At 66.0% G+C, this 57,671-nt stretch carries 44 protein-coding genes, 3 tRNA genes, 1 other RNA gene and 1 pseudogene (2 of these 49 cut by a window edge); 35 read left to right on the top strand and 14 right to left on the bottom strand.

What is annotated here, in order from left to right; genetic code table 11:
- The 6 genes from JJJ16_RS09980 to JJJ16_RS09955 form a co-directional block, all read left to right on the top strand.
- A protein-coding gene (locus JJJ16_RS09980) for a hypothetical protein (RefSeq protein ID WP_219752665.1) crosses the window boundary here: on the top strand, positions 1 to 1,341 show its 3' portion. Its footprint begins 219 nt before the window's first position; only the last 1,341 of its 1,560 coding nucleotides appear in the window; the start codon falls outside the window, past its left edge; its stop codon occupies positions 1,339 to 1,341.
- Positions 1,342 to 1,455: 114 nt separating this feature from the next.
- Positions 1,456 to 3,054, top strand: a complete 1,599-nt coding sequence (locus JJJ16_RS09975; protein ID WP_219752663.1) for a hypothetical protein — start codon at positions 1,456 to 1,458, stop codon at positions 3,052 to 3,054.
- Complete coding sequence (locus JJJ16_RS09970) at positions 3,051 to 4,619, top strand: hypothetical protein (protein WP_219752662.1); 1,569 nt, start codon at positions 3,051 to 3,053, stop codon at positions 4,617 to 4,619. Before JJJ16_RS09975 ends, JJJ16_RS09970 begins: the two co-directional genes overlap by 4 nt.
- A 141-nt stretch (positions 4,620 to 4,760) precedes the next feature.
- Positions 4,761 to 5,786 (top strand): DUF1266 domain-containing protein, encoded by a 1,026-nt coding sequence (locus tag JJJ16_RS09965; protein ID WP_219752660.1) that lies wholly within the window; start codon positions 4,761 to 4,763, stop codon positions 5,784 to 5,786.
- A 445-nt stretch (positions 5,787 to 6,231) separates the two neighbouring features.
- Positions 6,232 to 6,495: a type II toxin-antitoxin system Phd/YefM family antitoxin gene (locus JJJ16_RS09960; RefSeq protein ID WP_219752658.1), complete on the top strand. Its 264-nt coding sequence runs from the start codon at positions 6,232 to 6,234 to the stop codon at positions 6,493 to 6,495.
- Positions 6,496 to 6,497: 2 nt separating this feature from the next.
- Entirely contained in the window at positions 6,498 to 6,764 is a 267-nt protein-coding gene (locus JJJ16_RS09955; protein WP_009053938.1) for a Txe/YoeB family addiction module toxin, read from the top strand.
- Between the two features lie 108 nt (positions 6,765 to 6,872).
- Here JJJ16_RS09955 and JJJ16_RS09950 read toward each other — a convergent pair whose 3' ends face one another.
- Positions 6,873 to 8,567 (bottom strand): methyltransferase, encoded by a 1,695-nt coding sequence (locus tag JJJ16_RS09950; RefSeq protein ID WP_219752656.1) that lies wholly within the window; start codon positions 8,565 to 8,567, stop codon positions 6,873 to 6,875.
- A gap of 78 nt (positions 8,568 to 8,645) precedes the next feature.
- Here JJJ16_RS09950 and JJJ16_RS09945 point away from each other — a divergent pair, with 78 nt between their 5' ends.
- Both JJJ16_RS09945 and JJJ16_RS09940 read left to right on the top strand, forming a co-directional pair.
- Positions 8,646 to 9,614 (top strand): DUF808 domain-containing protein, encoded by a 969-nt coding sequence (locus JJJ16_RS09945; RefSeq protein ID WP_219752654.1) that lies wholly within the window; start codon positions 8,646 to 8,648, stop codon positions 9,612 to 9,614.
- Between the two features lie 165 nt (positions 9,615 to 9,779).
- A complete protein-coding gene (locus tag JJJ16_RS09940; protein ID WP_219752653.1) occupies positions 9,780 to 10,463 on the top strand; it encodes a superoxide dismutase in 684 nt (227 codons plus the stop codon).
- Between the two features lie 737 nt (positions 10,464 to 11,200).
- Here JJJ16_RS09940 and gluQRS read toward each other — a convergent pair.
- Positions 11,201 to 12,115, bottom strand: coding sequence for a tRNA glutamyl-Q(34) synthetase GluQRS (gluQRS, locus tag JJJ16_RS09935; RefSeq protein WP_219752652.1), 915 nt, complete (start codon positions 12,113 to 12,115; stop codon positions 11,201 to 11,203).
- A gap of 80 nt (positions 12,116 to 12,195) precedes the next feature.
- Between gluQRS and JJJ16_RS09930 the strand changes: the two genes are divergently transcribed.
- The 5 genes from JJJ16_RS09930 (at position 12,196) to JJJ16_RS09910 (ending at position 15,831) form a co-directional block, all read left to right on the top strand.
- Complete coding sequence (locus JJJ16_RS09930) at positions 12,196 to 12,660, top strand: fluoride efflux transporter FluC (RefSeq protein WP_219752651.1); 465 nt, start codon at positions 12,196 to 12,198, stop codon at positions 12,658 to 12,660.
- A complete protein-coding gene (locus JJJ16_RS09925; protein WP_219752650.1) occupies positions 12,657 to 13,028 on the top strand; it encodes a fluoride efflux transporter FluC in 372 nt (123 codons plus the stop codon). Before JJJ16_RS09930 ends, JJJ16_RS09925 begins: the two co-directional genes overlap by 4 nt.
- Positions 13,029 to 13,178: 150 nt before the next feature.
- A complete protein-coding gene (locus tag JJJ16_RS09920) occupies positions 13,179 to 14,201 on the top strand; it encodes a methionine ABC transporter ATP-binding protein (protein WP_219752649.1) in 1,023 nt (340 codons plus the stop codon).
- A complete protein-coding gene (locus JJJ16_RS09915) occupies positions 14,198 to 14,929 on the top strand; it encodes a methionine ABC transporter permease (protein ID WP_219752648.1) in 732 nt (243 codons plus the stop codon). The genes JJJ16_RS09920 and JJJ16_RS09915 overlap by 4 nt, the downstream gene beginning before the upstream one ends.
- 71 nt (positions 14,930 to 15,000) lie before the next feature.
- Positions 15,001 to 15,831: a MetQ/NlpA family ABC transporter substrate-binding protein gene (locus tag JJJ16_RS09910; RefSeq protein WP_219752646.1), complete on the top strand. Its 831-nt coding sequence runs from the start codon at positions 15,001 to 15,003 to the stop codon at positions 15,829 to 15,831.
- A gap of 130 nt (positions 15,832 to 15,961) precedes the next feature.
- Here JJJ16_RS09910 and JJJ16_RS09905 read toward each other — a convergent pair whose 3' ends face one another.
- Both JJJ16_RS09905 and upp read right to left on the bottom strand, forming a co-directional pair.
- Positions 15,962 to 16,516 carry a YagU family protein gene (locus JJJ16_RS09905; RefSeq protein ID WP_219752644.1) on the bottom strand — a complete coding sequence of 185 codons (555 nt, stop codon included), beginning with the start codon at positions 16,514 to 16,516 and terminating at the stop codon, positions 15,962 to 15,964.
- 241 nt (positions 16,517 to 16,757) lie between these two features.
- On the bottom strand, positions 16,758 to 17,396 hold the full coding sequence (upp, locus tag JJJ16_RS09900) for a uracil phosphoribosyltransferase (protein WP_060566200.1): 639 nt from the start codon (positions 17,394 to 17,396) through the stop codon (positions 16,758 to 16,760).
- Between the two features lie 214 nt (positions 17,397 to 17,610).
- Here upp and tadA point away from each other — a divergent pair, with 214 nt between their 5' ends.
- The gene (tadA, locus tag JJJ16_RS09895) at positions 17,611 to 18,954 is read left to right on the top strand and encodes a tRNA adenosine(34) deaminase TadA (RefSeq protein WP_219752642.1); all 1,344 of its coding nucleotides are present in this window, start codon (positions 17,611 to 17,613) and stop codon (positions 18,952 to 18,954) included.
- A gap of 1 nt (position 18,955) precedes the next feature.
- The gene (locus JJJ16_RS09890; RefSeq protein ID WP_219752640.1) at positions 18,956 to 19,447 is read left to right on the top strand and encodes a molybdenum cofactor biosynthesis protein B; all 492 of its coding nucleotides are present in this window, start codon (positions 18,956 to 18,958) and stop codon (positions 19,445 to 19,447) included.
- A 70-nt stretch (positions 19,448 to 19,517) separates the two neighbouring features.
- Here the strand turns inward: JJJ16_RS09890 and moaC are convergent, their stop codons facing one another.
- From moaC to JJJ16_RS09875, 3 genes are all read right to left on the bottom strand, one after another.
- The gene (moaC, locus tag JJJ16_RS09885) at positions 19,518 to 20,000 is read right to left on the bottom strand and encodes a cyclic pyranopterin monophosphate synthase MoaC (RefSeq protein ID WP_003791807.1); all 483 of its coding nucleotides are present in this window, start codon (positions 19,998 to 20,000) and stop codon (positions 19,518 to 19,520) included.
- Between the two features lie 34 nt (positions 20,001 to 20,034).
- Positions 20,035 to 21,312 (bottom strand): gephyrin-like molybdotransferase Glp, encoded by a 1,278-nt coding sequence (glp, locus tag JJJ16_RS09880; RefSeq protein ID WP_219752638.1) that lies wholly within the window; start codon positions 21,310 to 21,312, stop codon positions 20,035 to 20,037.
- A gap of 230 nt (positions 21,313 to 21,542) precedes the next feature.
- Positions 21,543 to 22,559 (bottom strand): endonuclease domain-containing protein, encoded by a 1,017-nt coding sequence (locus JJJ16_RS09875; protein WP_219752636.1) that lies wholly within the window; start codon positions 22,557 to 22,559, stop codon positions 21,543 to 21,545.
- Positions 22,560 to 23,460: 901 nt separating this feature from the next.
- Between JJJ16_RS09875 and moaA the strand changes: the two genes are divergently transcribed.
- The 13 genes from moaA (at position 23,461) to JJJ16_RS09810 (ending at position 39,728) form a co-directional block, all read left to right on the top strand.
- A complete protein-coding gene (gene moaA / locus JJJ16_RS09870) occupies positions 23,461 to 24,525 on the top strand; it encodes a GTP 3',8-cyclase MoaA (RefSeq protein ID WP_219752634.1) in 1,065 nt (354 codons plus the stop codon).
- 224 nt (positions 24,526 to 24,749) lie between these two features.
- Entirely contained in the window at positions 24,750 to 26,093 is a 1,344-nt protein-coding gene (locus tag JJJ16_RS09865) for a nitrate/nitrite transporter (RefSeq protein ID WP_070835261.1), read from the top strand.
- Between the two features lie 69 nt (positions 26,094 to 26,162).
- Positions 26,163 to 29,933 carry a nitrate reductase subunit alpha gene (locus JJJ16_RS09860; RefSeq protein ID WP_219752632.1) on the top strand — a complete coding sequence of 1,257 codons (3,771 nt, stop codon included), beginning with the start codon at positions 26,163 to 26,165 and terminating at the stop codon, positions 29,931 to 29,933.
- Positions 29,933 to 31,483 carry a nitrate reductase subunit beta gene (narH, locus tag JJJ16_RS09855; protein ID WP_007589372.1) on the top strand — a complete coding sequence of 517 codons (1,551 nt, stop codon included), beginning with the start codon at positions 29,933 to 29,935 and terminating at the stop codon, positions 31,481 to 31,483. Before JJJ16_RS09860 ends, narH begins: the two co-directional genes overlap by 1 nt.
- Entirely contained in the window at positions 31,480 to 32,169 is a 690-nt protein-coding gene (narJ, locus tag JJJ16_RS09850) for a nitrate reductase molybdenum cofactor assembly chaperone (RefSeq protein ID WP_007589328.1), read from the top strand. Before narH ends, narJ begins: the two co-directional genes overlap by 4 nt.
- A gap of 5 nt (positions 32,170 to 32,174) precedes the next feature.
- Positions 32,175 to 32,951 (top strand): respiratory nitrate reductase subunit gamma, encoded by a 777-nt coding sequence (narI, locus tag JJJ16_RS09845; protein WP_219752630.1) that lies wholly within the window; start codon positions 32,175 to 32,177, stop codon positions 32,949 to 32,951.
- A 302-nt stretch (positions 32,952 to 33,253) separates the two neighbouring features.
- Positions 33,254 to 34,249: a MoaD/ThiS family protein gene (locus tag JJJ16_RS09840; protein WP_219752628.1), complete on the top strand. Its 996-nt coding sequence runs from the start codon at positions 33,254 to 33,256 to the stop codon at positions 34,247 to 34,249.
- Positions 34,250 to 34,350: 101 nt separating this feature from the next.
- Positions 34,351 to 34,770 (top strand): molybdenum cofactor biosynthesis protein MoaE, encoded by a 420-nt coding sequence (locus tag JJJ16_RS09835; protein ID WP_219752626.1) that lies wholly within the window; start codon positions 34,351 to 34,353, stop codon positions 34,768 to 34,770.
- A 1-nt stretch (position 34,771) separates the two neighbouring features.
- A complete protein-coding gene (locus JJJ16_RS09830; RefSeq protein ID WP_219752625.1) occupies positions 34,772 to 35,596 on the top strand; it encodes a HesA/MoeB/ThiF family protein in 825 nt (274 codons plus the stop codon).
- A 5-nt stretch (positions 35,597 to 35,601) separates the two neighbouring features.
- The gene (locus JJJ16_RS09825) at positions 35,602 to 36,219 is read left to right on the top strand and encodes a molybdenum cofactor guanylyltransferase (protein ID WP_318836550.1); all 618 of its coding nucleotides are present in this window, start codon (positions 35,602 to 35,604) and stop codon (positions 36,217 to 36,219) included.
- A gap of 564 nt (positions 36,220 to 36,783) precedes the next feature.
- Complete coding sequence (locus tag JJJ16_RS09820) at positions 36,784 to 37,530, top strand: hypothetical protein (RefSeq protein WP_219752621.1); 747 nt, start codon at positions 36,784 to 36,786, stop codon at positions 37,528 to 37,530.
- Positions 37,531 to 37,545: 15 nt separating this feature from the next.
- Positions 37,546 to 38,919, top strand: a complete 1,374-nt coding sequence (locus JJJ16_RS09815) for an ISL3 family transposase (protein ID WP_318836549.1) — start codon at positions 37,546 to 37,548, stop codon at positions 38,917 to 38,919.
- Entirely contained in the window at positions 38,916 to 39,728 is an 813-nt protein-coding gene (locus JJJ16_RS09810) for an N-acetylmuramoyl-L-alanine amidase family protein (protein WP_318836552.1), read from the top strand. The genes JJJ16_RS09815 and JJJ16_RS09810 overlap by 4 nt, the downstream gene beginning before the upstream one ends.
- 3 nt (positions 39,729 to 39,731) lie before the next feature.
- On the opposite strand, the gene JJJ16_RS09805 is transcribed toward JJJ16_RS09810, so the two are convergent.
- A complete protein-coding gene (locus tag JJJ16_RS09805) occupies positions 39,732 to 40,244 on the bottom strand; it encodes a molybdopterin-binding protein (protein ID WP_219752620.1) in 513 nt (170 codons plus the stop codon).
- Positions 40,245 to 40,588: 344 nt separating this feature from the next.
- Here JJJ16_RS09805 and modA point away from each other — a divergent pair, with 344 nt between their 5' ends.
- The 3 genes from modA to JJJ16_RS09790 all read left to right on the top strand — a co-directional run bounded on the left by modA (position 40,589) and on the right by JJJ16_RS09790 (position 48,160).
- Positions 40,589 to 41,383: a molybdate ABC transporter substrate-binding protein gene (modA, locus tag JJJ16_RS09800; RefSeq protein WP_219752618.1), complete on the top strand. Its 795-nt coding sequence runs from the start codon at positions 40,589 to 40,591 to the stop codon at positions 41,381 to 41,383.
- Between the two features lie 9 nt (positions 41,384 to 41,392).
- Positions 41,393 to 43,378: an ABC transporter permease gene (locus JJJ16_RS09795; RefSeq protein WP_219752616.1), complete on the top strand. Its 1,986-nt coding sequence runs from the start codon at positions 41,393 to 41,395 to the stop codon at positions 43,376 to 43,378.
- A gap of 216 nt (positions 43,379 to 43,594) precedes the next feature.
- Complete coding sequence (locus tag JJJ16_RS09790; RefSeq protein WP_219752614.1) at positions 43,595 to 48,160, top strand: acyl-CoA dehydratase activase-related protein; 4,566 nt, start codon at positions 43,595 to 43,597, stop codon at positions 48,158 to 48,160.
- Positions 48,161 to 48,261: 101 nt separating this feature from the next.
- On the opposite strand, the gene JJJ16_RS09785 is transcribed toward JJJ16_RS09790, so the two are convergent.
- Positions 48,262 to 49,881, bottom strand: coding sequence for a glycoside hydrolase family 2 TIM barrel-domain containing protein (locus tag JJJ16_RS09785; protein ID WP_219752612.1), 1,620 nt, complete (start codon positions 49,879 to 49,881; stop codon positions 48,262 to 48,264).
- Positions 49,882 to 50,151: 270 nt separating this feature from the next.
- A complete protein-coding gene (locus JJJ16_RS09780; protein WP_219752610.1) occupies positions 50,152 to 52,152 on the bottom strand; it encodes an OPT family oligopeptide transporter in 2,001 nt (666 codons plus the stop codon).
- A gap of 249 nt (positions 52,153 to 52,401) precedes the next feature.
- Here JJJ16_RS09780 and JJJ16_RS09775 point away from each other — a divergent pair.
- Positions 52,402 to 52,491 (top strand) — tRNA-Ser (locus JJJ16_RS09775).
- 422 nt (positions 52,492 to 52,913) lie between these two features.
- Here JJJ16_RS09775 and JJJ16_RS09770 read toward each other — a convergent pair.
- The gene (locus JJJ16_RS09770) at positions 52,914 to 53,477 is read right to left on the bottom strand and encodes a YbaK/EbsC family protein (RefSeq protein ID WP_034463350.1); all 564 of its coding nucleotides are present in this window, start codon (positions 53,475 to 53,477) and stop codon (positions 52,914 to 52,916) included.
- 211 nt (positions 53,478 to 53,688) lie between these two features.
- Here JJJ16_RS09770 and ffs point away from each other — a divergent pair.
- Positions 53,689 to 53,784, top strand: an RNA gene (gene ffs / locus JJJ16_RS09765) — signal recognition particle sRNA small type.
- Between the two features lie 117 nt (positions 53,785 to 53,901).
- A tRNA-Arg gene (locus JJJ16_RS09760) sits at positions 53,902 to 53,974 on the top strand.
- Positions 53,975 to 54,905: 931 nt separating this feature from the next.
- On the opposite strand, the gene JJJ16_RS09755 is transcribed toward JJJ16_RS09760, so the two are convergent.
- Both JJJ16_RS09755 and JJJ16_RS09750 read right to left on the bottom strand, forming a co-directional pair.
- Positions 54,906 to 54,993 (bottom strand) — tRNA-Ser (locus JJJ16_RS09755).
- Between the two features lie 90 nt (positions 54,994 to 55,083).
- Entirely contained in the window at positions 55,084 to 55,530 is a 447-nt protein-coding gene (locus tag JJJ16_RS09750; protein WP_219752608.1) for a hypothetical protein, read from the bottom strand.
- Between the two features lie 159 nt (positions 55,531 to 55,689).
- Between JJJ16_RS09750 and JJJ16_RS09745 the strand changes: the two genes are divergently transcribed.
- Positions 55,690 to 57,063, top strand: a complete 1,374-nt coding sequence (locus JJJ16_RS09745; RefSeq protein WP_219752606.1) for a uracil-xanthine permease family protein — start codon at positions 55,690 to 55,692, stop codon at positions 57,061 to 57,063.
- Between the two features lie 157 nt (positions 57,064 to 57,220).
- On the opposite strand, the pseudogene JJJ16_RS09740 reads toward JJJ16_RS09745, so the two are convergent.
- A pseudogene (locus JJJ16_RS09740) lies at positions 57,221 to 57,671 on the bottom strand (ISL3 family transposase); it runs 862 nt beyond the window's last position.

Genomic DNA, 57,671 nt, shown 5'->3' with positions numbered 1-57,671 from the left:
GACCTGGGCGTCAACGCACCGGTCGTGGCCAGCACGCGGGTCGACGGGATCCTCGTCGTGCTCGCCGCTGAGGAAGGAAAATCGTCGAACGCAAAAGAAGCAATCCCAGCGACACTCATCGGCATTGATCCCAGTGGATCCGCTCCTGTCGTTCTGTGGCGACACGAGTTAAATTCTCGGAGTCGCACACTCTTCACCTGGGATGACTCGATCATCGCGGGCGGGGAGACAATTCGAGCATCCGACGGGGTCGTGACCGCCACCTGGGACTCTCCCTTGCCTGCCTCTGTCGGGGACGGCCGCTATCTAGATTCCCCACTCGTCCTCTCGGCGACACTCCCATCACGGGGCGCCGTTGCAAGCTTTATTCCTATCACCTGGCCCGTCGTGGTCACCTGCACGCCTATCGACGATTCACAGGAAGGCGATCGCAACGAGGAAGCCTCGTGCACGGGGTGGCACAAGGACGGCACCCAAGCCTGGAACTATGCGGTCACAAGGAACGCCGATGGGCAGACGGTTAAGCCAACCGTTATCACTGCAGCCAACAGTCATCTCATCGTCGGGCACTACGACAACTATAATATTCTGTCCCTCGATTCATTCCTCAGCCTTATCGACGGATCCATCACGGATCTCGGCGTGGCCTTCTCTGGTCGCCTCTCCATCGACAACGTCTACGCGACAAGCGAGATCTACGCGACAAGCGACGGCTGGCTCGTCAATGGGATGGATTATGCGCAGCTTGAAGACGGTGACATCGCCGTCTTGAACCCAGACGGCAGCCTCCGCGAGATGATGACGCTGACCACCAACTCACTAAGGTGGAGGACACTCATCACCACCACGTGCACGGATACCGATGGGCTTGCAGTTCTTCCCACAGCCGAGCAGGCCCTCACGGCCCTCCGCACCGGGCACGGCTGGACACCCGTGTGCAGCGGTATCGTCACTCCCCGATCCGACTCTGACCTCACCACTCTCAACGGCAGGAGATTCGTAGCCCCCGACAAGGACGGAACACCCACCTACACGAATTACGAACAAGGAGCATTCTTATCGGCTGACGGCTCACTGATCCTCGGCATCCAGTCGATAGAGAGCGACGAGAAGAGTTCCACCAAGGAAGACGGTCCAGCCTTGTACTACTCCCGGTCAGGCGTCAAGATCGCCTCCCTCTCACAGGTCGGGGCAAGGTCCGCGCAGCCCTTCTACGATGACCTGCTCATCGCGTCCCCCGCACACCCGGATTCGTGGCTTGCTCGCCAGCGCGCCTACCTCGGCACCTACCCCCACCCGAACACGGTCCTCATGGGCATCACGCCGAAGCGGGCGAGCTGACCAAGGCTGATTCACGAGGCCGGGGCCGGGATACACAACCCATCCCCGGCCTCGTCTGGTCTGCGACGCCGTCAAAATTACCCGGTTACTAGCGGATCCGGTTACGATCGAACCATGCGATTCCCAGACGCACTCGAATTCGAGCAGTCCGAGGGCCTTAAGCGCCTCTGGTACAAGATCATCTGCCCCTTTACCCACGGCTCACGCCTGTGGATGGTGATAACCAGCATCATCTGCGTGTTCGCCGTCCTCCATACAGTGGCCGGATCGTGGGGCTACCACGGCAACGCCAAGGACACTGGCTTTCTTTCTGGCGACTACGTCAACGGTGTGCGCCTGGCATGGCAGATCGAGGCAGCGGACGCGGGCCTGGACCGCATCGACGACTACGTCGCACGCGACGGCTACCTCTTCCTGGTGGGCTATCGCGGGAGCCAGCGCATCGCCGTCGGCTACGACGCCTCCCACTCCACCCCCCGCCAGCTATGGCACGTCGACGTCGACGACGAACCCGGCGTGCACTGGTGGGACGGCGACCTCCTCGTCGGCAATACACTGATCTCTCCAGCAGATGGGAAGGTAACAACTGGCTGGCCGTCGTCGTCGGGGCTTCATCTGGGACTCTCCCCTTACGAGCACGCCTCGACGGAAGGCTGGTCGACGGCCCCCATCGGGCCTGTCCGTTTCTATTGCCCCGATCCGGCCACCGGACTGTGCGAGGCCTGGGACAAGACCGCGACACACGTGTGGGATCTCGACACGTCAGGCTGGTCATTCCCCGACGACGTCGCTCCCGTGGACGGGTGGGTTCCGCTCTTGTACTCGGGTTATTCCACATACCATATGACCCCCGATTCAATCGCCAGAGGACTGGCCGGCTTCCTGAACCTGGAGACGGGCGAACGCACGGGGGTCGACGCCATTGAGGAGTCGTGCGGCCCGGCGAGAGAGGAGAATCGCGACGGTACGACAACGTGTCGCCCACTAAATCCAAGCACATTTCGACTACCCATCATTCGCGGCAGGGATGGCTGGATCATCAGTGACGGACTTAGCAGCGGTAGAGAGTCCTACGTTGCCACCGTCGCCCCTGACGGATCGAATCCGAGGGTGGACACTCTGTCGTTCGAGGCAATGGAACGCATCGCTTTCCTGACCGTCCACGCGACGGACGATTCCGAACTGCCCACCACTGAGGACCTCCTCCACTTCGCCGCCACGGGCGAGCACACGTGGGAGGCCTCGAGCGCGGTGGTCTACACGTCGCCTGGCTCGGTCATGGCCTCGGTCATCATCAACGACAACCAGGAGATCGTCACTGATCTTCAAGTTTTCGATGACGATGTGGACGCTTCCACGTGGGCGCGCGGCATTGCCTACAGCCGGGATGCCTCCGTCGTACTCATGCCCCGTATCGTGGCCGACTCCCCTCTATACACCAGCCTTGAGGATCGAAAGCCTCTACTCTTCGACACAGAACGTGCGGAGGCTGCTCAGTCAGAGCCCTTCCACGCGCTCCGAAACGATGCGGTACCCGACTGGAATGACCTCGGTGTTCGCTCAGCAACTCCACTCTACGACGACCTCATCGTCGCCCGCATAGCTCCTACAAGCTCACCGTGGTATAAGCGCATTCTTGCATTAGCTCCCTCTCCCGGCGACCACATCGTCGGCCTGACCCCCGCCCCCGGACCAATGAGGAGTGTCCGATGACCACATCCATCCGTCGCCTTCCCCGCCCGGTTCGCAAGCTCATCGCGGCCATCACCGTTCTCATCGTCGCTGCTCTGGCCCTCGGATTGTCCTGGCTTACCCACCGGCCGACAGGGTATTCGGGCAACGCACGTGTCTCCTCCTTCATTTCCCCGGACTTCGCCTCGGGCTTCGACGTCGCCTGGGAGGCCACGGCCTCTGATCTCGGCATCACGGGGCAGATCGCTGCCACCACAACGATCGACGGGGTACTCATCGCACTCGCCCTCCCCGAGCAGGCAGACGAACCGTCTCAACCCACAAACAAGAAGACTGCCACATCGACCGCCGAGCTCGTCGGCATCGACGCAAGCGGAAAGACCCCCACTGTCCTGTGGCATCACGACCTGCCCAAGACGAGCGGCAAGCTCTTCGTGTGGGAGGACTCCATCGTCGTCGGCGATCAGACGATCCGCGCCTCCGACGGTGCCGTCACTGCCACGTGGAAAGAGCCCCTTCCGACGGAACTACGACCCAGCTATTTCTCACACAGTCCTGAACCTGGCACTCTCGTTGGAATTCCTTACGCTCTCGGGCAGAAAAGTCCCTTCGTCCGGGTGATGTGGCCGGTGGCCCTCACCTGCGAACCCGCCAAGAGCTGGGACCTGTCTATTCCCAATGACGCCGAGTTCTCCTGTCAGGCGTGGCGCAAGGACGGAACGGTTGCGTGGACCTATCGCACAAGCGGGGACGACGGCCATCAACACGCCCCTGTGAATGTTCCCGCAGCAAACGGCTACGTGTATGTAGCTCACCCTAGCTTGGATGATGAAGAACCGGGGCGGAGCTCTTGGGTCATCGACGGCTTTATAAACCTCGTCGACGGCAGCTACGTACGCGGCGACCTCCCCGAGAGTGGCCTCTTCGAATCATCGATACTGGCCACGAGCGAGGGGTGGCTCACTGTCCGTCCGTCGACGACAAGCAAGTTTGCAGAGGATTACGTGAGCTTGTCCCCGGACGGACACCAGATCGCTCAGACTCCCCGCGTCTACGGATCCCTGACGTGGAAGGCCTTCAGAGCGACCACTTGCTGGGATCCCCAGGGCCAGGTTGTCACCCCCACTGCCCAACAGGCCATCGAGACGATTCACACCGGAGAAGTGCCGTGGGCTGCGGCGTGCATCGAACGAACGGACACCGACGTGAGCGACGTGAAAGCCATCAACGGCCAAGTTCTCATGGTGACCACCGCGGACGGCTACCCCGAACCGGCATCCTACGGCCGCACGCCGATCGTGGCATTGGACGGTTCCTTCCTGGTCGCGGAGGCTCGATCTGATTCTCCTGACGGTGAGGGTGTAAAGTCGGCGCGTACGATGATCCTCTATGACGCGCCCTCGGGCGTTCGCCTTGCGGCACTTTCGGATGTTGGCGCATCGTCCGCGATTCCTCTCTACGACGACCTGCTCGTCGCGTCCCCCGCGCACCCGGATTCGTGGCTTGCTCGCCAGCGCGCCCTCCTCGGCACCTACCCCCACCCGGACACGGTCCTCATGGGGATCACGCCGAAGCGGGCGGGCTGACCCCCAGGACGCGAGCTGACCAAGGCCGATCCACGAGGCCGGGGCCGGGACCCACGCAACCCGGCCCCGGCCTCGTCCCACGTGGTGCGCACAAACACCCCTGAATTGTGTGATCTGCTTTCCATCGGGCACAATCAGTCTGTGCTCCAGAATTTCCTCTCCGACATTCCGTTCCCGATCTGGTTCGCGATCGGCTGCGTCATCGTGGCCCTAGCTGCGAATATGTTCAAGCAGGCGGCCGCCCGCTCAAAGGGCGCCGTCCCCGCGCCGCGCGACGTGCGCAAGGCAGGCAAGGAAGGCGAGTGGAACAAGCTCAACGAGCACCACACCCCGAAGCTGCACGGCAAGCGCGAGGACATGGCCACCGACCCGCAGGCTCGCCTGCTCGCCCCGTCCATGGTGTACTCGCTGTGCAACGATGAGATCGTTAACCAGCTGAAGCTGTCGGATCCCGCCGGAATGAAGGGCATGCTCGACCGCGACTGGGGTATCACCGACCGCGAGAGCCTGATCCGCCAGATCTATTCGCTGCTGCGCGCCGGACACCGCGAGGATTTCGCTGCCCTACGCGAGCGCTGCGCGAGGCCCGGCTGGGCAGACAAGGAGATCGCCCGCCTGAATAAGACCGCCGACTCGTCGATGGAGGACTGGGAGCGCCGCTGGCGCATCCGCCGTTTCCTGGACAACGACCGCGGCATCCAGACCGTCGATTTCGCCGCGTGGGACCTCATTCGTGCGGCGAACCTGACGCGCGCGGGTGCCGGCCAGGGCTGGCTGAGCGAGGACGAGGCCTGGGATACCCTCGCGGTCATCAACCGGGCTCTGCAGTTCTCCTACTCCTCGTGGGAGGAGACATGGGAGGCCTTCCGCATCACCCGCTGGCTGTGGGCCGCCGAGGGCGACGCGCAGACCGCTGCCAACGACCTGCATGACCGTAACCGCGGCGAATTCCTCGTCGGAAAGAACGGCCTGTGGACCGCGATCCCCTGGAACGCCCCCTACCCCGCCCCGCGCTTCATCCTCCTCGACGCGCTGCGCGAGATGGGTGCCCTGCACCTGCTGTCCTCCGTCAACTGGGAGGACGCCTCCGCGTGGGAGAAGGACCTCGATTCACACGCGCGCACTCGCGCCCCCATGTCCATCGGCGGCAAGCCGATCGTCCAGTAGCAACGCCTCGTCGAGGGCTGCACGGGCTGGTTGAGAGCGCCCAAACCCGACGACCCGCACGTTAACCGCTTGATGCGCACGGAAACCCAATGACCTGCGCGTGGGCGACGCTGCCCAGGCACACATCATCGGCCCACGTGTGGTCGCGTACGAACGCAGCACTAAAGTGGATAGGAAACCACGAACTGGATAGGTTATGACGTTCTGGATAGGAAAATAACCTATCCAGAATCGCGGTTCCTATCCAGATCGGCATTTCCTATCCAGAACGCGCAGCCCGCCCCCTCCCAGGTGAAGGCCACCGCGATGCAGGCCCCGCGCCAGCAGTTTCGCAGTACCTGGCTCCAGCACGGAGGTAGTACTCCCACACATCACCAGCCCACTGGCGACACACGCCCTCACCTCCTGTACAATGTTCTGTACATAGGCGAGCAGAGGAGCACCCATGAAGATCATGACCTACACCGAGTCGCGCGCACGCTACGCCGAAGTCCTCGACCAGGTCGTCAACGACCGCGAGGAAATCGTCATCACCCGCCAGGGCCACGAGAGCGTCGTCATCATCGCCCTCGACGAGTACGAGTCCCTCATGGAGACCGTCTACCTCATGCAGTCCCCCGCAAACGCCCGCCACCTGCGCGAATCGATCGCACGTCACCGCGCTGGCGAGGGCGTCGTTCACGACCTCATTGAGCTCGACGAGGACTAACCATGCACATCACATGGGATGAGGAGGCCTGGAACGACTACGTCTGGTGGCAGTTCGAGGATCGCAAGACCCTCAAGCGCATCAACGCACTCATCAAGGACATCCAGCGCAACGGAAATGAGGGGATCGGCAAGCCTGAGCCTCTCCGCTACGAGTTCTCGGGGTACTGGTCACGCCGGATCGACTCACGGCACCGCCTGATCTACCAGATCAGCGACGACGGCAAAGCCCTCTGGATCATTTCCTGCCGTTTCCACTACGGCCAGTAGCATTCACGAGGCCCGGGCTGATTCCGCCCCGAAAGACAAGTAACAACGCCCTGACGCCAAGCGCCGCGGCTGCCCCCGCAGCCGCGGCGCCCACGCACACAACACCGCTCAGAACGTCAAGAAGCCCCAGCGGATCAGGTCACGCAGGGGCGCCTCGATCTCGGCGCGCACATCATCAACCTCAACCGACGTGAGCATCGCGACGGCCGCCGCAATCTGGCCAACCGTCAGCTCGCCGTCCGAAGCGCCCACGACCGCCGACACGGACGATGAGACGGGCACGGAACGGCCCAGTCCCCCGCCCTGGTGCATGATGAGCAGCTCCGGGTCAGGACTGCCCGGCACGTAGTGGCGCTCCTCGCGCACATCCGAGGCGCGCGTCAGCGCCACCTCCCACAGCTCCGGGGCGCGCAGGGAGGCCAGCGCCCACGCCACGTCGCGCCCGCGCGGGGCGTGCCCATCGAGGGACAGGTCGTAGGCGCGCTTGCCACCCGAGGCGGCCTCGGCCTCGTCGAGCCTGCGCAGCGCCACGAAGCCCATGCCGATCGCGCCCGTGCCCGCGCGGCGGAAGTCGGCCAGCCACGAGGTGAAGGCGCGCTCGTAGTCGGCGCGGGCCATGAGCTGGCCGCCCGAGTCGCGGATCCACATGTCGACGTAGCGCGCGGGGTCGAGGACGTCGCGCTGAACGACCCACGCGTCCACCGGCAGGCCGTCGAGCCACGAATCCACGCGCCACGACCACTGGGTGTCGGGGTTGCGGTCGGCGGGGATCTCCCAGTTGGCGAGCATCTGCAGGGTGCCGCCCTCGTTCATGCACGCGGGCGCGCCGCGCAGGACCGCGCGGATCAGGTTGTCGCGGTCCATGCCGCCGTCGCGGTACTCGAGCAGGCCGGCCGCACCGCGCACCGAGTCCGGGGTAATAACGAAGGGCGGGTTGGTGACGATCAGGTCGAAGGTCTCGCCCTCGACCGGCTCGAAGAGGGATCCCTCGCGCACGTCGATGACGGCCTCGTTGAGGGCCGCGTTGAACTGGGTGAGCGCGCACGCGCGCGACGACAGGTCGGTGGCGACGACGCGGTCGGCGTGCGTGGCCAGGTAGAGGGCCTGAATGCCGCAGCCGCAGCCCACGTCGAGGGCCGAATCAACCTGCTCACGCACGGTCATCTCCAGCAGCGTCAGGGTCGCGCCGCCAATGCCGAGCACGTGGTCATCGGACAGCGGCTTGCCGGTCTGCACCTCCGCCAGGTCCGAGGCCACCCACCACTCGTGGTCGCCACCCGGCAGGGTCGCGGCGTGGGGGCGCAGGTCGAACAGGGCGCGCATCCACGGGTCTGCCTCAACCTCGGGCTCGGGGGCCTCCTCGTCGGGGTCGCGCATCGTCGGCAGGCTCGGAGCCTTCAGGGCCGAGGCCTCGTCCGCACCCTTGTCCCTCAGCTCACGCTTGGGCGCGCCACCCGCGCGGGGCATGACGAGCGCGGAGGCGGCCTCGGCCTCGTCGATGGTCGCCGCGAGGCCGAGGGACCCCAGGCCGTGCGCGCCCAGCGTCGGGAGGGCCTCATTCAGGGCCGAGGCGCGCTCGGGCAGGCCGAGGATGAAGAAGCGCGTGAGGACAGCGGCGGGGTCGGTCGCACCCGCGAGCTCGACGAGGGCGGGAAGTCGCGAGTCGCGCATGAGGGCGGACAGCGCACCCTCACTGATCAGGGTCTGAAGATTCTCAACGGTCCACGTCGAGGCGATCACGTCGGCGCGCAGGCGCCCGATCAGGTCACGGTCCAGGGCGGGAACGGGTACGGAAGTCGTCATGACTCAAGCCTATCCCCACGCGTACAATGCGCGGGTACCCAACCAGGAGCCTCACGCCCCTCTCAGAGGAGGAAACCCATGTCCGGTGGACTTGTCGCACTGCTCGACGATATCGCGACCCTCGCAAAGGTCACAGCCTCGTCGATTGACGACGTCGCGGCCAACGCCGTCAAGGCCTCCTCTAAGGCAGTGGGCGTCGTCATCGACGACACCGCGGTGACGCCTCAGTACGTGTCGGGCCTGAGCTCGGCGCGCGAGCTGCCCATCATCGGCAAGATCGCGCGCGGCTCCCTCATCAACAAGCTGTTCATCATCCTGCCGATCGCGCTCCTGCTCACGTGGCTGGCCCCGCAGGCCCTGCCATTCCTGCTGATCGTGGGCGGCGCGTACCTGTGCTTCGAGGGCGGGGAAAAGGTCCTCGAGAAGCTCGGCTGGCTGCCCGGCCACCACGAGGAGCACGAGGAGGGTGGCGCCACCTCCGCGGAGGAGCTCGAGAAGGGCATCGTCGCTTCGGCGACCCGCACCGACCTGATCCTCAGCGCCGAAATTATGCTCGTATCCATGGCCGGCCTGTCCAACGAGACCGGCATGATGCGCGTCGCCGTCCTCATCGCTGTCGCCTTCTTCATGACGTTCTTCGTGTACGGCCTCGTCGCGCTGCTCGTGAAGGCCGACGACTTCGGCCTCCACCTCGCCAAGGGCGCGCTCGGTCCCGAGGACAATCGCCCCGGCCCCGTCGACAACGTGGGCCGCACGATCGTTCGCGTCATGCCGCACATCTTCAGCGTCATCGGGGTCGTCGGCACGGTCGCGATGCTGTGGGTCGGCGGTCACCTGGTCATCGAGAACCTCGCCGAGGTCGGCGTCCCCGTCTTCCACCACATCCTCGAAGTCGCCGAGCACGCGGTGTCCGGCGCGGGCGGATTCGTGACCTGGCTGGTCGAGACTCTCCTGTCCGGCATCTTCGGCGTCATCCTCGGTGCCGTCATCGCGTGGATCGTCGTGGGCGTTTCTGTACTCGTGCGTCGAGCGCGCGCGAAGGCCTGATCGTCTATCGTTTCACGAGGCCGAGGCATGGTCGCGAGACCCAGCCCCGGCCTCGTCGTTGATCGCACTGCGCGAAAGGTGACACATAACCCCTACGCAAGGCGGGACTTAAGTACTACCCTTGGAGTCAACAGACAAACGACGACAAGGCCCAGGAGGAGCATCATGACCGTCTACACCCTGCCCGAACTTCCTTACGATTACGCCGCTCTCGAGCCCCACATCTCCGGCCGCATCATGGAGCTGCACCACTCCAAGCACCACGCCAACTACGTGGCCGGCGCGAACGCCGCCCTCGAGAAGCTGGCCGCCGCCCGCGAGTCCGGCGACTTCGCCGCGATCAACCTGTGGGAGAAGAACCTGGCCTTCAACCTGGGCGGTCACACCAACCACTCCATCTTCTGGACCAACATGACCGGCGAGGGCGCCTCGCGCCCCGAGGGTGAGCTCGGTGCCGCCATCGACGAGTTCTTCGGCTCCTTTGAGTCCTTCCAGGCTCAGTTCGCCGCCGCCGCCCTGGGCCTGCAGGGCTCCGGCTGGGCCGTCCTCGCATGGGACACCGTCGGCAAGCGCCTCGTCACCTACCAGATGACCGACCAGCAGGGCAACATCCCGGTCGCGACCGTTCCGCTGCTCATGATCGACATGTGGGAGCACGCCTTCTACCTGGATTACCTCAACGTCAAGGCCGACTACGTCAAGGCCTGGTGGAACGTTGTGAACTGGGAGAACGTCGCTTCCCGCTTCCAGGCCGCCCGCCTGTCCTCCGGCCTGGTCAACGCCCACTCCGCGCTGACCGACCTGGGCGCCCACGCGGTCGACACCGTCAAGGGCTGGTGGAAGAACTGAGCGTTCGCGCCTGACGCGACCGCGACCGTTGTTACCGAGCTGAGGCTCGGGCACTGAGTTTCCGGCGCTGGCTTATCGGCGCAGACGGCGCGGCCACCGCACGCAACGAGAGGCGGGATCCTTCGGGGTCCCGCCTCTGTCGTATCCCTGGAGGCGCGGCGGCTTCGAAGGATCCACGGGCCTACCTGCGACGTCCGCGGGCAGCAACGACACCACCGCCTCCCAAATTTCGCACGTAATTTATCGTGGTCATTTTTCGACACACCCCAAAAACGTTGCAATTCCAACTATGCAAATTCAATGTTTGAACAAGCCGCAGGGGAATTACGTGCGAAATTGATGGGCGGCGGCAGTGCCTGGCCGGGCTTCGAGACGACGCGCCGAGCCACGATCAGCGACCAGACACCACTGGTGTGGAGGGCGCCGGAGGGACTGGTGGGCCTGGCTGCGGTGCCCGTGGGCGGCGGCAGTGCCTGTCCGGACAACGAGTCGACGCGCAGAGCACACATCAGCGACCCAGCGCCGCCGGTGTGGAGGGCGCCCCGGAGGGATCGGTGGGCCAGGCTGCGGTGCCCGTGGGCGGCGGCGGGGCCTGGCCGGGCTTCGAGACGACGCGCCGAGCGAAGCTCGCGGCGCGGACGGCTCGCGGGCGGGCCGCCGCCCACGGGCGCACAAAGCAGCCCGGCCTAACTAAGCACACGCGGCACCCGGAACACCCGTGGGGTTACAAGCAGTCCTCAGGAACTGGGAGGCGTCACGACCCACGGCTCGGTCGACAAAGAACGCAATCCTGCAATCCCCAGAGCATCCGCGATGTCGGAGGCGCAACGCGCCCCGGGCACTCCCAGGGAGGAACCGATAAACGCCACGACGTCCTCGGTGGACCAGCCCAGGCCTCGTAGGTCAGAGAGGGTGACGGCGCCGTCGCGCTTGGCCAACCGGGCCCCCGAGGGCGCGAGCGCGAGGGGCACGTGCGCGTACGTCGGCTCGGGGGCTCCGAGCAGGTGCGCCAGCTGGGCTTGCGCGGGCGCCTGGGAGAGCAGGTCGAAGCCGCGCACGACCTGGTCGACGCCCTGGAACGCGTCGTCGACGACGGCCGCGAGGTTGTAGGCGGGCACGCCGTCCGCGCGGCGCACGACGAAGTGGTCGACAGCCCCGGTGTAGGAGCCGTGCAGCTCGTCGAACACGGTCCACTCGGGTGAGGGGGCGGCCAGGCGCAGCGCGGGGGCGCGCCCCAGGGCAGCCAAAGCCGCGCGCTTTTCGTCGCGTTCGGACTCGCTCAGCGTCAGGCAGGTGCCCGGGTAGTGGCCGGGTGGGACGTGCGGTGCGGAGGCGGCCTCGCGGATATCGCGGCGGGAGCAGTAGCACTCGAAGATGAGCCCGCGCGCGGCCAGCGACGCCAGGGCGGCCTCGTGCGCGTCGGCCCGCTCGGTTTGGATGAGGGGTTCGCCGTCCCAGTCGACCCCGATCGCCGCCAGGTCCTCGATCTGGCGCTCGGCGGACCCTGCGCGTTCGCGGTCGATGTCCTCGATGCGCAGGACGAATCGCCGCCCGGTCGTGCGCGCCCACGCCCACGCGAGGATCGCGGTGCGCAGGTTGCCCAGGTGAAAGTCGCCCGTAGGGGAGGGCGCGAATCGTCCGGTGTTCGTCATGTGCCCAGTGTACGAGGCGGTGGCCGCCCCTCGGGATCCGCCTCCCCGGGTGGTAGTGGCGCAGGCGTACAGTGGGGTGCATGGTGAGTTTTCGGGTGCCCGACTGGTTGGCGGTCTTCGTGGGCGGGGTCGTGGGGACGGCTGCGCGCGCCGGCTTGGACGAGGTCGCGAAGGCCTCGCCGGTGCGCGGATTGTTTCTGTCGTGGTCGACGCTGACGGTCAACGCCGTCGGCGCGTTCCTCCTGGGCACGCTGGCCGCGTGGGTGGCGGGGCGCCTCGCGCGAGGATCGCGGAATACGGCGTCGCTGAAATCCCTGAAGCTCCTGGTCGGCACGGGTTTTGCGGGCGCGTTTACGACGTACGGGACATACATCGTCGCGTCGGTGGGATACGCCTCGCTCAATGGAATTGTCGAGGCCGTCTCTCAGTCCCTCGGTCTCCTGGCGCTGGGTGGTGCCTGTGCCTGGGCGGGTATGCGCGTGGGGGAGTGGCTGTGTAGCCGCACGGGAGTGCAGCTAGCGAGCGGTGAGGAGGGGCGAGCATGAGCGGATCGACGTTACTCTTCGTGGCCCTGGCCGGTGGCGTAGGCGCGTGCGCCCGCTTCTGGCTGGACCGGGGAGTGCAACGCGCCCTGGACTCGTGGGGCGACCCGGCGGGGGCGAAGCTCGGCATCCTGGTCGTCAACGTCATCGGGTGTTTCCTGGCCGGCGCGGCCACTCAGCTGGTGCCCGCAGGCCTCATGCCGATCGTGTCGACGGGCTTCCTGGGTGGTTTCACGACGTTTTCGACGGCGCTCGTGGACGCGGTGACCCTGTGGGCGGACGGGTTCCGGTGGCGCAGCCTCGCCCTGGCCCTCGGTACGTGGGCGGCCTCGTGGGGTGCGGCCCTGGCCGGCATCGCCTGTGCCGGATAGGAGTTTGTCGCGCACCTGGAGCCACAATGCGGGCTGATGGGTGAGGGTTTAGCCACGATACGGCGTTTTGTAACAGCATTCCGAGCGCTCGCGCGCGTGGCCCTCATATGCTGATGTTGCGGGCCGTGCGGCCCAGTAACGGAGATGCACATGATTGACCTCACCGGGGTGTCCAAGGTCTACCCCGTGAAAAACGGCGGCCAAGTCGTCGCGCTCGATGGGGTGAACCTGCACGTCGATCGCGGCTCGATCCACGGGATCGTGGGACGCTCTGGCGCCGGTAAGTCCACCCTCATCCGGTGTCTGACGGCCCTGGAGAAGCCCACCGAGGGCCACATCGTCGTCGACGGCCTCGATCTGGCGACCCTGACGGGTTCCGCGCTGCGCGCCGCCCGTCGCCGTATCGGCATGGTCTTCCAGGCCGCAAACCTCCTGGACGCTCGCACCGCCGCCGACAACATCGGCTACCCGCTGAAGCTCGCCGGTGTGCCTCGTGCGCAGCGCCGTGAGCGCGTCGAGGAGCTCCTCGCGCTCGTGGGCCTCGAAGGTCGCGGTGATTCCTACCCGTCCCAGCTGTCGGGTGGCCAGCGCCAGCGCGTCGGCATCGCCCGCGCCCTGGCTGACTACCCCGCCGTGCTCCTGTGCGACGAGCCGACCAGCGCGCTCGACACCGAGTCGACCGCTCAGATCCTCTCCCTGCTGCGCCACGTGCGCGACGTCTCAGGCGTCACCGTCGTCGTCATCACCCACGAGATGGCCGTCGTCCGCGAGATCTGTGACTCCGTGACCCTCCTCGGCCACGGGCAGGTCCTGCAGACCGGCCCCCTCGAAGAGGTCGTGGCCGATCCTTCGACTCCGCTGGCCCGCGAACTGGTTCCCATGCCTGTCGTTGAGTCGGTTTCGACGGAATCCGCCGACAGTCGCTTCGAGCCGAATGCGGCTGGCACCGTCCTCCTCGACGTCGTCTTCACCTCGCACCCGGGCGTTCCCACGGGCGCCACGGTCCTGCGCCTGGCCTCGTCGATGGGCGCTGACGTGACCGCGGGAACCTTCGAGTCCCTCGGCAGCGTGCAGGTGGGGCGCCTGGCCCTGACCGTGCCCGCGTACCACGCTGACAAGATCATCGAGCAGCTGCGCAAGAACAACGTCCACGCGGAAGTGAGGGACCAATGACCGCCGCACACACTGCCGCTTACGCGCTGGTGCTCCTGCCTGCGGGCAAGGGCGACCCGACGTGGTTTGACAACCCGGCCCTCACCGATAAGTTTGTGCCCGCGATCTTCGAAACCCTCATGATGACGGGCCTGTCCACGATTTTTGCGGTCATCATCGGCACGCTCCTGGGGCTCCTCCTGGTCCAGACCGGCAAGGGCGGCCTCACCCCGAACAAGGGCGTGTACCAGGCCGTGTCCTTCGTCGTGAATATCGTGCGTTCCCTGCCCTTCATCATCGGCATCATCATGCTGATCCCGGTCACGAAGATGATCGTTGGCAAGTCCACGGGCTCGCTCGCGACCGTCGTGCCGCTCGTCATCCTGTCCGCGCCCTTCTTTGCGCGTCTCGTGGAGACGAACCTGTTGGCCGTCGATCCCGGCAAGATCGAGGCCGCACAGATGATGGGTGCCTCCAACCGTCAGATCCGCTGGGGTGTCCTCATTCGCGAGGCCATGCCGGCCCTCATCCAGTCCGTCACGACCCTGGCGATCACCCTGATTGGCTACTCCGCGATGGCGGGCGCCGTCGGCGGCGGCGGCCTGGGCCAGATGGCCATCAACTACGGCTACAACCGCTGGCAGGACGACGTCATGATCTCCACTGTCGTCGCCATCATCATCATCGTGCAGATCATTCAGCTGATCGGTGATATCCTCTCGCGCCTGGTCGACCACCGCGCGCGCTGACAGACCCCGGTCAGGCCACCCCGGCCTCGGCCATCCATCCCATCCAGTACGCAGAAGAAAAGAGAAACACCATGCGTCACCGCTCTCTCGCAGCTATCGGCCTGGCGGCCGTTGCCACCCTGGGCCTGGCGGCCTGCGGCGGCGGCTCATCCTCGGACGCTTCCGGCTCCTCCTCGGACGTCGTCACCCTGACCGTGGGCGCGACCCCCTCGCCCCACGCGAAGATCCTCACCTACATCAACGACAACCTGGCCGCGGACGCGGGCATCAAGCTCGACATCGTTGAGTACACCGACTACGTCCAGCCCAACACCGCGCTGAACGACGGCGACCTGGACGCCAACTTCTACCAGACCGTTCCCTACCTGGAGAATGCGGAGAAGCAGTTCGGCTACGACTTCGAGGCCGGCGAGGGTATCCACCTCGAGCCCCTCGGCGTGTTCTCCAACAAGCACAAGTCCCTCGACGAGCTGCCCGACGGCGGCACGATTGGCATCATCTCCGACACGGCCAACCAGTCCCGTGCGCTCGAGCTCCTGGCCACCCAGGGCCTCGTCTCGATCCCCGAGGGTGACGGCGACGTCAACATCAACACCGTCACCAAGCTGAAGAACTTCGACTTCCGCGAGGTTGAGGGCCCGCAGCTGGTCCGTTCGCTCGACGACTTCGACTACGCGGTCATCAACGGCAACTTCGCCCAGGAGGGTGGCAAGTCCATCTCCGGTGACGCCCTCGTCGTTGAGTCCCCCGTGGACAACCCGGCCGTGAACGTCCTCGTCTGGAAGGGTGACTCCAAGAAAGCCGACGCCATCGCGAAGCTCGAGAAGCTCCTGCACTCCGATGAGGTCAAGCAGTATATCGAGAAGACCTGGTCGGACGGCTCGGTCATCCCGGCGTTCTGATCCACGAGGCTGGGGCGCGCTGGCGTCGAGGCTGACGGAACGCAGGGCCGAAAGGCTCGCAGAGATAACGGGTGGGCCCCGGAACCGTATGGTTCCGGGGCCCACCCGTCTGTCCGCGCAAGCGGATGAATCAGTTGGTGCGAGACTCGAGCGGGAACTCAGCGTCCGGCTCGTGCGTGATGCGGTTACGCATGTCGCGGCGGAAGACTTCAATAGCCCACAGCCAGATGATGTGGCCGAAGAACTCGGAGAAGTGCTCCGCGAAGGGCTGGTTCCAGGGTGCCGGGACGGTGCCCATCAGCGGCATGAGGACGACGTGGAAGGCCACGTAGACGAAGATGCCGAAGGCGGCACCCTGCCAGAGCTTGATCTGCGGGAAACGCTCGGCCAGCACGCAGTAGAGGACCGCGAAGCCGATCGAGAACGCGAAGTGGACGATGAAGGAGACCCACGGGAGTCCTTCGTTACCGTTGAAGGTGTAGGACAGGTGGGTGACGCTCTCCGGGAGGCCCAGCTGCTGGAGCAGCTCCTGGGGCGGGTTCGTGGCGTTGCGCTCGGGCGTACGCGGAGGCAGCGGCACCTCCCAGCCGAACTTCACGATGGCGGAGACGATGCCGCCGAGAACACCTGCGATTGCTGCGACGCCGTAGCGGCGGCGCTTGGGATTGGTCTGAATCAGTGCCATGTGACAAGCATGAAACGCACGCAGGGTATTTTCGAGGCCTTGGGGAGCTTAGCGCTCAAGGTCACACGAGGGTGTGATCAGGAAAAATGGGCTACAAATAGCCAAGTCGGTTAATTTGCGCCTTTGTTGTTGAGTAAATGCGAGGGGTGGGCGCGGGACTTTCATCCCGCGCCCACCCCTCGTGTGACGTTAGCTGTGTCGCATCCCCCGGCGCTGCGATGCGCGAGGGTTGCGTGCCTCGTCAGTCGATGATGCCGTACAGGCGGTCGCCCGCGTCACCCAGGCCGGGGACGATGTAAGACTTCTCGTTGAGGTGATCGTCGACGGCGGCGACGACGACGTTCACGTCGGCGCGGTCACCGATCGCGTCCTCGAGCGTCTTGATGCCCTCCGGAGCAGCCAGGATACACACGCAGGTGACATCCTTGGCGCCGCGCTCGAAGAGGTAGTTGGTGGCGGCGACCATGGTGTGGCCGGTGGCCAGCATCGGGTCCAGCACGAAGCACTGGCGGCCCGACAGGTCGTCCGGCAGGCGGTTCGCGTAGGTCTCGATCTCCAGGGTGTCGTCGTCGCGGCGCATGCCCAGGAAGCCGACCTCGGCGGTGGGCAGCATGCGGGTCATGCCTTCGAGCATGCCCAGGCCTGCGCGCAGGACGGGGACCACGATCGGGCGAGGCTCGGAGAGCTTCAGGCCGACGGTGGGGGCGACGGGGGTCTGGATGGGGGTCTCGGTGACGGCCACTTCGCGCGTCGCCTCGTAGGCGAGCAGGGTGACCAGTTCGTCCACGAGCTGGCGGAACGTCGCCGACGGCGTTTCGCGATCCCGCAGGACGGTGAGCTTATGGGTGATCAGGGGGTGATTAGCAACGTGGAGGCGCATGGTTATAGGCTACCTCGTTCGTATATGCGAGCGCACTCCGGTGTGTTGAAGACGAGGCGGGGGTCTCCTCTGCGGCTCCGTCGTGGATGTCAGTGGCCGACGTTTCGGCCTTGTCGTCACGCATGTCACACTCATTCGTCACACGAGCATCATGAGCCACTGTGGACTCCAACTACCCCAACAGTGATTTGGCCGGTAAGCTAGGAGGGTGACCGTGAATGAGCAGTACCGCGAAGCAATGGGCAAGGCCCTCTTCCTGGCCAACCGCGCCCGTGAAACGGGGGACGTCCCCGTCGGAGCAGTCGTCGTCGACGAAAACGGCCGCATCATCGGACGTGGGTGGAACTGTCGCGAGGCCAACCATGACCCCGCGGGTCACGCCGAAATCGTCGCCCTGCGCGAGGCCGGCCGTGCCAGGGGTACCTGGCGCCTGACCGGCTGCACGCTCATCGTCACCCTCGAGCCCTGCACAATGTGTGCGGGCGCGATTCTCGCCTCTCGCATTGATCGCGTCGTCTTCGGCGCCTGGGACCCCAAGGCCGGTGCCGCCGGATCCTTGCGCGACGTCCTGCGCGACGCCCGCATGCCCCACCCGACGGAGGTCATCGGCGGCGTCCTCGCCCAAGAGGCTGCCATGCAGCTGCGATCCTTCTTCCTCGGCTGCCGCACGCCCGACGAGATGCCCGTCGTCCAGGCTCCCGTTCACGAGCCCAGCGACCTGGTCGCGCCCATCGTCGTCCCCTACGAGGAGGACGAGGCCCCCGAGCAGGTCAGCGAGGAAGCCACCCACGATGAGGGCGTTCCCGCGCAGCTCGTTACCCCCGAGGCGCCGGCCGCTCCTGCCGCTCCCGCTCCTTCCGACGAAAACCCCCGCTCTGGTGCCTTCCCCGTTCCTCCCGCGCCCGGGCGGGTCAGTCATCGTGGCACCGAGGCCTCGCCCCTGCCCCGTCGAGCAGGACGCCCCTTCTCCGAGCGCGTCTCCGGAAATGCCGACAACCCCGACGACATCCCCGTGGGCGAGTCGGTCGAACCCGGCGCCCCCGCGGCCCCCGTCTCGCAGCCGCCCTACCGCAGCGCCTCCCCCGTCCTGCCGGCAGTTTCGCCGAGCACGACGCACGGCCCCATCACGCGCTCCGTCCCCCAGATTCGCCCCGTCCACGTGCGCCCCTCCGCGTCGGTGCCCGAAGGTCTCTACACGCCCGCTCAGCCCGGCCGCCCCGTGGCTCAGCCGCTGCGCGATAGCGCGCCCCGGCCTCGTGCTGCGGAGCCCGTCGTCGCACCCGCGCCCACGGAGCCGCCGGCCCCCGTCGTGCAGGCCGCACCCGCCCCCGTCGAAGAGCCGCCCGTGCCGATCCCCGCGCCGCCCGCGTTCCCGCAGCGCGCCACCTCGCGCCAGAGCGCGCGCCCGCAGCGCCCCCTCCCGCAGGCCTTCGAACCCGAGCCCGCGCGCCGCGTCGACTACGAGCTGTCCCCGCGCCAGTTCAACGACGTCGACCCCATCACTTCCGGCATTCGCGTGCGCCGTTCCGCGCGCCGCCACGGCAACGCTCGTCACTGACGTGATCCCCGCACGCGTCATCACGGTCTCGGACCGCTGCTCTGCCGGCCTCGCCGAGGACCTCTCCGGGCCCCTCGCTGCGCGCCTCCTCGCCGAACACGGCGTCGACGCCTCGGTCGTGATCGTCCCCGACGACGTCGATGCCATTCGCGCCGCGATCACTGCTGCCGTGGAGGACGGCGCCCGCTTCGTCTTCACGACCGGCGGCACCGGCATCTCTCCCCGTGACGTCACCCCCGAAGCCACCGCGCCGCTTCTCGTCACCCGCATCGACGGCCTCGCCGACGCGATCCGACGCCGCGGCGAGGAAAAGGTCGCGTCCGCCGCCCTGTCGCGAGGCCTCGTCGGCGTGACCGCGCGTTCCCCCGAGGGAGCCCTCGTCGTCAACGCGCCCGGCTCGCGCGGCGGCGTCACCGATACGGTGTCCGTCATCGGCCCCCTCGTCGCTCATATCGTCGACCAGCTCGCGGGCGGAGACCACCCGCGCGCTTAAAATACTGAGATAGCAACGAAAAGGCCGCCCGGCAGATGTACTGCGGGCGGCCTCCTCGTACAGTGGGGCGTCAGTCCTGCGGATCCTCCGGGCGCACCCAGTCGCCGCTGCGGCCGCCCGACTTCGCCACGATCTTCGCCTCGCGGATGCGAGCGGAGCGGTCCACGCCCTTGACCATGTCCACGATCGCGAGAGCCGCCACCGTCACAGAGGTCAGCGCCTCCATCTCCACGCCCGTGCGGTCGGCCGTGCGCACGGTCGCACGGATCGCCACGTGATCGTCCTCCAGGCTCAGGTCCACCGCGCAGCCGTGCACGCCGATCGTGTGTGCGAGGGGCAGCAGCTCGGGGACGCGCTTCGCCGCCGAAATGCCGGCCACGCGCGCCACCGCCAGGACGTCGCCCTTTGGGACGGTGCCGTCACGCAGGGCCTGCATGACCTCGGGTGAGCAATCCACGCGGCACACGGCGCTCGCCTGGCGCACCGTCGGATTCTTCGCGGTTACGTCCACCATGTAGGCGGCGCCGTCCTCGTTCAGATGCGTAAACTTCACGGTTTTCCTCTCGTTAATTCTCTCTATGGTGGGGTCAGCCCACGAGCGGGACGACCGCCAGCTCCTCGCCGGCCTCGACCGCCTCGACATCCGGCGCAACCACGCCAATCGCCTCCGCGTTCGCGAGCGAGGCCACCAGGTGCGACTTCGACCCCAGGGGGTGCACCGGCTCCACCCAGCGGGCCCCGGCCTCGTCCCCATTTCCGGAGACGAAGCGAAGCGGGATGAACTGCGTCTTTCCGGATGGAGACTCCCAGCCCACGTGTGCGCGGGCAATGACGCCGCTGGGGACCGTTCCGCCGTGCTCCGGGGCGACGAGGCCGGACATGACCGCCAGCGCGCCCGCGACGTACATGTGGAACGTCGTAAAGACCGAGACCGGGTTGCCGGGCAGGCAGATCACGGGTGTTTCGCGGCCGCTCGTGCCCACCCGCGTCGAGCCGACGCCCTGCGGGCCGCCCGGCTGCTGGGCGACGTGGTGGAAGCCCGCGTCTGTGCCAAGCGTCAGGCGCACGACCTCGAAGGCGCCCGCCGAAATGCCGCCGGCTGTGAGGACCAGGTCGGCCTCCGGGGCCTCGTCGAGGGCCGCTCGCAGCTCGGCCGGGGTGTCCCCCGTGCGCAGGTGCGCGACGACGCGCCCGCCGGCCTCCTCGACGAGGCCGCGCAGGAGGATGCCGTTCGAATCGGGAATCTGCCCGCGTTCGAGGGCCTCGCCGGCGCGCTTGAGCTCCGTGCCCGTCGAGACGACGATGACGCGCGGGCAGGGCAGAACCGTGAGGGTGCCGTGGCCGACCGAGGCAGCGGCCGACAGAGCCGTCCCGTCCAGGATGCGGCCCGCCTTCAGGACCGGGGAACCTGCAGCGAGGGCCTCGCCCGCCACGCGAACATTCGCGCCCAGCTTCGGGGCGACGCGGATCTCTACGGTGTCGGGCGCCTGGGCGACGCCCGCCGCATGATCCGTGTCCTCGACTTTCACGACAGTGTCGGCGCCTTCGGGGATCGGCGCGCCCGTCATGATGCGCCACGCCTGCCCCTTCTCGAGTCGATTCTCGCGGGTGTCTCCCGCCGGAATGTCGCCCGCGACGGGCAGAGTCCACGGGCCCTCACCCTCGAGGTCCTCGCGGCGCACCGCAAATCCGTCCATTGCGGAGTTCGTGAACGGCGGGAGGGGGATCAGCGAGGAAACGTCGACCGCCAGGCGGCGACCCAGACATTCCTCGACGGGGAGCGTCTCGTGGGGGAGGACGTGGCTGAGCGCCAGCGCCTCGATCAGCTCGCGATGCTGCGCGGTAGACAGGGCGGGATCGTGCATGCCACCAGTGTAGGGCCAGGTGGGGTGGGCGAGGCGTGCGGGGGCGCTTGGGCGATGGTGCCGGCCTGGATATGGGTGTCGGGGGGAATTGCAGCATTAGGAGCGTGACACGCCGACGACACGCCGTGATGGGACTTCTAATGCTGCCAAACCCCCACTTACGTGGCCTGGTGGGCCTTCGTTGGCGCAGAGGAGACGGCATCTGACGGCGTTCGCCGGGTGCTGTGGACTCATCCCAGGCGTGCGGCAAGCGCCGAGCGGACCTGCGCAATGAGCTCGTCTGGATGCTCCAGATCGTGCCAGCCGACGCGGATGATGTGCCAGCCCGCGGCTTCGAGGTGGCGTTGGCGCTCGCGCTCGCGGGAAAGTGACGCGTGGATGCTGCGGGCGTTGTCCCCGTATTTGGCTCGTCCGTCGAACTCGATGCCGACTTTCTCGGCCGTGAACCCGCAATCGATGAAGTAACGACGACCCCGCGTGTGCACCTCGACCTGTGTGCGCATGCCTGTCAGGTCCGCGGCACACAGCTCGTACAGCACACGCGCTTCTCCCGGGGAGGCGCATCCGGCATCTGCGTGAGTGATGATCCACTGTGCTTGAGAGCGTCCTCTTGCCCGATTGCCCAGCTGTTTCAGCTCGCGCTCAAGAAAGAACTTCCACGACTCCTCGTTGTTGCGTGATGCTTTCATGTGGAAGTTGTCGAAGTGCGTGTAGGCGTGGGCGTTCATGCACATCTGCGTGAAAGCGGCACGTCGGTTGGATGATGTGCGGGCAGCAGTAATCTGCGCAGATTCGAGGTTCTCGATGAGAAGCCCGCGTGTGTCGCTGATAGAAGGAAGGTGACAGACGTGCCTGGCCTTGACCTTTATGGGAGCAAAGGTGTGAGTGCCGATTGCTATGGCAGGCAGGACGATGGGGCGGATAGTGGATGATGCGGCAACCGTGATGGGTGGAAGCGGGGGATCACTTCCATAGCCGTGCGCCCATAGCGCACATTGTCCGGTAGTAACGAGAGTTTGGTGCGTGTGCGCGAGGTGGTAGAGGCGTGCGGCGAGCACGACCTCCGGTAGCTGACTCATGTCTATGTCTGTCAGGAGAGACAGGTCAAGGTATGTTCTGCCCGCGATTTTCACAGCCGTCGGCATCTTTGTGAGGCCGTGGTGGCTGGAACGCGGCACGCGAATGATCGCCCGTTCAACGGCGTTGAGGATGAAGGGAGCGTCGTTACCCCTGACTTCTTGGCTCATGAGTAAATTCTAGTGCGATAGATTTCAGTCTGTTGCGGTTTTAGATGTACTAATTTGCTTGATTGTTAATGGTGTTTATTTGCGTCTTGTCGATGCGTGGTCCGGGTTGGGTGTTGCAGCTCGTTTCAACGGCCCGGATATGGGAGGTCGGGGGGAATTGCAGCATTAGAGGGGCGACACGCCGGCGACACGCCGTGATGGGACTTCTAATGCTGCCAAACCCCCCATTTGCCCGGCCTGTTGGGCCGGTGGGTGCGACTTGGTGGGTGCGGTGTGACGAGGCGCGGGCTGGGGTGGGCGGTTCTAGCTCATTTCAGCGGCCTGGATATGGGAGCGCGGGGGGAATTGCAGCATTAGAGGGGCGACACGCCGGCGACACGCCGTGACGGGACTTCTAGTGCTGCCAAACCCCCATTTGCCCGGCCTGTTGGGCCGGTGGGTGCGACTTGGTGAGGCGTGGGCAGTGTCGGGTGGTTGTGGCGCGTTCGGACGGTTTTCTAGGTTCTATCTAGGTTCTAGTGGTGGTTGCAACGGGGGGGAATTGCAGCATTAGAGGGGCGACACGCCGGCGACACGCCGTGACGGGACTTCTAATGCTGCCAAACCCCCATGCGCGTGGCCTGGCGAGGTGGTGTTGAGGGGCGGTGGGGCGCATTCGGTTCCTGGTGAGAGAACCCGTCGTTGTCGTGGTGAATGTGGCTGTGACCGCCACCAACAGATGCAATGAAATGGTTTCGCACTGCCGGGGTGGGCGGTGGCGGCGTAATCCTCGCTTGACGACGCTGATTAGGAGCTGGCCTCTGTCTCCTTTCTCTCAACGACGAGGCAGGGGCCGCGTCATGCCGTTCGTGCTCGGTTTTTCGAGGGGCGAACACCAGGCAAATCGGGGTAGGGTTGCGCCATGTCTGTCGAGTTCGTTTCCGCCTCTCAGGCGGCAGATGCGGTGGCGTGTGGCGCGCCGCTGCGGCTCGTCGACACCTTCGGGCGCGTGGCCCGAGACCTGCGCGTGTCGCTCACCGACCGCTGCAACCTGCGCTGTTCCTACTGCATGCCTCCCGAAGGCCTGGACTGGCTGCCCACCGAGGAAACCCTGACCGATGACGAGGTCGTGCGCCTCGTGCGCGTCGGCGTCGAGCGGCTCGGGATCCGCCAGGTCCGCTTCACCGGCGGAGAACCCCTCCTGCGCCGAGGCCTCGAGGGGATCATCGAAGCGTGCTCCCACCTGCGCACCGACGAGGGGAAGCCCCTGGACCTGGCCCTCACGACGAACGCGCTCGGCCTGGCCAAACGCGCCCAGGGCCTGAAGGACGCGGGCCTGAACCGCGTCAACATTTCGCTTGATTCTCTGGACCCCGAGCACTTCGCGGCGATCACCCGCCGCGACCGCCTCGGCGACGTCCTGGAGGGCATCGAGGCCGCCGCCCGCGCGGGCCTGAGCCCCATCAAGGTCAACGCCCTCGTCCTGCGTGGCATGAACGAGGCCGACCTGCCTGACCTGGTCGACTACTGCCTGGACCGGGGCATCGAGCTGCGCGTCATCGAGCAGATGCCGATCGGCCCGCCGGACACGTGGGATCGTCAAAACATCATGACGGCCGATGAGATCCTGCACATCATGAGCACTCGCCACACACTGACCCCCGCGCCCCGCGAGGACCCGCATTCTCCGGCGGGACGCTGGATCGTCGACGGTGACCCGACGAAGCGGCTCGGAGTCATCGCCTCCGTGTCCGACCCCTTCTGTGGCGCGTGCGACCGCACCCGCCTGACCTCGGACGGCATGGTGCGATCCTGCCTGTTTTCGACCGAAGAGACCTCGCTGCGTGACCTGCTGCGGGGCGGTGGAGACGATGCGCAGATCGCCGCCCGATGGGCCGACGCGATGTGGGCGAAGCCGGCTGCACACGGGCTGAATATCGATACCTTTGCTCGCGCGTCGCGCACCATGAGCCGTATTGGTGGGTAACCTCCCACTAATTTCGTGACGCCGATGTTTTCTAACAGCGGTCAATTGCTTGTTCGTCCTCAGGGGGAATGTCCCTGGCAGGCGCACTTTTCCCAGTGCTTACAAGGGTGATGCACGTCCCAATGAGTTCCTGTGGGTTATGTCATTTCCATTGGTAGCCTCCGTGTTAAAGAATGTCCGGCGCATGCCCGCGCCTGGGCGTCCCTTCCGACCCGAGGAGAGCCATGAGCGCGACCGACCCCGCGGCCAAGAAGAGCCGCTACCTGCTCACTGACTGGAACCCCAACGACGAATCCAAGTGGGACTCGAAGCTCGCGTGGCGCACGCTGTGGATCACGACCTACTCGCTGATCCTGGCCTTCTGCGTGTGGTTCCTGCCCAGCGCGATCGAACCGAAGCTGACCGCCCTCGGATTCGATCTGAGTGAATCGCAACGCTACTGGATTATTGCCCTCCCGGGCCTGGCAGCCGGCATCCTGCGCCTCATCTACATGTTCCTGCCCCCGCTCATCGGCACCCGCAAGCTCGTGGGCATCACCTCCCTGCTGTGCGTCATTCCGATGCTCGGCTGGTTCTTCGTGGTCCAGGACAACACGACTCCCTACTGGGTCCTGCTGTCCCTGGCCTTCATGTGTGGCATCGGCGGCGGCGCGTTCTCCGGCTACATGCCCTCCACCGGCTACTTCTTCCCCAAGCGCCTGTCCGGCACGGCCCTCGGCCTGCAGGGTGGCATCGGTAATCTCGGCATGTCCGTCATTCTGCTCGTCGGTCCCGTTCTGATGGGCTTTGGTCTTTTTGGTCTGACCTGGTTGGCGCCCCAGCAGCAGGTGGCCGGCACCGCTGCCGGCCAGAACATCTGGGTCTACAACGCCGCGATCTTCTTCGTCCCGTGGTGCATCCTCGCGGCGATCCTCGCCTTCATCTGGCTGCGTGACGTGCCCGTCAAGGCCAACATCAAGCAGCAGCTGGACATCTTCTCCAACCCCAACACCTGGTACATGACCATCCTCTACGTCATGACCTTCGGCCTCTTCTCCGGCTTCTCCGCCGTCTTCGCAAAGTTGATCAATGGGCAGTTTGGTGCCCAGTCAGCACTTGCGCTTCCTGTGGCTGGCGCGACCTACGCCTTCCTCGGCCCCCTCATCGGCTCGCTCATCCGCATGTCCTGGGGCATCTTCTGCGACCGCATGGGCGGCGCCATCTGGACCTTCATCTCCGGCGTCGGCATGGCGATCACGATGGGTGGCATCGCCTGGGTCCTGACGAACCCCACCGGCATGACGGACTTCCACATCTTCCTGGGCCTCATGCTCGCCATGTTCCTATTCTCCGGCTTCGGCAACGCCGGTACCTTCAAGCAGATGCCGATGATCATGCCGGCCCGCCAGGCCGGCGGCGCCATCGGCTTCACCGCGGCGATCGCGTCCCTCGGCCCCTTCCTGGTCGGCGTCGCGCTCTCCGCTATCAGCGCCCCGGTCTTCTTCGCGGGCTGCGCCATCTTCTGCGCCCTGTGCTCGGTCCTGTGCTGGGTCATGTACGCGCGCAAGAACGCCCCGTTCCCCGGCTGATCCATCCGGCACTGCGCGGTGCCGACTGGACCTGCCACTGCCTCGTCAATCGACTCTTAGGAGCACCCCATGACGAATCTCGAATCCGATATGACCTTCCCGACCTACGGCGGTGAGGTCAAGCCCGCGACCGGCGCGACCCTGTTCGCGCTCGGCTCGTGGCTGCGTCGCGGCAAGGCGTCCGCCGACGCGCGCCAGCTCTTCCTCGAGGGCGGCCGCGAAGGCGACTCCTTCTACCGCGACCGCTGGAGCTACGACAAGATCGTGCGCTCCACCCACGGCGTGAACTGCACGGGCTCCTGCTCGTGGAAGATCTACGTCAAGGACGGCGTCATCACCTGGGAAACCCAGCAGACTGACTACCCGTCGACCGGCGCGGACATGCCCGAGTACGAGCCCCGCGGCTGCCCGCGTGGCGCGGCGTTCTCGTGGTACGAGTACTCGCCGACCCGTATCAAGTACCCCTACGTGCGCGGCGTCCTCCTCGACATGTTCCGCGAGGCCAAGAAGCGCCTCGGGGATCCCGTCGACGCGTGGGCCGCGGTCGTCGAGGACCCGGAGAAGGCTCGCGCCTACAAGTCGCAGCGTGGCCGCGGCGGCATGGTCCGCGTGTCGTGGGAAGAGGCGATGGAGATCGTCGCCGCCGCCTACGTGCACACGATCAAGCAGTACGGCCCCGACCGCATCGCCGGCTTCTCGGTTATCCCCGCCATGTCGATGATCTCCTACGGTGCGGGCGCCCGCTTCCACGAGCTCATCGGCGCGACCATGCTGTCCTTCTACGACTGGTACGCGGACCTGCCCCCGGCCTCGCCGCAGGTCTTCGGCGACCAGACCGACGTGCCCGAGGCCGGCGACTGGTTCAACTCGCAGTACCTCATCATGTGGGGCACGAACCTGCCGCTGACCCGTACCCCCGACGCCCACTTCATGGCCGAGGCCCGCTACCACGGCCAGAAGGTCGTCGTCGTGTCCCCGGACTTCGCGGACAACACGAAGTTCGCGGACGACTGGTTGCGCGTCCAGCCCGGCACGGACGGCGCCCTGGCGCAGGCCATGGGTCACGTCATCCTCAAGGAATTCCACGTCGGCAAGCGCGAGCCCATGTTCCTGGACTACATGAAGCGCTACACCGACGCCCCGTTCCTCGTGGAGATCAACGAGGTCGGCGAGGGTGCCCACGAGGGCATCGCCCCGACGACCCTGGTCCCCGGTAAGTTCCTGACGGCCGCCAAGATGCCCGCAGGCACGACCGAGCGCACCGAGAACAACCAGTTCCGTTCCCTCGTCATCGAGGCCGACGGCACGGTCAAGGACCCGGGCGGCACGCTCGCTGATCGCTTCGGCGAGGAGGGCGCCGGCCACTGGAACCTCAACCTGGATGGCGTCGAGCCCGTCATGTCCATCATGGACACGGACGAGTGGGAAGCCGTTGAGATTGCCCTGCCGCGCTTCGACCTGCCCGCGGCCCCCGGCCAGGCCTCGGTCGGCGGCGGCTACGTGAAGCGTGGCGTGCCCGCGCGCCGCGTCAACGGCCGCCTCGTGACGACCGTGTTCGACATCCTGCTCGCCCAGTACGCCGTTGAGCGTGAGGGCCTGCCGGGCCAGTGGCCCACCGACTACATGGACGCCTCCACGCCGGGCACCCCCGCGTGGCAGGAGGAGTTCACGTCGGTTCCCGCCGGAGCCGCCATCAAGATCGGCCGCGAGTTCGCGCAGAACGCGGTCGAGACCGAGGGCCGTTCCATGATCCTCATGGGTGCCGGCACGAACCACTACTACCACTCCGACGAGATGTACCGTACGTTCCTGGCGCTCACGGAAATGTGTGGCACCCAGGGCCGCAACGGTGGCGGCTGGGCCCACTACGTGGGTCAGGAGAAGGTCCGCCCGATCATGGGTTGGGGCTCCTTCACCTTCGCCCTGGACTGGGCGCGCCCGCCGCGCCAGATGATCTCCACCGGCTGGTACTACATGACCACCGACCAGTGGCGCTACGACGGGGCCCCGGCCTCGGCCATGGCGAACCCGATCAAGTCCTCGCACCTGGACGGCAAGCAGCTGGTCGACACCCTCGTCGAGTCGGTTCAGCGTGGCTGGATGCCCTGCTACCCGACGTTCTCCAAGGGCTCGACCCAGCTGGGTCGCGAGGCCGCCGAGGCCGGTATGGCCCCCGCGGAATACGTGTCCCAGGAGCTGCGCGAGGGTCGCCTGCAGTTCGCGATCGAGGACCCGGACGCCCACCACAACGTCCCGAAGATCCTCGCGAACTGGCGTACGAACCTGCTCGGCTCGTCCGCGAAGGGCACCGAGTTCTTCCTGCGCCACATGCTGGGTACCGGCAACGAGGTCAACGCCGAGGAGCTGGAAGAGGGCAACCGCCCCGCGTCCGTCAACTGGCGTGACGCTCACCCCGGCAAGCTCGACCTCATGTGGGTCGCGGACTTCCGTAACACCTCGACGACGCTGCACTCCGACGTCGTGCTGCCGGCCGCCACGTGGTACGAGAAGCATGACCTGTCCTCCACGGACATGCACCCCTTCATGCACTGCTTCGACGAGGCCGTGAACCCGCCGTGGGAGGCCCGCACCGACTTCGAGGTGTTCCAGACCCTGGCTCGCCTCGTCGGCCGCATGGCCCCCGGCCACCTGGACACCCAGACGGACGTCGTCGCGGTCCCGCTGGGGCACGACTCCCCGGACGCCATGACCATGGCGGACGGCGTCGTTCCCGAGCAGACGTGGACGCCCGGCAAGACCATGCCGAAGCTGGTCCCGATCGAGCGCGACTACACGCAGGTCGGCTACAAGTTCGACCGCATGGGTCCGCTCCTGCCCAAGGCCGGCCTGGCCTCGAAGGGCGTTGCGTACAACGTGCAGGAGGCGTACGAGCAGCTCGGCGACCTCAACGGCCGCGCCCCCATGGACGGCAACGCCGGCGAGGGCATGCCGCTGTGCGACACCGCCATCAAGGCGGCGAACATGGCGCTGCGCTTCTCGGGCACCACGAACGGTTCGCTGGCCGTTCAGGGCTTCCGCACGCTGGAGAAGCGCGTCGGTAACGAGATGGCGTTCCTGGCCGAAGGTGACGAAGAAAAGAAGATCACCTACGAGGACACCGTCCTGCAGCCGCGCAGCGTCATCACCAGCCCCGAGTGGTCGGGCTCCGAGCACGGCGGACGCCGCTACAGCGCCTTCGTGCAGAACGTCGAGTGCCGCAAGCCGTGGCACACGCTCACGGGTCGCCCGCAGTTCTACGTCGACCACGACTGGATGATGGACATGGGCGAGTCCCTGCCGATCTTCCGTCCCCCGCTCGACCTGGCGCACATCTACGGTGAGCGCCCCGTCGGCGACCACCGTCCCGGTCAGCCGGGTCAGGCCGAGGTCGCGGTGCGCTACCTGACGATCCACAACAAGTGGGCCATCCACTCCCAGTACTACGACAACCCGTACATGCTGACGCTGGGTCGTGGTGGCCAGACGGTGTGGATGAGCCCGCAGGACGCCGAGAAGATCGGCGTGCGCGACAACGAGTGGATCGAGGCGAAGAACCGTAACGGCACCGTGTCGGCTCGCGCCGTTGTCTCCCACCGCATCCCGGAGGGCACGGTGTTCATGCACCACGCCCAGGATCGCCAGATCAACACCCCGCTGAACGAGGAGTCCGGCAAGCGCGGCGGTACGCACAACTCGCTGACCCGAATCTTCATTAAGCCGAGCCACCTGGCCGGCGGATACGCGCAGTTCGCCTACGCGTTCAACTACTACGGTCCCACCGGCAATAACCGCGACGAGGTCACGGTTATCCGCCGCCGCTCCCAGGAGGTGCAGTTCTGATGAAGGTCATGGCTCAGATCGCGATGGTGATGAACCTCGACAAGTGCATTGGCTGCCACACCTGTTCGGTCACCTGTAAGCAGGTGTGGACGAACCGCGAGGGCACCGAGTACATCTGGTTCAACAACGTCGAAACCCGTCCCGGCGTGGGCTACCCCCGCGGCTGGGAGGACCAGAAGAAGTGGAAGGGTGGCTGGAAGCGCACCGCCACGGGCCGCCTCGTTCCCCGTCAGGGCGGACGCGTCGCCTCGCTCGCGAAGATCTTCGCGAACCCGACGCAGCCGACCATGAAGGACTACTACGAGCCGTGGACGTACGAGTACGACAAGCTGCTCCAGGCGCCCGCGAACTCCCGCGCGATCCCGACGGCCCGCGCGAAGTCCAAGATCACGGGCGAGCACATCGACAAGCCCGAGTGGGGCCCGAACTGGGACGATGACCTCGGTGGCTCCATGGAGACCCTGGATCAGGACCCCGTCCTGCACCAGATGAACCTCCAGGTCGCCAAGACCATCGAAGACGCGTACATGTTCTACCTGCCTCGCATCTGCGAGCACTGCCTGAACCCGACCTGTGTGTCGGCGTGCCCCTCGGGCGCGATGTACAAGCGCTCCGAGGATGGCATCGTCCTGGTCGACCAGGATCAGTGCCGCGGCTGGCGCATGTGCGTGTCCGCCTGCCCCTACAAGAAGGTCTACTTCAACCACAACACGGGCAAGGCCGAGAAGTGCACGCTGTGCTACCCGCGCCTCGAGGTCGGCCAGCCGACCATCTGCTCGGAGACCTGCGTGGGTCGCCTGCGCTACATGGGCGTGCTGCTCTACGACGCGGACCGCGTCACCTGGGCCGCCTCCCAGGAGGACGAGCGCGACCTGTACCGCGCCCAGCGCGAGATCCTCCTCGACCCGAACGACCCGCAGGTGGTCGCCCAGGCTCAGGCCAACGGCGTTCCCCACTCGTGGATCACGGCCGCCCAGCAGTCCCCGATCTGGAAGCTCATCACCGAGTACGAGGTCGCCCTGCCGCTGCACCCCGAGTTCCGTACCCTGCCGATGGTCTGGTACGTGCCGCCGCTGTCCCCGGTCGTCGACCAGGTGACCGCGTCCGGCAGCGACGGCGAGGACCACAAGGTCCTGCTGTCCGCCATCTCGCAGATGCGTATCCCGCTGGAGTACCTGGCCGGCCTGTTCACGGCCGGAGACACGGCTCCCGTGGAGCTGGCGCTGCGTCGCCTCGCCGCGATGCGCTCCTACATGCGCGACGTCTTCGTCGACAACCCGACGAACGAGGAGATCCCGGCCTCCGTGGGCATGACCCCGGAGAAGGTCAAGGAGATGTACCGACTGCTGTCGATCGCCAAGTACGACGACCGCTTCGTCATCCCGACCGCCCACCCCGAGATGCCGCGCGGCATCAAGGAGCTCGAGGGCTGCCCGGTGTCCTACGACGTCGAGGCCTTCCACGGCCTGGCCCCCGCCACGTCGAACCGCCCGATGGGTGGCTCGTCGCCGGAGGGACGCCAGATGCTCCCTCTTGAGGTCGTTCGATGAGTACTTTCGTCGGCATTCCGCGTATTCCTACGGCCGCTCCGGAAACGGAGATGGATCCGCAGGACGCGCGCGGCGTGCGCATGGCGGTCTCGGTCCTCCTGGACTACCCGGGGGATGACTTCGAGACCAAGCTGGACGCGGTCGAGGAGGCTCTGGCGGACCTGCCGGAGCCGGCCTCGGCGTCCCTGGCCTCGTTCGTGAGCTACGCTCGCGCCGCTGGCCTGCGCGCCATGCAGACCACCTACGTGGAGACGTTCGACCAGCGCCGACGCTGCGCGCTCGGCCTGACGTACTACACGCACGGCGACACCCGCGGACGCGGCCAGGCCATCCTGGCCTTCAAGGAGATCCTACGTCGCGCCGGTTTCGAGATGGAACGCGAGGAGCTTCCCGATCACCTGCCGGTGGTCCTGGAGTTCGCGGCCTTCGACGAGACCGGCACGGCCGAGGGCCTGCTGCGCTCCAACCGCGAGGGTATCGAGGTGATCCGCACGGCGCTGCGCGCCACGGACTCCCCGTACGCGCCGCTGCTGGACGCGCTGGTCGCGACGCTGCCCGAGCCGGACGAAAAGACCATTGAGGGCTTCCGTAAGCTCATTAGCCAGGGGCCGCCCACCGAGCTGGTGGGCGTGGGCGATCTGTCTGCGACGCCCTTCCCGACTTCCGATTCAACGATGGGACGGTAACGTTCATGGAATCCGCACTTTTGCATGCCGCGTCAGCACCTGCGACGCAGTCGCTGTCCTTCCTGGACATTGCCCTGTGGGTGGTCCTGCCCTACGTGTCCTTCGCGATCCTCATCGTGGGTCTCGCGTGGCGCTACAAGACCGACCAGTACGGGTGGACGTCTCGTTCCTCGCAGTGGAATGAGCCGACCATCCTGCGTTGGGCCTCGCCGCTGTTCCACTTCGGCGTCCTCTTCGTGTTCATGGGTCATATCCTCGGCCTCGTGATCCCGAAGACGTGGACCGAGGCGGCCGGCGTGCCTCAGCACGTCTACCACCTGATGGCGACGATCCCCGGTACGATCGCCGGAATCATGACGATCGTTGGCCTCGCGCTGCTGATCTACCGTCGAGCGGTGGTCAAGTCGGTGCGCGTGGCGACGACCCGCATGGACATCGTCACCTACGTGATGCTGGCGATCCCGGTGCTCCTGGGCGGGGCTGCGACCCTGCTCAACCAGGTGCTCGGCGGTCACGAGGGCTACGACTACCGCGAGACGATCTCCGTGTGGTTCCGCTCGATCTTCACGCTGCAGCCGCAGGCTCACCTGATGGTCGACGTGCCGCTGAGCTTCAAGCTGCACATCATCGCTGGTCTGCTGCTGTTCTGCATCTGGCCGTTCACCCGCCTCGTGCACGCGGTGAGCGCGCCGGTCGGCTACGTGGCGCGCCCCCCGGTGATTTACCGGTCGCGCGACGAGCGCCGCACGCACGAGATCACGCGCGGCGGTATGTCGGACTGATCGATGGCCGTGCCCGCCGCGGTCCCTCGCCTTTGGGGCGAGGCCGTGGCGTGGTGATCGGCAAGGGCGGGGGCGAGCGCAGGCTCGCCCCCGCGTCTTTATCGTGGTCCCCGCGTTCTCACCTGTATGAATAGAGCGATAGACCCCGCGTAATGCGACCGACTGCTGGTATTGGCCGTGCGGGTGGCTGTCTGTGATGGGTAGAATAAAGCGCGCTTTGTTAGTAAAGTAACAGCTTTAATGCCGTATGGAGATGCCTATGAAGGGTATTTTCACTGATTATGAGGGAGAGAGGATACGTCATGAGTGATACCTCCCGTGCTCGGCCTCTGGCTGAAACGCTCGCCGCAATGGCAGCGTTGACCCCTGCACAGCACGCGCTCTTGGAACGCATCTCGCACCATGCGACGCCCGTGACCGTGGCGGAGCTGGCCCAGGAAGCTGGCTTGCACGTCTCGAGCGTGCGCGAGACCCTCGAGGGCCTGTTCGCCCTTGGCCTCGTGGAAAAGCAGCAGCTTCCCTCATCCGGTCGTGGCCGACCCGCGCTGGGCTATTCGACGATGACCCCGGCGGACCCCTCGTTTGCGGCGCAGATGCTGCACCAGCTCACGTCGTCGCTGCTGGCCTGGCTGCGCGTTGACGCGGCCGACCCGGCGGCTTCCGTGCGTGAGATCGGCGCTCGCTGGGCGGACGCCGCCCTCGAGACGATGGCGGTGCCTGATCACAGCCACAACCCGAACCGTCGCCCCGTGCGCGACACTTTCAATATCGCGTCGCACCTGGGCAAGGTACGCCTGTTCATGAACGCCATGGGCTTCGCGTCTGTCCCGCACGACACTGATCCGATGGCCGTCGTGCTGACGGCCTGCCCGTTCACCGAACCGGGCACCCCCGATGACTTGGCCCTCGAGCTGCGCCGCGGCATCGTTGAGCGCGTCTTCGAGCGGACGGCGACCGGCTTTGCCACCTGGTCACTGGAGGCGGATCCGGCCGATCCGCTGCGCCTGACCGTCTATATTCGACGGCTCGATGAGGCGAACCCGAAGCCGCTGTCGACGACCCTTCACTTCTTTGGTGGTGCGGCTGAGGCGGCCGGTGGGTACATGCGCGAACTGCCCTCCGCTGAGACTCCCGCGACGCTGGGTGAACTCATTGATCAGCTCAGCTCAGAGAGTCCCGAGCTGGAGCGAATCCTCGCTGTGTCGAGCTATCTGGTCAACGAGCGCTCTGCTCGTCTGGACGCTGAGCTCGCGCCCGGTGCGCGCGTCGACGTGCTGCCTCCGTTTGCCGGCGGGTGAGATTTTTCAGTCATTTGTGTGGGGCGGTCAGGGTTGTAAAATAATCCTGGCCGCTCCCGCGTAAGATGAGGGGGAAGGCACTCCCGTCCCTGGAGGATTCCATGTCAGCTGAGATTGCAACCGGCATCACCGAAGAGCCGCTCGAGACCGGCGCGCTGATTGATAGCGCACGTCGGGATACGTGCGGTGCTGTTGCGTCCTTCGTTGGGGTGGTGCGTAACCATGACGGCGGAGAGAGCGTGGACGCGATTGAGTATTCGTCGCACCCCTCGTCGCAGCAGATTTTGCGGGACATCGTCGTGGAATTCAGGGATCGTCCCGGTGTGCATTGCATTGTCGCGTGGCACCGCGTGGGGCATCTGGAGATTGGTGAGGACGCGATGGTCGTCGCCGTCGCTGCAGAGCATCGCGCGCAGGCATTCCGCGCGGTCGAGGCCATTGTCGAGGATGTGAAGGCGAAGCTCCCGATCTGGAAGAAGCAGGAACTGACCGACGGCTCTCACAACTGGTCGGGTCTGTGAGATGACGATCAGCGATCCTTTTTCCCGCGATGCGGCCGTTTCGGGGCGCACCGTCGCGCTTCCGCTGATCAATCAGCCCGTCCCGTACGAGGCCGGGGCCCCTGCGCTGGAGCGTTTCCGTCGCAATTGGCTGGTGTCCGGTATTGGCGAGGCCGGTCAGGCGCGCCTGGCAGCCGCGCGCGTGCTCGTGGTGGGTGCGGGCGGCCTCGGCTCTCCCGTTCTCCTGTACCTGACGGCGGCGGGCATTGGCACGATCGGTATCTGCGATTCTGATGTGGTTGAGGTGTCGAACCTGCAGCGTCAGCTTCTCCATGGCGAGGGTGATGTGGGGGATCCAAAGCCGGATTCCGCTGTGCGTCATCTCAGCGGCCTGAACTCCTCGGTGCGTTTTGAGCGCTATGGGCATGTGACCCGCGAGTGGCTGGATGAGCACGGTCGCGAGTGGGACCTCATCGTGGAGTGCACGGATAACTTTGATGCGAAGTACCTGGTCGCGGACTACTGCGCGGATTCCGGCGTGCCGCTCGTGTGGGGCACGGTCGTGTCGATGGCTTTCCAGGTGAGCGTCTTCTGGTCTGCGGCGCCGGCCCCCGTGCCGTCGTTGACGCTGCGGAGCCTGCACCCGGTCAAGCCTGCCCCCGGGACGACGCCGGCCTCGCCGAAGGTTGGCGTGCTCGGTCCCGTGGTCGGTCAGGCGGGCACCGCGATGGCGACGGAGGCGATCAAGCTGCTGGTGGGCTTTGGTGAGCCGCTGATTGGGCGCGTCCTCATGACGGATGCGGCGACGCAGCGCGCCGACGTGCTGACCTTCGCGCCTTGGGGCTGAGGCCCGTGTCTGCTCCGCGCGCTGACGTTGCCGCGATCGTCGTCGGCGGCGGCGGGGGAGAGCGCTTGGGTGGCGTCTCTAAGCCGGATCTGATTCTGGGTGGCGTGCGCTTGATCGACCGCGTGTGCGGGGTCTTGATGGAGGCGTGCGGCGCAGGGTGCGTGGCTGTTGTGCCGCCCAGTGTGTGCGTTCCCGACGGTGTTCTGCGTACCCTTGAGGATCCGCCGAGCGGCGGCCCGCTGGCCGGTATCGACGCGGGCTTGCGCGCGCTGAGCGTCGGCGACGATGTCCTCGTCGTGGTTGTTTCTGTTGACGCTCCCGGCGTGGCTGCTTTCCTGCCCGCCCTCCTCGAACCCGCGTTGGGTGAGAGTCGTGATGGGCGTATCGTGCGCGGCGGCGATCCGGAGCCTTTCGATCAGTACCTGATGGGCGTCTACCGCGCGGGTGCGCTGCGCCGCAACCTTGACGAGGCCGAGGCCTCCCTCGGGTCGGTTCGCGGAGTGGGTGTGCGCCGGGTGTTGCGCGCCCTCGAGGTTGAGCGGGTGAACGTAAGCGCCGACGTGTGCCGGGATATCGACACTCCCGAGGATATTGCCTGGTGGGAGAGTTTTCTGAGCAACTGATTTGTCAGTAATGTGCCTGAGGGTGTAGGTTTAGTTAGTTAGTACCTAGTGACCTATCCCACTCAAGGCGTGCTCATGAACCTTCGTCACGGACAACTGTGGCAGCGACTCGGACTCACAGTGCTGTCAGGAATTCTCGTCGCGTCCCTCGCTCCCGCCACTGCTGCGGCTCCTGTCACCGGTCAGGAAATCAGTGACGACGCGGGCTCTTTCAGTGGTGATGTGTCAAGTGTGGGAACTGGGGATGTAGTCTCTGATGTTGCGCAGGGGAGTGATGTATCGGACGGTGTCGACGCCTCCGCAGGCGACTCTGCCAGCGAGGCTGCGGCCTCGAACGAGGGGGAAAGGGGCGACGTTCGCACCTACACCTATCCAGGAACCTCCGGACCTACCCGCATTCATGTCATCTCAACCCAGGGCTCGGATGCAATTCTGCTCGAATCCAAGGGCCTATTTGGCATGATCGACGGAGGTGAGGGCCTGGGGGCGCCCGACGGTTCTGACCCTCGTTACCCTGTGCGCCCGGGGATAGCCCCGGCATCGAAGGGGGATACGCAGCGGGTCATGGACTACATGTCCTCCCAGGGGGTCACCTCCTCGAACCTGGTCTTTTATCTGGGTACCCACCCGCATTCGGACCATATCGATAATGCGGACGACATCATCTACCGTTTTCGTCCGAAAGCTATCTTCAGTCCGGAGTACTCCGACAGTTGGATCTCCGACCCGCGTACGCTGTGGGATAACCAGTGGGTCTATGATCGCATGATCGCCGCGGCCTCATGGGCGCAGCGCAGCTATGGCGCCACGCTCGTCCAGCATGTGCGGGACTATGGGACGCACGTGCAGATCGGTGATATGGATATTCAAATCATCCCCTTCGACCCCGAGGAATCATACAAGCACCACCCCATTCGTGATGCGAACCTGCTCGGCTGGGGGAGTGTTGTCTCGGCCTTCGGGCATCGCGCATTCCTTGCCGCCGACCTCGAAATCGAGGGGGACCTCGAGGATCGGATAGCGGCTGTCGTTGGCCATGTTGACATGCTCAAAGCGGGGCATCATGGCCTGACGACCTCGAACTCAGAGTCTTTCATGGCCGCCCTCTCGCCCTCGATGATCATCCAGACGAACCCCGAATGGGTGACCCCGGACCGCCTGACGACCTCAGTCACTGTGAGCGGCACTGCGTCGTGGGCCCCTACCGCTGACCTGTGGGACCGGGCGCGTATTCCCGCCGTGGTGGGGACCTTTACCGGCTCTTCCGAGTTGAGTGTGGGTGACCGGGTCTTGGTCGGGGGTTGCGGGTAGAGGTCGAGGTCCTTGATGATGAGCGGACTTCTACCCCCGCTGTCGTCAAGGACCTCGACAATGTCTCACCCTACCTGCTGCTGCTCTGCGTCGCTTGATCGTTGTGATCGGTGTGATCTGCTCGTCGGTTTGGAGGGCTTCCATCTGGTTGCTGTCGCTCGACGTGAGTGTGGTCTGGTGCTCGACATAGAGTCCTGTGATCGCTGTGCTGGATGCCCTGGGTGTGGGGTGATCGCTCAAGGCCACGGGCGCGTGGTGGTGGAGGTGATCGACGCGCCCTGGGCCGGGGTCCCGGTGCGGATCCGGTGGTTTAAGCGGCGCTGGATATGCCGCGAAACCACCTGCCAGACGGTGACATTCCTGGAGCATGACGAGCGGGTGTGTGCACACCGGGCGCGTCTGGGCGCCCGGGCGATCCGCTGGGCGATCCGACAGTTGCGCTTCGAGGGAGCCAGCATTGCAGGATTGGCTCGCCAGTTAGGAACCACGTGGAATACCGTGTGGTCCCATATCAAGCCGTGTCTGCAAGCCGCATCTGATGACCCTGCCCGTTTCGCAGGGGTGCAGGTATTGGGAGTTGACGAGCACGTGTGGCACCACCAGGACCGACGCCGACGGGGCCCCCGTGAGCTCACTGGCATCGTGGACCTGACGCGCGGGGAGGATCATCCCACGGCCCGCTTGTTGGATCTGGTCCCGGGAAGGTCTGGCACCGTGTACAAGAACTGGCTAGAAGAGCGCGGCGAACAGTTTCGCTCCGGTATCCAGATCGCAACACTGGATCCCTTCCAGGGATATAAGAACGCCATTGATGACCAGCTCCAAGACGCAACCAGCGTGCTGGACGCCTTTCATATCGTCAAGCTCGCTGGCGACGCCCTTGATGAGGTGCGTCGTCGCGTCCAGCAAGACACGACCGGTCACCGCGGACGCAAGGGCGATCCCCTCTATCAGATCCGCAATCTTTTGCGCGCCTCGCGCCATAGGCTCACCCCACGTCAACAAGAACGCCTCCGTGAGGCCTTCACGGCAGATGAGGCGCATATCAGTGTCGAAGTCGCCTACCACTGTGCCCAGCACGTGCGAGATGTCTTCCACCAAGCCACACCCGCCCAAGGCCGACGCCTGGCCGCTCATCTCATCGAGCGCCTACCAACGTGTCCCATCCCCGAAATCGCTCGCCTGGGCCGGACCCTACGCAAGTGGAAGGACGCCTTCTTGGCCTACTTCGACACCGGCGGAGCCAGCAACGGCCCCACCGAAGCCATCAACGGAATCATCGAGCTGGGCAGACGCACCGCCAGAGGCTACCGCAACCCCACCAACTACAGACTCCGAATGCTCCTCATCGCAGGAGGCCTAGACGCCTCCGCCCACACTCAACTCTGAAGAGCCCCTTTACCGAATCGGGCATCAACTATAATGATCTGTCTGCCGCTTCTTGGGGGCATGAGTACTACCAGGGTGTCACGCCGCGGGCATGGTGGTTCCAGGGTGCTCGTCCGCAGTCGACGTATGGCTGGTGGAAGGGCTGGTCGGGCAACTGGTACTTCTTTACGGGGCATCCGTATTGCGCGACGAGCCAGTGGGTGAATGATCGTGGTTCCTGGTACTGGATGGATTCCACCGGCGCAATGGCGACAGGGTGGATCTACGACGGGAGCTCCCGGTATTACCTTGATGATAAGGGGAATCCGACCGCGCAGGGCTGGCTGCGAGTCGACGGGAACTGGCACTATTTCGTCGACGGTCGTGCGTCGATCGGATGGTTCGCTGATCGAGGGAGCTGGTATCGCCTGGACGAGTGGAGCGGCGTGATGCTCACGGGTTGGCAGAAAGTCGATGGACGCTGGTATTACATGCTTTCCTCTGGAGCTGTGGCCACGGGCTGGCAGAGTATTGGCGGCACCTGGTACTACTTCGATGGCGCAGGCGTGATGGCCACCGGGTGGAAACAGGTTGGCGGCTCCTGGTACTTCATGAACGAGTCGGGTCAGATGGTCACCGGTTGGCTGCGTGAGGGCGATGCCTGGTACTTCATGCAGCCTTCGGGTGCGATGATCTCGGGCTGGCAGAGTATTGGCGGTTCCTGGTACTACTTTGCCGACTCCGGTGTCATGGCCACCGGGCGGGTGATTGTCTCTGGTCGTATGTCCTCGTTTGCGGACTCGGGACGCTGGCTGGGCTACGTTTCCTGACCCTTAGTGTTCCTCGTCCAACTGGTGGAAGATCGCGGGGAGCAGGGGTGTGACCACCTCGAGGGTGTCGAGCGCACCGCCGCGCGAGCCGGGAGAGGAGATGATGAGCGCGCCCGAGGAGTCGCGCGCCGTCACGCCGACGACCTCGCGGGACAGACCCGACAGGGGGGTATTGGCGAGGCCGTGGGCGCGGATCTGCTCGGCGATGCCGGGGATCTCGACCTCGACGATCGAGCGGACGACCTCGGGCGCGTAGTTGCCCACGCCGAAACCCGAGCCGCCCAGGACCAGGATGAAGCGGGCGCCGGCCTCGAGCGCGTCGCGGATCTCCGTCTCGAGGATGTCGGCGCTCTCGGGGATCGCCGCGACCGTCACGGGGCCGAGGCCGGCCTCGGCCAGCGCTGTCGTACAGGCGGGGGTTGCCCGATCCCCCTTCGTGCCGCGCTGGATGCGGTCCGAATAGGTGATGACGTGGGCGCTGATCTGGCTGAGGTCGTAGTCGACAGGCTTGGGCATGGTGTCCTCCGGTGGCGAATGTGTATAAGTGTGATCCTAGTCCCTTCCTGCTGTGGGGGTGGGCCTGGGAGTTGAGCGTGGTCGCGAGGCGATTTTGTGTGTGCGTGGGCCGAGGGAAAAGAAGGCTGCGGGCGTCTGTGCATGTCGAGAGGCGGTTGTGACAACGTGCACGCAGCAGAATAACCCGTTTTATGATGGGTCTAGGCAAGTTAAATGCGTGTGCATATTTCCCCGAAATTAAACGCAAAAGTAACGATTTGGATGAGCGTGAGCGAATCGTTGCGCGTCCGCATCTCGGGTTGTTAGATTTAATGCGTTCTCTTCCCTCTCAAAAGGAGATTCGCATGCGTTACCTTCGCATCCTCCCCGCCATCGGCGCCGCCGCCCTGGCACTCGCAGCCTGCGCGGGTGGCTCCACCCCCGCCGAGTCCACGGCCTCGGCCGAGGCGACGCAGCCCGCCGAGACCACCGTCCTCAACGTCTACGCCGCCGCCTCCCTCACCGAGACCTTCGGTGAGCTTGAAGAGATCTTCGAGGAAGCTAACCCCGGAGTGGACGTGCGCTTCAACTTCGCCGGCTCCCAGGACCTCGTGACCCAGCTCGGCGAGGGCGCCGACGTCGATGTCTTGGCCACCGCCAACGAATCCACCATGAAGAAGGCTGCCGACGCCTCCCAGGTCGACGCGCAGACCATCTTCGTCACCAACACCCTCACCCTCATCACGACGCCCGGCAACCCGGCGGGAGTGACCGGCCTCGACTCCTCGCTCGACGGCGTCAAGCTGGTCGTCTGCGCACCCGAGGTCCCCTGCGGCAAACTCACCAAGACCCTCACTGAAAAGCTCGGCGTGACCCTGAACCCAGTCTCCGAGGAGCAGGCGGTTACCGACGTGCGCGGCAAGGTCTCCTCCGGCCAGGCCGACGCCGGCATCGTCTACAAGACCGACGCCCTGGCCGAGGGCGACGCCGTCGATACCGTCGCCATCCAGGGTGCCGACGAGGCCGTCAACAAGTACCCGATCGCCCTCGTGAGCGCCTCGACCAAGAAGGATCTGGGCCAGAAGTGGATCGACCTGGTCCTCTCCGCCGACGGTCAGAAGGTCCTCGAAAGCGCTGGCTTCACGCCCGCCGCGAAGTAACATCGACGCGTGAAGTCACGCAGGACGCCCGCCGTCAGTCCCCTGCCCGTCTGGGCGGGGGGCCTCGGCGCGCTCGCCCTGTGCTTCCTGGTCCTGCCCCTGGCCTTCATGCTGGGGCGCGTCAACTGGGCCACCCTCGGCGCGACCCTCGCGACCCCGGAGGCTCGCGACGCCCTCGGCCTGTCGCTGCGCACGTGTCTGATGGCCCTCGGCGTCGACCTCCTCCTCGGCGTCCCCGCCGCCCTCCTTCTGTCCCGCTCGTGGCGGGGCGTGCGCGCCGCCCGCATCCTCGTCGCCCTGCCGCTCTCGCTGCCTCCCGTCGTCGCCGGCATCGCTCTGCTCGCGGCCTTCGGCAGGCGCTCGACCCTCGGGGCGCTCCTGAGCGGCGCCGGCCTCGACATCGCCTTCACGACAACCGCCGTCGTCATCGCGCAGGTCTTCGTCTCCCTGCCCTTCCTCATCGTCACCCTCGAATCCGCGCTGCGCGCCCGCGAGCAGGGGCTCGACGAGATGGCCTCCTCCCTGGGGGCCTCGCCCACGCGCGTGTTCTGGCAGATCACCCTGCCGACCGTCCTGCCCGGCCTCGGGCGCGGCGCCGCCCTCGCGCTGGCCCGATGCCTCGGCGAGTTCGGCGCGACCCTCACCTTCGCGGGATCCATGCAGGGCGTCACCCGCACGATGCCCCTCCAGATCTACCTGGCCCGAGAGTCCGACGCGGACCTGGCCCTTGCGCTCGGCATCGTCCTCCTCGGCGTCGCAGCCGCTGTCGTTGCGCTCACGGAAACCCCGTGGGGACGGCTCGCCTCTCTCCTTCGATCGACGAGGTCCGGGCTGGTCTCCGCTTCCGCTGATTCGTCCGCTCGCTTCCCCGAGGCCCCCTCCGCGCTCGCGGGAGAAGCGGGGGAGGGCGTGGCCGTGCGTGTCGCCGGAACCGTGGCGGCGCGCGGCTGGGACGTGGACGCGGCGCTTCGCCCCGGCCTCGTCACCGCCGTCGTCGGCCATAACGGCGCCGGAAAGTCCACCCTCGCCCAGGTGATCGCAGGAACGCTGCGCCTCGACAGCGGCAGTGCGAGCATCGGCGAGCGTGTCGTCGATGATGCCGCCACGTTCGTGCCCGCGCGCCGACGCGGCGTTGCCATGGTCTCCCAGGCGCCCCGCATCTTCACCCACATGAGCGTGGCTGCCAACGTCGCCTTCCCGCTGCGCGTGCGCGGGGTGGGGCGCGCCGAGGCCCGGGCGGCCGCCCTCGAACAGCTGCGAGCCGTGGGGATCGCGGACCTCGCCCACAAGCGCGCCTCCGACCTGTCGGGCGGCCAGGCGGCCCGCGTCGCGATCGCACGCGCCCTCGTCTTCCGCCCCGAAGTCCTCATCCTTGACGAGCCCACGGCCGCCCTCGACGTCGAGGCCACCGCCCAGGTCTCCGCCGTCCTGCGCGAGCGCCTGGCGGGCGCCGGTATCACAACCCTGCTGGTCTCCCACGACATCGCCGAGGTCCTCTCCCTCGCCTCCCACATGATCGTCATGGGGGAGGGGCGCATCGTCGAGGAGGGCGAACCCGCCCGCGTGCTCGCCTCGCCTGCATCGGTGTTCGCGGCCCGCTTGGCCGGGCTCAACATTGTGAGTGGGCCTCCTGTGGCGCGCCCAGGCATGGTCGGCGTGCGCGTCGGCGACGGGGCGCTGTGGGCGGCTTCCGACAGCGTTGGCCCTGGCGAGGAGTCTGCGCGCGTCGCCCTGACTTTCCCGCCCGAGGCCGTGGCCCTGTCCCGCGAGGAGGCTCACGCCTCGCCGCGCTCCGTCCTGCGCGGCGTCGTCGCTGGTATCGACGTCGATGGCTCCCTCGTGAGCGTGCGCGTCGCGCTCGCGCAGGGCGTGTCGGTGACCGCCCGAGTGACTGCCGCCGCCTGGTCCGACCTGGGCATCGGCGTCGGTGAGAGCCTGTGGGCGAGCGTCAAGGCCACCCAGGTCCGAGCGATCCGCGTCGCGGCCGCCTCCTGATCGCTCACTGCCTCCTAGGGCGCGAATTTTGTCACGCTTCATATGTTGTAATTCTTGGTTTTCGCATGAGTGGGATCCGCACCTCCAAAACGCAAAACGCGTCCTATTTTCGCGGTTATTCTGCGGTTTTAATCGCCGCGTACCAGCAGTCGGTGGACAGCTTTGACTCTGCGTGAGGGGTTTCCTAAGTTGTGGTGAGAACCCAGGAGGTACCTCATGACAACACAGGGTCACCACGAGGCAACGCGCCCCTATCAGCTCGGCATCGACGTCGGCTCGACGACGGTTAAGGCCGTCGTTTTGGACGGGAATCGCCGCCTTTTCTCCGACTACCGCCGGCACAACGCCGACGTGCGCGCATCCCTGGGAGCCCTCCTCGCCGACGTCGAGCGCGCCCTGCCCGGCGCCCGCGTCCACGCGGCCATCACCGGCTCCGGCGGCCTGACGACCGCCCGCGCCATGGGTATCCCCTTCGTCCAGGAGGTCATCGCCGGCACCGAGGCCACCCAGCGCCTCCACCCCGAGGTTGACGTCGTCATCGAGCTGGGCGGCGAGGACGCCAAGCTCACCTACCTGCACCCCACCCCCGAGCAGCGCATGAACGGCACCTGCGCGGGCGGCACCGGCGCGTTCATCGACCAGATGGCGACCCTGCTGCACACGGACGCCGCGGGCTTGGGAGAGATGGCGACCCGCCACACGCAGCTCTACCCGATCGCGTCGCGCTGTGGCGTCTTCGCCAAGTCCGACATCCAGCCCCTCATCAACCAGGGCGCCGCCCACGAGGACCTGGCCGCCTCCATCTTCAACGCCGTCGCCACCCAGACCATCGCCGGCCTGGCGTGCGGGCGCCCGATCCGTGGAACCGTCATGTTCCTCGGCGGCCCCCTGCACTTCCTGCCCGCCCTGCGCGAGGCCTACAAGGCCCTCCTGCCCAAGGCCGACTCCTTCGTCACCCCCGACGACGCCCAGCTGTACGTCGCGATCGGCGCGGCCCTCCTCGCCGAGAAGGAGGCCGCCAAGAAAGCCCGCCAGGCCGAGGAATCGGGCGCCACCCCAGTCGACGCCCGCGGCGACAAGCTCACCACCCTCATGGAGCGCCTCGCCGCCGCCCCCGTGCAGGTCGAGTCCCCGCGCATGGCCCCCCTCTTCGCCACCCCCGAGGACCGCGAGGAGTTCATGGCCCGACACAGCCTCGACGTCATCCCCAAGGCCAGCCTCGACGAGGCCGAGGGCCGCTGCTGGCTCGGCATCGACGCGGGCTCCACGACGATCAAGGCCGTCGTCATCGACTCCCAGGACCGCATCGTCTTCACCCACTACGCCTCCAACGAGGGCGACCCCGTGGCCGCGGCCGTCGACATCGTGCGCGCGGTCCGCTCGGCTCTGCCGCAGGGATGCGAGATCGGCCGCTCGTGCGCGACCGGCTACGGCGAGGGCCTCGTCAAGTCCGCCCTCACCATGGACGAAGGCGAGATCGAGACGATGGCGCACTACCGCGCCGCCGAGTTCATCTGCCCCGGCGTCACCTCCGTTATCGACATCGGCGGCCAGGACATGAAGTACTTGCGCATCCGCGACCACGCGGTGGACTCCATCTCCGTCAACGAGGCCTGCTCCTCGGGCTGCGGCTCCTTCCTGCAGACCTTCGCGCAGACGATGGGCACCGACGTGCGCTCCTTCGCGCGCATGGCCATGGAATCCGAATCCCCCGTGGACCTGGGCACCCGCTGCACGGTGTTCATGAACTCCTCCGTCAAGCAGGCGCAGAAGGAAGGCGCCGATGTGCGCGACATCAGCGCCGGCCTGTCATACTCCGTCGTGCGCAACGCCCTCTACAAGGTCATCAAGCTCAAGGAGCCCTCGGACCTGGGTGAGCGCGTCGTCGTCCAGGGCGGCACCTTCCTCAACGACTCGGTGCTGCGCGCCTTCGAGCTGCTCACCGGCCGCGAGGTCGTGCGGCCCGACATCGCCGGCCTCATGGGTGCGTACGGCGCGGCCCTGACCGCGCGCATGCACGACACGGGGGAGGGGACCTCGTCCCTGGCGACGATCGAGGCCCTCGAGGGCTTCAGCGTGGATACGACGCGCAAGACCTGCCGCCTGTGCCAAAACCACTGCCAGATGACGATCTCGACGTTCTCCAACGGCGAGCGCCACGTGTCGGGCAACCGCTGCGAGCGCGGCGCGTCCCTGGAGCGCGTGCCCAAGAAGTCGGACCTGCCCAACCTCTACGACTGGAAGTACAAGCGGATCTTCGGCTACCGCCGCCTCACCGAGAAAAAGGCGTTCCGGGGCGACATCGGCATCCCGCGCGTGCTTGGCATGTACGAGAACTACCCCTTCTGGTTCACGATGCTCACCGAGCTCGGTTTCCGCGTCATGATCTCGGGCCGCTCCAACCACGACCTCTTCGAGACCGGCATGGAGTCCATCCCCTCGGAGAACGTGTGTTACCCGGCCAAACTCGTCCACGGGCACATCGAGTCCCTGCTGGACAAGGGCATCACGACGATCTTCTACCCCTGCGTCGACTTCGAGCAGAAGCTCACCGAGTCCGAGAACTCATACAACTGCCCCATTGTGGCGACCTACCCCGAGGTCATCCGCAACAACATGGAGCGCCTGCTCGAACCGGGCACGAAGTTCATCAGCCCCTTCGTCAACTTCGGTAACCGAGAATACCTGCCCGCCCACCTGTCCAAGACCTTCAAGCAGTACGGCTACGACATCCCCGTCGATGAGATGAAGGCCGCGTTGGACAAGGCGTGGGAGGAGGATGCCGCCGTTAAGGCCGAAATCCGCGCGAAGGGCGTCGAAACCATCGAGTGGATGCGTGAACACGGCGTGCGTGGCATCGTGCTCGCGGGCCGCCCCTACCACCTCGACCCCGAGATCAACCACGGCATCCCCGAGGTCATCGTGGGCCTGGGAATGGCCGTCCTCACCGAGGACTCCATCATCGACGCGCGCCTCGAGCGCCCCCTGCGCGTCCTCGACCAGTGGTCCTACCACTCGCGCCTCTACGAGGCCGCCGCCCGCGTCGGCGACGAGCCCGACCTCGAGATGGTCCAGCTCAACTCCTTCGGCTGCGGCGTCGACGCGATCACCGCCGACCAGGTTCAGGAGATCCTCGAAGGCCGCGGCGACGTGCACACGGTCCTCAAGATCGACGAGGTCTCCAACCTGGGTGCCGCGAAGATCCGCCTGCGCTCCCTCGACGCGGCGATCACCGAGCGCGCCACCCTCGCCTCGACAATCGACGAGGCCGGGGCCGGGGACGGCACGGACGGCGCGGAACTGGCCCCCGCCTCGTCTGTTGGACTCGTGTCGGGGTCCGTCGACACCGCCACCCTGCGCGACCCCTCCGGCGACGCCGCCCGCGAGGAGCAGGCCGGCCACATCAAGCCGCGCACAGCCTTCACCGAGGAGATGCGCGAGGCCGGATACGAGATCCTGGCCCCCCAGATGTCCCCGATCCACTTCCGCTTCCTCACCCCGCTGTTCGCAACCGCGGGCCTGAAGGTGCGCGTGCTCGAGCACACGAGCCGCACCTCCATGGAGGTCGGCCTCAAGTACGTCAACAACGACTCGTGCTACCCGGCGATCGTCGTCATCGGCCAGCTCCTTGACGAGTTCATCTCCGGGCGCGCCGACCCCGATCGCACGGCCGTGGGCATCACCCAGACGGGCGGCATGTGCCGCGCCAGCAACTACGCCGCCCTGCTGCGCAAGGGCCTGCGCGATGCCGGATACCCGCAGGTCCCCGTCATCGCCCTGTCCGTCCAAGGCATCGAGGATAACCCCGGCTTCCACCTCGGCATCCCGCATATCCACAAGGCCATCCAGGCCTTCGTCATCGGCGACGCCATCCAGTCGATGCTCCTGCGCGTGCGCCCCTACGAGGCCACCCCCGGCTCCGCAATGGAGCTGTACCGCACGTGGGACGGCTACGTCCAGGAGTGGATCACCTCGGGACGCGTGGCGGCCCTGGGAGGACGCGTCTCCTACGGGAAGATCATCCGCGAGTGCGTGCGCGCCTTCGACGCCCTGCCCCTGCGCGACATCCCGCGTAAGCCGCGCGTCGGTCTGGTCGGCGAGATCCTCGTGAAGTTCCACCCCGACGCCAACAACCACGCCGTCGACGTCATCGAGGCCGAGGGGTGCGAGGCCGAACTACCCGGCCTCATGCAGTTCTTCCACAACTCCGTGGCCACCGCCGCGTGGGACAAGGAGAACCTGGGCATCGAGGGCAAGCAGCGCTACATCATGCCGATCGTTTTGTGGGCGCTCAAGAAGTACGAGAAGCCCGTGCACCGCGCGTTTGCCGCCACGAACGGCAAGTTTGAGCCGCACCGGCCGATCGAAGAGATGATCTCTCGCTCCCAGGACATCGCGCGCCTGGGCAACCAGGCCGGCGAAGGCTGGTACCTGACCGCCGAAATGGTCGACATGATCGAACACGGCTGCCCGAACATCATCTGCGCCCAGCCCTTCGCGTGCCTGCCCAACCACGTCGTCGGCAAGGGCATGTTCCGCGCGCTGCGCACCCGCTACCCCGAGGCCAACATCGTGGCCGTCGACTACGATCCCGGTGCCTCCGAGGTCAACCAGCTCAACCGCATCAAGCTCATGCTGGCCACCGCCCTGCAGTCGCCGGAGGCTCGCGACAGCGAGATCCTGCAGCTCGTCGACGTCGAAGAGCCCGCGTCGTGCGGCGGGTCCGGCTCGGTCATGCTCGGCATGCCGACGATCCCCAGCAGGCGGGCAGCCTTCCGCTGATCTGTGCCGTAAAGCCGCGAAGGGGGACGGAGCGCAATCGCTCCGTCCCCCTTCGCGTGCGCACCCTCTCGTGCGCACTGCCTCCGGCCTCGTCCGATGTTTTACGGCGCGGGCATAACCCCGCGACCGATCTCAAACCCAGCCGGCGCCCAGCCCGTCCCGTACGACAGGCGCACCGACACCTCGCGCATGCCCGAGGCCGGCCACGCCACCGGGAGAAACCCCGTCTCCCCGGGTGAGACGTCTAGGAACGCCGGGTTCTCCCACGTGACGCGGCCGTCTTCGACGACGCGGCACAGGAACTCCAGGTCGGATGTCGGCGTGAAGGTCATGTGATTGCGAACCGTCACCCCCGAATACGAGGGCGCCACCGTCACCGGCGCGTAGTGCAGTTCCTCGGCACGCACCTCGCTCAGCAGCGGGAAGTCCGTGTCCGCGTATTCCGGGCGCGTCGGATCCAGCGCGCGGGCGGCACGGATCTCCTCGTCCGCCTCGCCCACGTTCCACGCAATGACGCTCGGGTGGGCGCGATCCCGGCGGATCATCGCCTCGATCGCCTCGTCGCGAGCAGGACCCGGCTCGTACATCGTCGATGCCCGGCCAATGATGTACAGACCGTACAGGTCAGCCAATTCGTAGAAGCGCGCGTGCGCGGGCCCCAGCTCGATCGCAACCGCGTTCACGCCGTGGCGCTTGCACCACACGATGTCATCGAGCATGTCCTGAAGACCCACCGCGAGACCAGTGCGACCATCGCACTCGTTGCGGCGCACGCCACGTAGCGTCAGCGGGCGGCCGCCCAGGCGCAAGCCCTCGGGGGTCGCCGTCAGATCGTGGAAGCCCACCTGCAGGGCGATCGTGTCCTGCGTGCCCGCCTCCTCGTCGCTCAGCGTCACGACGAGCGTGTACAGCACCGGCTCCTCAGCGCTCCACGGGAGCACGTCCACGCCGCTTGCCTCGAGGTCCTCGCCGGCGGGGGCGCTCGCGGACCAGATCTCCTCCTGCTGGGCCTCGCCCAGCAGTGCGGCGCGGATCGTTGAGGTGTTCGAGGCCTCGGAGCACTCGACGCGCAGGCGCAGGGACCCGCTCGTGCCGTTGTGCGAGGCCTGTGGGATCACATCGATGACGTGCGCAGGCGGGCGAGCCTCGAGGGAGACCTCGCGGAACAGGCCGTGGCAGCATGCCGGCGAATCCATGAGCAGAACGCTGATCTCGTGCGTGTGCATCGGTTGCAGCGCATCCGTCACGTCGAAGGCTGCCGGAATGAAACCGTCCGCGCAAAAACCGACGAAAATGCCGTCCAGCCACACGTAGAGGGGGCCGGTGAAGCCGCCGAACGTCAGCGTCATCGTCCACCCGCGCTCGCTCGCGTCCTTCAGGGGCGCGTCGAGGATGAACTCGCGACGCAGGATTGAGGCGCGAACCTGATCCGGGGCGGGTTCTCCCTGGGCCTCTGCGGCTCTGCGGGCCTCCTCCTCGCGGCGCACCCATGCGCCGTCCATCTCCAGCACGCCGGGCACCGACGTCGCCTCGAAGTCACGCTGAAGGGGGGTGCGTTTGATCAGCTCGGCAGCAGTGCCTGATACACCCGTGACCTGCCAGGTGCTGGACAGCATTTGAAGCGGCCTGCGCGACCTCCACGTCGAGTGCACCGTCAGGCGGTTCACCGACGCCCCGGGGTCCCGTAGCCATGCAACGTCTGGTTCCGGGATGTGTTCCATGTAATAAAAGTAGCATTTAATGTTTAGTCATGAAATGGCATTATTTTTTGAAATACAGGTAAATGTGCCTTGACATGCGAAATATCTACGGGTGACAAGTGGGATGGCGACCACATTCTGGGATTTATGGTCATGTGGATGGACAAAAATGCCTCGTTGCTGGGAGGTGCTGTTTGGGTATAACGAGCCCCGGCCTCGTCCCTGAGAGTAGGAACGAGGCCGGGGCTGATGCGTGCTGCAGGGGTGAATCCCCTCGCACATGCTGCGTGCTTACTTCGCGGCGGACTCGCGATCCGAGTCGCGCGTGATCTTACGGGCGAAGCTGTAGAGCAGCCACGTCGCAACCGCGAAGAACACCAGGCCCAGAACGTTCGCGATCGGTGTGAAGCCGTCGCCGATGAACGGCAGCGCCAGCGGCGACTCCGAGCCCGTCGCGCCCGCGATGCCCGCGTAGACGACGCCGAACAGGGACTCGCCGACGATCAGGCCGGTCGCAGCCAGCGTGCCGAAACGCTTCGCGCGCTCCACATCCACCTGCTTATCAGCCCACCTGTTGTACAGGAAGCCAATGAGGGCACCGATCGGGATCAGGACCGTCAGGGAAGCGGGCAGGTAGATACCCATGCCGACCGCCAGAGGGGGCAGGGCAAGCTTGCCCTTCGAGGTGGGGCGCAGGACCTCGTCGATGATGATGACGACGACACCGATCGCCGCGCCGATGCCCAGGAGCTTCCAGTCGATGCCGCCGCCAAGCACGCCCTTGGCGAGCGAGGAAATCAGCGAGGCCTGCGGGGCCGCCAGCGCGTCCGGTCCAGCGTCGGGAGCGCCCTGGAAACCGAAGGAGTTCTGCATGAGCTCCAGGACCGGGGGAATGATCAGCGCGCCGAAGACGACGCCGATGACCAGGGCAACCTGCTGCTTCCACGGGGTCGCGCCCACCAGCTGGCCCGTCTTGAGGTCCTGCAGGTTATCGTTCGCGATCGTCGCAATGCAGAAGACGATGGCCGAGGTGAACAGCGTGTAGGCGATGAGCGCCGTGTTCTCTTCCGTGGTCGAGCCGCGGCCGTGCACCGCCAGGATGACAACCGCCGTGATGACGACAACCAGCAGGCCGACGCCGGAGACCGGCGAGTTCGACGAGCCGATCAGGCCGGCCATGTAACCACAGACCGCCGCGACCAGCAGGCCGGCGAGCAGAATGAAAAGAACCGAAATGGCGATCAGAACAGCCGTGTTGTGCTCGATCTGCGTGCCGCGCATGAACCACCACAGCAGACCGGCGATCGGAACCATGGCCACAAAGATGGAGACGATAACCCACTTGCCGGGGATGTCCTGCTCGGTGCGGTCGACCTGCGCGCCGTCCTCCTTGGTGCCGCGCGAGGCGCGCAGCGACTCGGACATACCGCGGGCGATCGGGCCCATGATCTTGATGAGCGTCCAGATGGCGGCGACCGCCATGACGCCCGCACCGATGAAGCGCACGTCCGACTTGAAGACCGTGGACAGGGCCGAGGTCAGGTCCTCAGCGCCATCCAGCTGGCCATTCGCGTACAGGGGCAGCAGGACACCGTAGGAGGTGACCATGCCGATCAGCATCGCGATGCCGACCGTCATACCGACCAGGTGGCCCACGCCGATCAGAGCGAGGGACAGGGAGGTGGAAATCATCGTGCCCGTCGAGCCAATCTTGAAGGCCGTACCAACCTCGGAGGCCACGACCTTCATGTAGCCCAGAAGCGCCATCGTGGCCGAGGCGAGGGCGCCCCACGTGATGGCCAGGAGGCCACGCTTGTTGTCCTCGCCCGCATCCTGGGCGTCGCCGACCTTCAGAATCTCAGCGCCTGCCACGCCCTCCGGGTAGGGCAGGTCCGAGCCGGTCACGAGCGCACGGCGCAGGGGGATCGAGTACATGACGCCCAGCGCACCGCCGACCGCACACACAAACATGGTCTCCCAGTAGGGGAAACCGCTCCACCAGCCGACAATCACGAGGCCGGGGAGAACGAAGATGACCGCCGACAGCGTGCCGGCCGCCGAAGCGATGGTCTGGACGATGTTGTTCTCCTGGACCGTGTGGTCGCCCCAGAAGCGCAGAACCGCCATCGAGATGACGGCTGCCGGGATCGACGTCGCAAACGTCAAGCCGACCTTCAGACCCAGGTAGACGTTCGCGGCCGTGAACAGCAGCGTAATAATGCCGCCGAGGATGATGCCGCGGAGGGTCAGTTCTTTGAGCGACGTTTGCTTCGTCGCGTTTGGCGCAGACACGAAAAATCCTTTCGCTGCCTTGAATAGATACCCTGCAAGAGTAGTGCATTTATGAGTGAGCGTGAATGGTATGCGGTTACTTAATCTCGTATTCAACCGTTCTAAATGCCGAGGTTGCGCTTGTTTTGCTTGTTCCGTGTGAACTTTCGGGGTTGTGGCCCTGCTCCCAGGCTGCTGTGTGGCCCTCCTCCCAGCACGCCCGGTCGATTTGCGCGCGCAGGGGGAGGGTGTAGTAGAGTATCCGGGTAAGGTAGCGTGTCCGAGCGGCCGAAGGTGCAGCACTCGAAATGCTGTGTGGTGTCACAGCCACCCTGGGTTCAAATCCCAGCGCTACCGCCACTGCCGCCCGGCCCCATTGGGGCCGGGCGGTTTTGTTATGCCTAGCTGGCGTGCCGTGTGGCTGTGTGGCCCCACGGGTGTTCCGGGCGCCGGAGGGCTTGGCTGTGGGGCCGGGCTGCTGTGTGTGCCCGTGGGCGGCGGCCCGCCCGCGAGCCGTCCGCGCTGCGAGCTTCGCTCGGCGCGTCGTCTCGAAGCCCGGCCAGGCCCCGCCGCCGCCCACCGGCACCGCGGCAGGTCCCTCCGGAGCCCTCCACACCGGCGGCACTTGTGTTGCTTGGACTAGCCCGGCCAGGCACCGCCACCGCCCACGGGCACCGCAGCCGGGCCCTCCGGCGCCCTCCACACCGGCGGCACTTGTGATGCTGTGCGCATCGGTCGGCAATCGGGTGGTCCCGAGCTGCTGAGCCCAGGCCTCGTCCCCCTTAGACTCCGAGGCCTTCGACGATCTCTGCACCCGGGAGCGCAGCCAGGACCTCGCCCGTCACAAAGAGCTTCGAGCGGCGCAGGCCCGAGCCGATGCAGCTCCATCCGACCGCGCACGCCGAGTCGATCAGGAGCCGCCATGAGCCGGGTACGCCCACCGGCGTGATGCCGCCGTACTCCATGCCCGAGGCCTCGACCGCGCGTTCCTGCGGCCAGAAACTCGCCTTGCGCACGTCGAGGCGCTTCTTCACGACGTGGTTGACGTCCGCGTTCGTCGTCGCGCGCACGACGCACGCCGCGATCCGCTCCTCGCCGGCGCGCTTGCCGGCCACCAGGATGCAGTTCGACGACAGCGCCAGGTCCATGCCGAACTCGCGCGTCATGACCTCCGTGTCCGCGAGCTCCGGGTCGATCGCGACAACCAGTGCCGACGAGGCCGTGGCCACCCCGCGCTCGGCCAGCGCGGTCAGTGCAGCGGCGACGGGTGGGGCGAGCAGATCGAGATGGTCCAGTGCGGGTGCCGGCTCCAGTGAGCCGATGCCAGGAATGATGATGTCGCTCATAGTCTCAGGGTAGGTCTGCTCGCCGTGGGTTGGTGGCGCCTGGTCAGTCCTTAAGCGTGTGTAACGATCGTGGTGTGAGCGGTATGCGTGGGGTGTGGGCATGTTGCGGTTGTCGCAGCTGAGTGAGGGGGTGAAACCTTGACGACGTCGCCGCGTCCCATGGTGGCCGATTCGCAGCTGCGCGCGCAGGGCGAAAACGTGTATGCTGGGGGCCGGTCCTCCGCGTGACGGTATCATCCGAACCTCCCCAGGGCAGGAATGCAGCAAGGATAAGGGTGCGCTGCCGGGTGCGCGGAGGATCTTTGTATATGCTGCTCGATCTTGGTCGACTGCAGGATGCTTTTCTTCGATGTGGTTCAGGCCATAGCTCTTGATTTTGCATCCCGGCGAAGAGCGTGTAAGCTTATACCCAGCCAAACGGCAAGCGCCCGTAGCTCAATGGATAGAGCATCTGATTACGGTTCAGAAGGTTGGGGGTTCGAGTCCCTCCGGGCGCGCAGCGGCCCCCCTCGGTGCGATCCACCGGTGGGGGTTCTGCATTTCTGCCAAGCACTCCTTCGGGAGTGCTTTTTTCATGCCCATCCGTACGCGGCGACACGCAGGGACGTTGTGTGTTGTCGTGGCCCAGATGGTGCGTCGCAGGCGAGCCTTCGCGGGGGGCGTGGATGCGGATGGAGGGCTGAAAGAAAAACCGCCCCCGCTTCATGAGACATGGGGTGTTATGAAACTTTCATCGCCCCAGCACGCTCAAAATCTCCTATTTCTGCCGATCTTTGATGAGCAGGGGCGATTTTTCTTTCATGCGGCCTGTGAGAGTACGTTCTCGTGCAGTGCCGGGGCGGTATTTCTTTCATTCAGATCACTCGACGCGTCTTATTGTGAAATAGGAAGTGCTAGTGCCCGGACTTTGCGCACCTTGGTGAAACCGGTGGCACCTTTGCGAGGGGGTGTGGGTGGTGGTGGGGATCGGCTCTACTAATTCCGCAGGCAATTCGACTGGACGAAGAATCAACACAGCGCGAAAACCTTGCAATTCCAACGCTGTGACTTCATGGTTTGAAAGAGTCGCGACGGAATTGCATGCGAAATTGGTGGTGGACCCAGCGATGAGGGACGCGAGGCCTGGCCGGGCATCGAGACGACGCGCCGGGTACCACCAGTCGACAAGGCCCCACTGGTGTGGAGGGCGCCGGAGGGGCCGGAGGGCCTGGCTGCGGTGCCCGTGGGCGGTGGCGGGGCCTGGCCGGGCTTCGAGACGACGCGCCGAGCGAAGCTCGCGGCGCGGACGGCTCGCGGGCGGGCCGCCGCCCAGCGGCACACACAGTGGCTGGGCCCGACGGCGCCCGGAACACCAGCGGCACCACAAGCAACACAAGCGACGCCAGAGGCAACAAAAACCCCGGAACCTCAACAGGTCCCGGGGTCCGGTGGCGGAGGATGGGGGATTCGAACCCCCGAGGGCTTGCACCCAACACGCTTTCCAAGCGTGCGCCATAGGCCACTAGGCGAATCCTCCGTGCACATCGTGCCGAACAATCATAAGCGACAAAAGGCTCTCAGCGCCAATCCTGGCCAATGGAGCAGGTCACAGCGCGGCACGAAACCCTTAGAAGAGCCCAGAGAGGCCAATCAGATAGAAGATCACGGCGCCGCCGATCAGGATGCCATTGAAAGCGAGCGCTGCGATGGCTTCGCGCGCACCGACGCGGCCGGGCAGGTTTTGCGCCTGCACGAGGGCGATAATCGCGAGGACGACCGAGACGATCACCGGAATGAAGAAAATTCCGAAGACGCTGACCCACAGGGCAGCCTTCGCGAGGGGATTCCCAATCGGCTTGGGCGAGTTGTAGCCGCCGTCGGCGAAGATCGCAGCAACGTCCACGTACTGCGTCCCGGGGAACGTGGGCCCCGAGAGGTCGGCGCTGGGGACGCGAAGGCGGCCCGGCGCGTATCCGAAGCGGTCGCCCGGCGCATCCATCGACGAGGTCGCATCCGGGGTCGCCCAGGGCACGCTCGAGACGGTGGGGGCGATGTTCGAGGACGGCTGACTCATGTGCTCCACTATTCCATAACGGGAGGGGCATGCACCACACTTTGCCCACTGGAGGGGTTTAGGCGTGGCGAAACCTGCGGGGACGGGGGCGGACGCGCTACCCTGTTATTCCGACCGGTACGGCCATCCCGCCCATCAACTGATCGGATTTGTACGCTTATGAGCGAAACGAAGACCTCGCTGTTCCGTTGGAAGCTTCACGGTAACGGCACGTCCATTAATCCCGGCGACGTCGTCCTTCCGAATGAACGACTCTCGTGGCCGCGCACTATCGGCATTGGCGCCCAGCACGTGGTCGCAATGTGCGGCGCGACCTTCCTTGTTCCGTTGTTGACAGGTTTCCCCCCGTCGACAACGCTTTTTTTCACCGCGATCGGCACCCTGCTGTTCTTCCTGATTACGGCGGGCCGTCTGCCCTCGTACCTGGGTTCCTCGTTCGCACTGATCGCGCCGATCCAGGCAGTGACAGCATCTCTGGGCGCTCCTTACGCGCTCGGCGGCATCATTGCGGTGGGCGCGACGCTCGCCCTCGTCGGCCTGATCGTCCACTTCGCGGGCGTGCGCTGGATTGACGCTGCCATGCCTCCCGTGGTGACGGGCTCAATCGTGGCGCTCATCGGCCTGAACCTGGCACCTGCCGCGTGGAAGTGGGTCCAGGAAGGCCCGATCACCGCGGTCGTGACGATCGTGTCGATCTGCCTCGTGACCGTCCTCTTCAAGGGCATCCTCGGCCGCCTCTCGATCCTCATCGGCGTGCTGATCGGCTACGTGGCCGCGGTTCTTCAGGGTCAGGTTGACTTCTCTGGCGTCGGCGAGGCCGCTTGGTTCGGCTTCCCCCAGTTCCACACCCCCGCCTTCTCTGTGTCGACGCTCGGCCTGTTCCTGCCGGTCGTCTTCGTCCTGGTCGCCGAGAACGTCGGCCACGTGAAGTCCGTGTCCGCGATGACGGGCGAGAACCTGGACGACGTGACGGGCCGCGCGCTCATGGCGGACGGCGTCTCCACGATGCTGGCCGGCAGCGGCGGCGGTTCGGGCACGACCACCTACGCCGAGAACATCGGCGTCATGGCGGCGACCCGCGTCTACTCGACGGCGGCCTACGTGGTCGCGGCGTGCGTCGCGCTCGCCCTGTCGATGCTGCCGAAGTTCGGGGCCCTCATTGAGGCGATCCCTCACGCCGTCCTCGGCGGCGCGGGCACGGTCCTGTACGGCATGATCGGCATGCTGGGCGTTCGCATCTGGGTGCAGAACCGCGTCGACTTCTCCAACCCGGTGAACCTGAACACCGCCGCGGTCGCCCTGATCGTCGCGATCGCAAACTTCACGTGGGTTGTCGGCGACATGACCTTCGGCGGCATCGCGCTGGGCACGGCCGCCGCTCTGCTGATCTACCACGGCATGCGCCTGATCTCGAAGCTGCGTGGCACGAACCTGGAGGCGGCGTCGCCCGCGTCCGCACCGTCTGGTTCGGAGCTGGAGGGCGAGGCGTACTCGAAGCGCCACCGCTCCCCCGCGCCGCAGGCTGACGCCTGATCTGACGCGTTCATTGACGAGGCCGGGGCTCGGCCACTCGCTCACCGCACGGTGAGGGGTGGGTCGGGCCCCGGCCTCGTTTATCCCCATAATTCCGCACGTAATTCCCCCGGTGCACCGCAATCATCGTCAGTGCAATGCCCGGATTTCCGGCTCTTCATAATTGGGGGTGTAGTTGGGGTCTGAATCCTCCTGTTTCGAGGAGTGCTCGGGTGATGTAGTTGGTGAGGTTTCGCAAGTCCGAGTGCGGATCCGCGTAGGTGTTCGAGACGTCCGTTGATGGCTTCGGTAGGACCGTTGCTGGTGTGGGGATGATCGAAGTAGGCCAGGATGTCCCCGGCTCGGCGTTTGAGTGTCCTGCCCAGCGTGATGAGCTCGGTTAGGCCCCTCGGTACGCGTGTGGAGGTCAGTGTATTGATTTCGGCTTGCATCAGGGCCTTACCCACGTCCGTGTCGGGTGCGCGGTAGGCGTCGATGATGTTCTGGTAGACGCTCCATGTGACTTCGAGGGCGACGTGGTAATCGCTGGCGAACAGGTCGAGGATCTGGTGCTGCTGGCGTGGGGTGAGCAGGCAGGATCTGGTGTGTAACATCCTGCGGGCCTTGTA

Origin of the sequence: Schaalia sp. ORNL0103 (assembly GCF_019429565.1) — a bacterium.
GTDB lineage: Bacteria > Actinomycetota > Actinomycetes > Actinomycetales > Actinomycetaceae > Pauljensenia.
The sequence above is the reverse complement of the archived record's forward strand: the minus strand, read 5'-3'. Positions and strand labels throughout refer to the sequence as shown.

What these genes read in the sequence shown, in the direction of transcription:
- gluQRS (WP_219752652.1), bottom strand. Translation starts at nt 12,115, where the DNA reads ATGACGAACACCGGACGATTCGCGCCCTCCCCTACGGGCGACTTTCAC.
- narJ (WP_007589328.1), top strand. Translation starts at nt 31,480, where the DNA reads ATGAGTACTTTCGTCGGCATTCCGCGTATTCCTACGGCCGCTCCGGAA.
- glp (WP_219752638.1), bottom strand. Translation starts at nt 21,312, where the DNA reads ATGCACGATCCCGCCCTGTCTACCGCGCAGCATCGCGAGCTGATCGAG.
- JJJ16_RS09910 (WP_219752646.1), top strand. Translation starts at nt 15,001, where the DNA reads ATGCGTCACCGCTCTCTCGCAGCTATCGGCCTGGCGGCCGTTGCCACC.
- JJJ16_RS09835 (WP_219752626.1), top strand. Translation starts at nt 34,351, where the DNA reads ATGTCAGCTGAGATTGCAACCGGCATCACCGAAGAGCCGCTCGAGACC.
- JJJ16_RS09785 (WP_219752612.1), bottom strand. Translation starts at nt 49,881, where the DNA reads ATGGAACACATCCCGGAACCAGACGTTGCATGGCTACGGGACCCCGGG.
- modA (WP_219752618.1), top strand. Translation starts at nt 40,589, where the DNA reads ATGCGTTACCTTCGCATCCTCCCCGCCATCGGCGCCGCCGCCCTGGCA.
- JJJ16_RS09920 (WP_219752649.1), top strand. Translation starts at nt 13,179, where the DNA reads ATGATTGACCTCACCGGGGTGTCCAAGGTCTACCCCGTGAAAAACGGC.
- JJJ16_RS09805 (WP_219752620.1), bottom strand. Translation starts at nt 40,244, where the DNA reads ATGCCCAAGCCTGTCGACTACGACCTCAGCCAGATCAGCGCCCACGTC.
- narI (WP_219752630.1), top strand. Translation starts at nt 32,175, where the DNA reads ATGGAATCCGCACTTTTGCATGCCGCGTCAGCACCTGCGACGCAGTCG.
- JJJ16_RS09860 (WP_219752632.1), top strand. Translation starts at nt 26,163, where the DNA reads ATGACGAATCTCGAATCCGATATGACCTTCCCGACCTACGGCGGTGAG.
- JJJ16_RS09830 (WP_219752625.1), top strand. Translation starts at nt 34,772, where the DNA reads ATGACGATCAGCGATCCTTTTTCCCGCGATGCGGCCGTTTCGGGGCGC.
- JJJ16_RS09905 (WP_219752644.1), bottom strand. Translation starts at nt 16,516, where the DNA reads ATGGCACTGATTCAGACCAATCCCAAGCGCCGCCGCTACGGCGTCGCA.
- JJJ16_RS09745 (WP_219752606.1), top strand. Translation starts at nt 55,690, where the DNA reads ATGAGCGAAACGAAGACCTCGCTGTTCCGTTGGAAGCTTCACGGTAAC.
- JJJ16_RS09865 (WP_070835261.1), top strand. Translation starts at nt 24,750, where the DNA reads ATGAGCGCGACCGACCCCGCGGCCAAGAAGAGCCGCTACCTGCTCACT.
- JJJ16_RS09840 (WP_219752628.1), top strand. Translation starts at nt 33,254, where the DNA reads ATGAGTGATACCTCCCGTGCTCGGCCTCTGGCTGAAACGCTCGCCGCA.
- JJJ16_RS09915 (WP_219752648.1), top strand. Translation starts at nt 14,198, where the DNA reads ATGACCGCCGCACACACTGCCGCTTACGCGCTGGTGCTCCTGCCTGCG.
- moaA (WP_219752634.1), top strand. Translation starts at nt 23,461, where the DNA reads ATGTCTGTCGAGTTCGTTTCCGCCTCTCAGGCGGCAGATGCGGTGGCG.
- JJJ16_RS09975 (WP_219752663.1), top strand. Translation starts at nt 1,456, where the DNA reads ATGCGATTCCCAGACGCACTCGAATTCGAGCAGTCCGAGGGCCTTAAG.
- JJJ16_RS09815 (WP_318836549.1), top strand. Translation starts at nt 37,546, where the DNA reads ATGATGAGCGGACTTCTACCCCCGCTGTCGTCAAGGACCTCGACAATG.
- JJJ16_RS09925 (WP_219752650.1), top strand. Translation starts at nt 12,657, where the DNA reads ATGAGCGGATCGACGTTACTCTTCGTGGCCCTGGCCGGTGGCGTAGGC.
- upp (WP_060566200.1), bottom strand. Translation starts at nt 17,396, where the DNA reads ATGCGCCTCCACGTTGCTAATCACCCCCTGATCACCCATAAGCTCACC.
- JJJ16_RS09960 (WP_219752658.1), top strand. Translation starts at nt 6,232, where the DNA reads ATGAAGATCATGACCTACACCGAGTCGCGCGCACGCTACGCCGAAGTC.
- JJJ16_RS09875 (WP_219752636.1), bottom strand. Translation starts at nt 22,559, where the DNA reads ATGAGCCAAGAAGTCAGGGGTAACGACGCTCCCTTCATCCTCAACGCC.
- JJJ16_RS09820 (WP_219752621.1), top strand. Translation starts at nt 36,784, where the DNA reads ATGGACTACATGTCCTCCCAGGGGGTCACCTCCTCGAACCTGGTCTTT.
- JJJ16_RS09970 (WP_219752662.1), top strand. Translation starts at nt 3,051, where the DNA reads ATGACCACATCCATCCGTCGCCTTCCCCGCCCGGTTCGCAAGCTCATC.
- JJJ16_RS09940 (WP_219752653.1), top strand. Translation starts at nt 9,780, where the DNA reads ATGACCGTCTACACCCTGCCCGAACTTCCTTACGATTACGCCGCTCTC.
- JJJ16_RS09945 (WP_219752654.1), top strand. Translation starts at nt 8,646, where the DNA reads ATGTCCGGTGGACTTGTCGCACTGCTCGACGATATCGCGACCCTCGCA.
- JJJ16_RS09770 (WP_034463350.1), bottom strand. Translation starts at nt 53,477, where the DNA reads ATGAGCGACATCATCATTCCTGGCATCGGCTCACTGGAGCCGGCACCC.
- narH (WP_007589372.1), top strand. Translation starts at nt 29,933, where the DNA reads ATGAAGGTCATGGCTCAGATCGCGATGGTGATGAACCTCGACAAGTGC.
- JJJ16_RS09955 (WP_009053938.1), top strand. Translation starts at nt 6,498, where the DNA reads ATGCACATCACATGGGATGAGGAGGCCTGGAACGACTACGTCTGGTGG.
- JJJ16_RS09790 (WP_219752614.1), top strand. Translation starts at nt 43,595, where the DNA reads ATGACAACACAGGGTCACCACGAGGCAACGCGCCCCTATCAGCTCGGC.
- JJJ16_RS09950 (WP_219752656.1), bottom strand. Translation starts at nt 8,567, where the DNA reads ATGACGACTTCCGTACCCGTTCCCGCCCTGGACCGTGACCTGATCGGG.
- JJJ16_RS09930 (WP_219752651.1), top strand. Translation starts at nt 12,196, where the DNA reads ATGGTGAGTTTTCGGGTGCCCGACTGGTTGGCGGTCTTCGTGGGCGGG.
- JJJ16_RS09750 (WP_219752608.1), bottom strand. Translation starts at nt 55,530, where the DNA reads ATGAGTCAGCCGTCCTCGAACATCGCCCCCACCGTCTCGAGCGTGCCC.